Source organism: Mesorhizobium sp. (assembly GCF_004963255.1).
GTDB lineage: Bacteria > Pseudomonadota > Alphaproteobacteria > Rhizobiales > Rhizobiaceae > Mesorhizobium.
This window is the reverse complement of sequence record NZ_SUGA01000047.1, coordinates 1-43,258: the sequence shown is the minus strand read 5'-3', so window position 1 is coordinate 43,258 and position 43,258 is coordinate 1. Positions and strand designations below refer to the sequence as shown.

Here is a 43,258-nt window from a genome sequence, read left to right as displayed (position 1 = left end):
CAACCTCACAGATCGCGACCACTCCCGAAAGGTGGTCAGGAAACACCGCTTACAACCGACCTTTGCCGCCTTGGCCTTCGCCTGTTGGGCAGAATAAGCGCCGTCGCTGTATTTCGGCCAGTCGAGCGCTTGTCCATGCTCGACCATCCAAGCGGCCACGCTGGTACCGTCAGCTCGCGTGCAGTCTCCCACGAAGCGGCCGTAGCGGTCCCAAGTCACGAATGCGCAGTGGGTCGGCTTGGAAGCCGCCAGGAAGCCGTCCAGTGCATTTGCCGACTGTCGGCCGCACGGGTACTCGAACCCTTTGGCATCGTCGCAATACTGACGGCTTTCCGGCGCGTCGATCCCGTTGAAGCGAATGCGTTGTCCGTGAATTTCGATGGTGTCGCCGTCAATGACTGATGCAACGCCGACGAGCGATACGGGCCTCGGCTTGATGATGTTCTGCAAATTGATTTCCGGCATCGAGCCGCTGTTGTGCATGACGAATTGCGTGACCAAGGCGGAAGCCGCCGCCACGGTCACCAGCACGAGACGAAACGGGACGCTTGCCCATCGCCTCGCGCGTGAGCGTTTCGCGCCCGGGCGCCGCCGCCACTGGTCAGAGCGATTATCGTACCGGGATTTATCGATCCAAATCACATTGCGCCGCCCGGACGGCTCTCGGCCGATCTGCCTCCGCAGTGCGACCCATCCGCAGCCACGCTATTGTCGGTCGGACAATTGCCAGCATAGCCGCCGCCCGGCGAGGGCGTTTTATACCTCTGGATCACAGCAACGCTTCGAGCCCCATCCCCTTCTATGTGCGTATTGTTGCTATTCGGATTGAAAGGATCGACCGTTTGCAGAAGCTGGTTGGTGTGATTGGCGTCGCCTGACGCCAACGTCGTCGTGTCATAGTTGTTGAGGTAGTCAGCGGCACAGCCGCTGAGGGCCAACGTCAAGCCAAAGCAAATCCAGACGCGCCTCATGGCTGTAGCCTATACCGGCCCCGGGTTGACACCTGCAGCCCTCAATTGAGCTCCCAATTTCGACCGGGTGGTGCAGGCTGCTTTGTCGCCCGCAACGCACTTCTTGTTTGCGTCGGACCAGTCCAGCAGGGCCGTGTTGATCCAACTGCCAGGCGCCCGCGCGATGCCGTAGGGCGTTGGCGATTTGCCAGCGGCTTCCGCAGCAACGGCGGCCGCTCCCTGACCACGCGGCGCTCGTTTCCATCCGTTTAGGATGAGGCAGTTCTTCATGTATTGATCTTCGCGAGCCAAGTTGCCCAGGGCGTTTCCTATGCCTGCTCCGGCAACAAAGCCTGGCGACCCGATAGCAAGATAGCCTTGGTCTACAGAGCCCTTTTGCATCTCGCATTGAGCATGGGCGACGTCGAAACTCGGCCCATATCCAATCTGTACGTAATCGGCCTGATTGCTTGTCTGACAGCCGCATAGCGCGGCAGTGGCACAAAGTGCCATCAACGCCTTTAATCTCATACCCCCAGCCCTCCCACGGCTTAGGGTTAAGCATCTATTAAGATCGTTATTTACGCAAGTGGCGAGGTTATTTTGGGTAAACGGATGGAGGTTGAAAGCCGCGCGGGCATCGGCAAAGCAGATATATGCGGATATTACTGCGTCCCCCTCAATGTCTGAGGACGAAGCGCGACGCACGCCATCATCGGCCTATGTCATTTTTGAATGACGGCTGTGACAGGCCGAGCGAAAAGGTGCGGCTTTGTGTCCATTCTAAAGGGGGTAAGCCTATGAAGAAGACCTACGAAAAGCCCGTGCTTCGCAAGAGAGAGCGCCTCGGCACGGTCACGGCTCAGGTTGTCGTAATCTCGGGACCGGTTCAGCCGGCGTAATCGGCGCGATTTCAGACCCAGCCCGCCGGCTCCGGCCAGCGGGCTTTTTTGTTGCTGGCGTTAACGTGGGTAATTGGCGGCAAGGTATCGATCTGGGCAATGTCACCAGGCCCCGCGCTTCACGGTCCCCCCAAAGACTTCCGTCGGGGTACTAGGCCCGGCCTGCACGATCCTGTGTCACTCGATATTGCAGGCCGGTGCCCAGTTCAGCCCAGGCCCCTTGCCGGCGGCCTTGTCATTTCAGGACTTAATGCTCGGCGCCGGCGGCTTGGGCGTGTTATCGAACGACAACCGTTCAACCGTGGCAACAATCGCCACCGACAGTGCCTCCGCCTCATCGAGCAGCGTAGGGCCATAATGCCCGTTCACCTGCTCCTCGCTCATCAGCACGCCGGGCGGGCAAACCTGCTCGATCGTCGCGCGGATCATGCGCAATGCGGCGCGGCAGGCAGCGTCGTTTTCCATAACCAAATAAACATTCAATTTCGCTAAAATGTTCCGGAACAAGGTAGCGACCCGCGCCTTGAGATCGCGTGTGTTGGGGTTGTGCGTTGCGTCTGACTTTCATCAAGCCGATGGAGCCCGAATTGGTCGATCAGCCGCCAAAGGGCGATGGCTGGTCGCATGAGGTGAAATTCGACGGGTACCGAACCCAGCTTATCAAGGACGAGGCTGGCATCCGGCTCTATACGAAGAACGGCATCGATTGGACGAGCAAGTATCGGCCGACCGCAGCAGAAGCGGCAAAGCTGGAGGCCGAGAGCTTCATCATCGAGGGCGAGATGATCGTCGCGAATGATGCCGGCCTTTCCGACTTCCACGCGCTGCGCTCGGCCATAGCGCGTCGGCCGCAGGACCTCTACCTGGTCGCTTTCGATCTCTTGCACCTCAATGGTCACGACCTGCGCGACATGGCGCTTAAGGACCGGCGTGAGGTCTTGCAAGCGTTGATCCCGGCCGGTGGCCGCATCCAGTTCAGTGAGGCACTCCCAGGCACGGGCGATGCCGTCTACCAACTCGCTTGCGAGGCGAACCTCGAAGGCATCGTGTCGAAGAGGCTGGATAGCGCCTATCGCAGTGGCCCGACGATGAACTGGCGCAAGATAAAGTGCTACGTCGAGAAGGAGATGGATATCATCGGCGTGCAGCGAGAGGCCGGAAAGCCTGCCATGGTGCTGATGGCTGACAAAGGACACTACATGGGCGGAGCATTTGTCACCTTCAAAGCCGATAAGCGCCAGGCGCTCTGGGACCGCGTTCAGGGCAAGACCGGCGCACCACCGCCGAAAGGGCTCTCCAAAGAGAAGGCCGAGTGGCTCAGGCCGGGTCTTGTGGGTCGGGTCAAGTTCCTCAAGGGCGAGGAAAAGCTGCGCCACGCGTCGCTGAAGGACTTCTGGTCGAAGGGGAAGGACTAACTTAGAGGTGAGGAGGTTTTCCCGCCTCGGCGGTCGCAACCTGGACCCGCTGTTTATCGTCAGCGTTCCTGAGCACGCAGATTATGACCAGCGTTTCGCTTATAGGTATCGTGTGGACCGAGAGAAGGTCATTGATGCATTGCGCCCATCGTACGATCTCTGGGGCATCAACCTTCGTATCCCAGGGCACATTCACATCTCTCGACAGAAGCGAAGTGACACTACCGCGATGGACATGCCGGTGAGTTCTCCCGTACAGCTCGAGCAGCTTGTCCTTTGGGAGCGGTGATGGATCGATTGCCTCCATTTCGAACGTGGCTACGCCAGAAGGATCAGGCGGCCCTTTCTTTTGCCGACAAGCTATTGGGTAGAAGTGCTCCCGCAAGCGCGACAGCCGGTCGAGGATTTCTTGAGCAGAAGTGTTCTTCCCAAGCTTGTGAGGTTGCAGGAAGGTGATGTCGCCATGAGCGACGAGGCAACTCAACGCCACGAGCTCACACAGCATCCGTAGTTGCAGCCAACAAAACTCTCGGACCAGTGGGGTTGCGAGACGTGTATGACCCGCAAGGGCGAGGTTGATTGCATCGATCCGCACCTTAAGCTCATGCATGAGATTGGCGTACAATTGGGTCTGTTTATTGGTCACAGCCATCTAGGCGCTCGGAGCCGAACGAGTTGAATTTGAGGGTGCTAACTGCGCCCCAGACACTGCTCTACCACATTCCGGCAATCTCGCTGGGGTCTCGCTCACAGCGGATTTATCGGTCCCACGAGCCCAGAGTGATCATTGGGCTGCTTGTTGATCGCGGCTGAATTCACCTCTCGGCCGACGCGGTTGAACTGGAGCTGACCGTCTATGTCATGCGAGAGCACCTCTTTGAGATCGCCTGCCGGCGTCTCGGCATTCAGCCAGGCGTCATAGTAAGCCGGATCGAGTATCAGCGGCTGCCGATCGTGAAGCTGCCGCATTGGTTCGCCGGCAGGCTCAGTGATGATGGTGCAGCTCGTGACGTCCAATGCCTTGTTGTAGGCCCACAGGCCCGCGAAGGAGAAAGGCGCGTGACCGGGCATGAAGATGTGCCACGGGTCCTTGCCGCGATCGGCCGGGCTAATTGTCCATTCGTAGAAGCCATCGGCCGGGATCAGGCAGCGCTTCGATTTGAAGGCGTCGCGAAAAGCAGGGGTCGTATCAACTGTCTCGATCCGCGCGTTGAACATCGGTGCCTTGGGCATCTCCTTCGCCCAAAACGGCACCAACCACCAACGGCCGGTTCGGACCTTGTGATTGCCGTCGTCGGCCGCCGTGATGAACGGCACCTCGTCAGTCGGCGCGATGTTGTAGCGTGGCGCGTCGTTGCGACCCACATCGGCCGGCGCAGTCAGCCTATAAAGCCGATGGATTTCGGACCACGGAAGGTATCTGGTGTAGCGCCCGCACATTTGCTGCCTGCTTATTCCATGTCGGGCACGTCGCCGCTCACAAACAGCGTGCTTGGGGGGCCGTAGTCTCCGAGGGCCGGATCAGCATCCCGGCTCCAGGCTATGACGCCAGCGTGCTTGCCAGCTAACGCTTTTGCCGTCCGGATCGCCCGCTCTTCGCTTTGCTGATCAGCCGGCCCATACATTGGAAACAGCTCTCCATCTTCGCCGCGGTCGAAGGCGACCACGACGATGAGCTTCGGCTTTCTCTGTTCCGGCAGGACGTGGATGGACATTCAACGGCCTTTCTTAGTGGCGCGGTGCTGATCCAGCCTCAAGCGCATCGATCGCGTCGAGCACCGCCTGGCGCTTTGGCTCAATCGGCTCATCCGGCGTGAACTGAGAACAGGCCAGCGGCGTATATGCTACTGTGACTGCCATCACCAGTTCTCGCGCTAAAGACCCATCAGCCATGTCGTCGGTTGCGGCATAGGCCAGCAGGCCAATCCTCTCGTCGTGAAACTCGTTCTTGCCGTCCTCAGCCTGGATGATGGCGCGTAGACGCGCCAGCGCAGTGACACGATCCACGAGCTGCGTTTCGGGATCGTGCAGCAGTTGCAAGCCATGAACTTCGTGCCGCTTCTCGTCCGGCCACCCCTCGCAACACGCCTTGATGGCGGCATTGCTGGCCGCCCACCAAACCTCGGCCGCAGCATACTCGCGTTCTGATGGCTCTTGGTCTGGCGGGAAGCCCATGTCGTCCCAGCCTTCGACGGCGAAAGAGCCCTCAGCCGCTTCCTCGGGTGTCAACCCGGAGCGCTTAATCACTTCCCGAGCTGCGTCGATACCCCGCTGTTTTTCTTCAGAGGTCGCGCCCCTGGCATTCATTAAAATGTTCATTTTGGCCTCCCTGTGGCTGCCATGCCAACAGTGAACGAAATAGGAACAAAAATGTCAAGCGGCCCTTGACCGAGTAGGACTAAGTTCCTCATTTCAGCTTATGCCCGAGCAAACCGAAAAGTGGCCGAGAGGGGCCGCCTGGACACTGACGCACGCTCACGATGCAGGGCAGGTGGCGGGCATACGCTGCGGCAAATGCAACCTCAAACGCTTCTACAAGCCGCTCGAACTGCGCGAAGTGATCGGCAACGTGACGATCGATGAGGTGCGGGAGAAGGTTCGGTGCCAGCAATGCGGCAGCCGTGAGTGGATGGACGCCGAGCTATTCCATCCGACCGGCGAGCAAGCGCATACGATCCGGTATCGGCGACTGGTCCAGATCCGATGGGAGAAGCGCGTGATCTGGCGGGACGAATAGCCTCCGAGGGCGAGCAGCCCGGATTGGCTGCATCACCTCAATCGAGCGAGCCTAGGCGGTTGAGACAGCCGATTGGCTATCCACGAGGGGCTCGACTAACAATGTGTATGCGACTTTCAGAAACTCGAAGTCGATGGGCACTCCGGTAAAATGGACGCGCTTGCCTTCGGTGTAAGTGTCGACAACATCACCTTCGAAAGTAGCGAAGACATGCCCGATGTTGTTGGCCCCGTAACAGACTACAAGTTCCGGCTCTACTCCCAGATGCGTTTCCATCCACTCATTAATCGAAGGGCGATCTGAAAACTCCCGGTCCCGGAATTCCTCCGCTACTACCCAGTCGCCACCCAATCTGTTGACGGCCCCCGCCCAATCCTGGGGGGCGTAGTCCGCTCGAAGTTCCGGGCCAATCGCGCGGCCATTCTCGGCTGCGATTTCAGCCAGCAATTCGCCGATCTCTTGTAGAGGCCTGCCCGTCAACGCGGCTAGGGCGGTGGGCGTACAGGACGCGTTCTCGGTCCAGTCCTCCACCTCGTGCAAACTAAATGTCGCCATACTTTGCCTTCCCTGACAAATTCGAGCCTGCTTGCAAGACTGCCTGGGCTTGGTTCACCTAACAAGGCCCGTTGTCAGCAACCCACTTGCCTTCGCGCAGCTTAAATGCCGGGCCGATCTCGTCCGAGGAAACGAACGTCGCGTCATGTCCAGGCGAGGAAGTCCAATCTGCGATGACCTGCTCATGAGACCGATTGTCGACCCCGCGTCGAGGTTTGCGGCGTCGCATATGACGAACTGCTTCATGGCGTGAGCAGAATTCTAGATCGGGCAGACCCGGCTCAACAACAACCCATGGCATAAACACTCTCCTTGAGTTCGAAAACCCAAGGAGGCGCGGTTTTGAATTTTATGCATGGCTGTGACGTCACGCGCATCCCATCTTCGAAAATCATATGGCGATCTTCTAGGGTTGCCGGCATCACCAGCGCTGGCGAAATGCCAGCCTCGGCCACAGAGATGTTGATGCGAGGTCCCTGCGTCAAGGGAGGCTACCCCGCGCACGCGAATAATCTTAAGACTGAGAGCGCTCGGATCGATTTCAAGCCGGCGAGGCGATAGGACGGCGATCTCTAGCGTCCACCGCCCAAGGCGTCCTACGAGCTGGTATTGTCATCTGTCCGGCGGTAGGCATCCTTCACCCTCCAAGGACGATTGCCGCTGTGGATTGGGAGGATGCCTCGGTGAAGCGACGCCGCCGGTCGCCGCTTGGAACCCCACAGCGGTATTGCTCGGCTCCCATGCTGTTTCGATGTCATTGTCGGCTCGTACGCCTCAAAGCGCAGCCCCAACTCGGGTGTCCTTGACCTTCCGGAGTGCGAAGGAAAGCGGTCGGCATTTAGTCCAGGCCTATGTTCAGCTGAACATGCGGAGGTGTTCACCACGCCCATAGCCAGGCTGTCCATCGCTCCAACGCAGAGACGTGATGACCGCCGCGCGATAGCGTTCGCCATTGCGCCAATCCTGTACTTCCTTCCACGCGCGGGGTTCAACGTCCTGGACAAATGGCCCAGGCCGCTGGGCATTGATCAGCTTGCGGTTGAAAGCTTCAACTTTGGCCTGGGCTTCGGTGACGCGTTGAAGGACTGAGATTATCCGCCGGGCGGCCTGCGGATATACAGCGAGGAGTTGGCGGGCCGCCTCGTCGGCTTCGGCCTCGACGGCCTGCCTTTCGCGCCCCCACGCTTCTTCATGCTCCCGCAACTCGGCCTCGGCGAGGCGACGCTCCAATTCATCGCGAGCCGCCATCATCCTATCGCGGTCGCGCTTAGCCGATGCGATATGCTCCTCGGCTTTGACAACTTCCGCATCGCTGCCCTCAAGCAACGCAGCGCGCCGCGCGGCTTCCGCATCTGCGACTGCCGCGTCTGCGGCATCAACGTCCAATTCGGACAGCGCCGCGCGCAAAGCCGCAGCCTTCCCGGCGCTGTCGGCGGCGATCAATTTCCGAATGCGGTCCAGCATTTTCCTACCTCGTATTGGTGAGAGTGAGCGAGCCAGGCGCAACATGCCGGCCCAAAATTTCGTGGGCTCCTTCGCCGCCAACGGTCCCAGCAGACATCAAGGCAACTGCCAGCTTCTCGACCGCTTCCTCAACCTCAGGGTTGCGGAGGAAGTCGACCACTTGGCGCTCGATCCGCCGCAGAATGCGAAAAGCATGGGTGGGGTTGCCCGAGCCGGCGATAACGTGGGCGGTTCGGACCGCCTGGCAGTCATCGCAATGACCTCCCCAGCAGGCGAGAACGCGGCGGCTAACGATCTCGAAATCCAAAGTCCCGGTCCTCATGCGCCATCCGCCGCGCATTGCGTCGCTCAATGGACCTGCCACAGAAAAGGCAATGCTGTGACCCCGGTCGCCGGGAGCCTTGACCAGCCGGCAAATGCCCACTGGATCGATATGAACAGATTTCACCGAGAGCCCAAGAGAATGAGCGATCACCGCATGAGCGGCCTCATGCCGCGCGGTGGAGAAATCGCGCACGATCGTCTGCGGCGAGGACAGGTCCACGACAGGCCCATTCCACGTCGACTGGCCGTCGACTGTTTCGGAGAGCGCAGGGGACGCACCCGGCGCACCGCAGCACAAGCGATAGTGAACGTCCAACGGTGCCGATCCTCTCGGAGCGTGTGTGGTCACACGCTGGTTCGCGGTTTTGTGGAAGGATCATTCACCGAAGCGCATCAGCTTGGCAGCCACAGGCTGCCAAAAATCGAGTGGTAGCGCAAGGTGGCGGCTCACAAAATAGATCGAGCAAGCTCAGAATTCTGGATCGCGTCCTGACTGGACCACCTTGATCGCCTGTGCCGCAGTCTTTTCAATGCGCGCGATCGAAGCGGAAATATCGGCCCTGATCGCCGACCGAATATGCAATGGAAGCCGCCCTGGCAGATCGGCCAACTCGCGCTTCACTATTTCAAGCAGTGTGGCGACAGTCATCCGTTGATCTTCTATCGGCACGAGGTCTTTCATTTTTTCCGTGATCCGCGCCTCGATCTCGTCGGCGCGAGCGTTGGCGACGCGCTGCGCCGACGCTGAGCCGGCGACGCGGCGATCATCGTCGGTCAGCCAGCGGAGATAACCCTGCACGGCCCCCACGAGAGGATACGCGTCCCTTCCAGCTTTTGGGATCACGCCCTGCTGCACAAGCTGCTGGACGCGCCTGGGCGTCAGATCAAGCAGCCGGGAGAGCTGCGAAACGTTGATTGTGGTCTGACCGGACGAGGAAGCTTGAGCGTTCATTTCACGTGTCCTTGAGCGAAGCGCAACGGAAAAACGGTGAGCCGAAACATCCTCGCGTTCCGGGGGCCGCGCGCCCGCAGAGGGAGGGGGAGGGGTAAAAATCCTTTGGCCGGCGGGGGCTCATGTGGTGGCTCGCGGGCGAGTTCGTCGCGGTGCGGCAGCGAGCGCATTAGCAGCTCGGTCCAGCATCGTTGCAAGGTGCGCGCGACGAACGCTGTCGGGATAGGCGAACATGGCGGTGGGCCGGCCATGGGGCCGCCCGCCCAGCGAAATGGCCGATGCACCAAGGTGCGTCGCGCTGGAGTATATACTCTCTACCGCGACGGACGTTTGTGCATTTCGTGGAGGCGTTTCGCTTATGCCTCTCTTCTGCAAGAACGCTTCAAGTCGCCCTCTTTTTCGAGCGCTTTCAAAGCTGTCCCGGCTGATGCCGTGCTTGCGGCAGAATTCCGCCGTGCTTCTCGCTTCAAATTGAGCTCTCGGCTGCGCGCCCTCGGCGCGCCGCGCTGCTGACACCCGTTCGCGATCAGCCTTTCGCTTTTTCGCCCTGGCGTCCGCTTGCCGCTGTTCCTTTCGTTCGCGCCTCTGCTGTGCTGTTTCACCTCGCGCCCCAAGCGTCCACAGTTGGTTTTCAACCCGCTGTTTGGGTGTAAGGGACAACAGTGCGCCAACGTCCTCGACACTCATCAGATAGCCGGCATCGCGCCACTTTTCGGTGATCGCCGTGAGGGCCGTAGAGCTGACTTTGAGACCCCGCCGCTCGCACCACTTTCGCAGGCGTTCGAAGGGATCGAAGTTCCGGATTTTGCGGAGCCGGCCGATCTCGAAGATTGCGTTTGCCGCGATTTCCACAGCGGCGAGGACATTGCGCTCGCGGATCAACGCACGCTTGAGTGCGCGCTGGATTTCCATCAGCCGCCGCTCTGCTCTCGATACACGCGGCTTGGGAGCAGAGCTCGCGTCGTTATTTTCGAACAGCGCCGCCGTGTTTGCCGGCCCGGTCATGCGCGCTGCCTGTTGGACGGGCCGTTGTTCACAGGGATCGCCGGCTCGCTGAGAAGCTCTCGGATTTGGGCAATCCGGGCCATCAGATAGGAGTGGACTTCCGCGCAATCGGCCTCAGCGGCGTCGCGATCGACGCCAGCCAGCATGTGGCCGCGCCAAGTAGGATCAACGACATTCGCGACGCTTGCCGCCCGCACGCCGGCTACGATGCGGAGGGCCTCACGATCGAGCCAGGCGCGCATGCGGCGGGTGGTGGGGATGGGGACGACGCTCATGCCTACGCCGCCTCGCTCTTGAGCTTGGCGACGAACGCCTCGATGTCGTCGCGGGGGATCAGCCGCGCGCCGAGGACGCGCGTGCTCCGCAGGGTGCCGTCGCCCATGAGCTGATAGAGGCTCGTCAGTCCAATTCCGAGGATTTTGGCGGCCTGCTTGGGGCGGAGGAACTCCGCCCGGAAATGCGATTTAGCTTCGTGGCTGTCGTTCATGATGTCGCGCCTACATGCGAGTGATCGAGGGGAGCCGACGACATGGGTCGGCCCGGTTCAAATTGTCTGGATCATTCAGCCGGGCGATATTGCGAGGGCGTAGGGCGGCGGGTGATGTCAGTATCACCGGGCGAGCCGAGGCCGAGGCGTAGGGGCGGCAAGCGGCAAGTTAGGCTTGCTCTGAAAGCTTTTCAAGGCTTCCGAATGCGAGGCCACCATTTTGATCTCATGGTACTATCCTTGGTATCGGCAAGGGCGGCGTCAAAAATAGCGAAGTTAAATCAATGGCATGGGCCGACAGTTCGTTTCCTGCCGGGATCGCCAATTAATTCAAGGTCTTGTCAGATCCTGCCGAATCTCGATCTAAACCCCCACCAGCAGCTCCATCACGAACTCCACGAATGCCCGCACCTTGGCGGTGCGGTATTGTCGCGAGGGGTAGATCGCGTGGAGCGGGAAGAGTTCGTCGGACCAATCCGGAAACAGGTCGACCAGTTGCCCGTCGCGCACCTGCTCGCGCGTGGCGAATTCCAGCACCTGCGCGATGCCGGCGCCGGCAAGGCACGCGTTGAGCATGGTCGGCGCGTCGGAGGTCATCAGCCTGGTCTGGACGCTGACCGGCAACGCCTCGTTGCCGCGGCGAAATTCCCACTCATAGGCGCGGCCATGCGCGGCGTCCCAGAAATCGATGGCGTCGTGGTCGGGCAGGTCGGCAGGGTGCCGCGGACGCCCCTGGCGCTCGATATAGGCGGGCGCCGCGACGGTGAGTATGCGCGTCTCGAACAGTTTGCGCGCGGTGAATGATCCGGCCGGCGGATCGCCGAAACGCAGGGCAAGGTCGAATCCGTCCGCCACCAGGTCGCCCACCGCGTCTCGCATGATGAGCTCGAGGCGAAGCTCCGGGTAGAGCGCCAGGAACCGGCCCGCGTGCCCGGCCAGCACCAGCTGCGAGAAGAACGGGTCGACATTGACGCGCAGCCTGCCGCGAACCACCGAGGTGGCGCCGGTGGCCTCGACCGCCGCCTCCTCGATGCCGTCGAGGTGAGGACCGACCCGCTCGTGGAAGCGCCGCCCTTCGTCCGTCAGGTGCATGGTGCGGGTCGTGCGGTCGAGCAGCCGCACCCCGATGCGGGCTTCCAGACGCTGGATGGCGCGTCCAACGCCCGAGGCGGTCATGCCGAGCGAGTCCGCTGCCCGCGCCATCGAACCGGCCTCGACCACCGCCATCAGCACCGTCACGCCGGACAGCAATCTTCCATCATAAGGCATCCGCCATTCCCAACCTGGAGTCCTGATTATGATGACATATCGGCGCTGGGATCAGCAAGCAAAGGGTGTGAAAAGACCGACCGGAGACCGCCGGCCCGTCGTGGCCGCCGGCCGTGATCCCGTTCAACCACCACAAACGAAGGAAAGATCATGTTCGCAGTTACCGCCATTACCGGCCGCGTCGGCGGGGTTCTTGCCGAAACGCTGCTGGCATTAGCCCACAAGGTTCGGGCCGTTGTCCGCGACGAAGCCAAGGGCGCGCCGTGGCTGGCCAAAGGCTGCGAGGTCGCTGTCGCCGATCTTGGCGATCCCGGGCCTCTGGCCGCCGCACTTTCGGGCGTCGAGGGCGCGTTCATCCTTTTGCCGCCGGTCTATGATTCCGAATCCGATTTCCCGGACGTGCTGCCGAAGATCGCCGTCGTCCGCGAGGCACTGCACAGGGCGCTGCCGCCCAAGGTGGTCGTGCTGTCGACGATCGGCGCGGACGCCGCCGAGCCCAATCTGCTCAACGTCTTGCGCCTGCTGGAACAGGCGCTCGCAGATCTGCCAGTGGCCGTGACGTTCCTGCGCGCCGCATGGTTCATGGAAAATGCCCAGTGGGACCTCGCCTCGGCGCGCGATCAGGGCGTGATCGACAGCTATCTCCAGCCGCTCGATCGGCCGGTCGCGATGATCTCGGCCGCCGATGTCGGCAGGACGGCCGCGGAACTCTTGCTCGAGGATTGGAGCGGCCACCGGGTGATCGAACTGGAAGCGCAACACAGGGTGTCGCCGAACCAGCTCGCCGCCGCCTTTGCCAAGGCGCTCGGCCGGGAGGTCGAGGCACGCACCGTCCCACGCGAGCGCTGGGAGACGATCTTCCGCGACCAGGGCATGCGCCATCCCCAAATGCGCATGCGCATGCTCGACGGCTTCAACGAAGGCTGGATCGACTTTCGCGATCCGGATGCGCTAAGACGTCAAGGAAGGACTGGGATCGACGAGGCGATTGCTGGACTTGCCGGCCCGCCTGACCGTATCTAGAACAACCAGATCCGAGCGTCGCTGCGCGCTCTGAAGGACTGGAAGGAGGGCGGTCGGCCTTCAGAAATCGCTCACGGCCTGCCCGGCCGGGCCGCCCAGATAAGTGTCCCACACATAATCCCGGAGCATTTCCCGGTGCTCCGCCGTTCGATGGTGATAGCCCGGTCTTTCGGGGTAGGACACGCCGGCGAGGTGAAAGAAGGCGCCGTCGATGAACTCGTGGTGCCCGACCGCGCCGGCCATCCTCATTGGCCGCTGTTCCACGGCTGCCACGGCGACATCCGCCTCGGCAAGTTTCGAATAGAGGATCGCCCAGTTGGCTGCGCCGGTGTCGAGGCCGAGATTTATGCGGGGTTCGAAGTTCAGTTTATAGGCGGCCACGGCGGAGAACCGGTAGAAGCAGTAGCCTGCCCACAAATTCCAGTGCCGATCGTCCGGCTTGGCCTTATAGACGTGATTTTCGGTACCGTATGCCCTGCGGCCATACACGGCTTTGCCGGCCAGCTTGGACGGGATATCGAACGGCACGACCGGGAAGCAGTCGTGATCGATGAAGCCGAAGAACTCCGGCTTCAGATGGCGCACGATGTTGTGGAACGCCCAGGTGATCGCCGTTCCATGCGATCTCGACAGGTGTTTTTCGACCCGCATCGGCAAGGCAAGGTAGGGCACGCCCCGCATCTTGCAGATCTGTGCGATGGCCGCTCTCGCCTGGGCCTTCGTAGAATTGTCGACGACGACCAGCGTCATCCCTGGCGAATGCATCTCCCACGCCTTCGTCAAAGCATCGATCACCCAGGGCACGTTGAAGGCGACCGTTATGCACACGCGCGACACGCCAGCATCGTGCAACTGTTTTGCAAGCTGGCGCCCAGACGCACGCCCTCGATATTCGAAGCCCTTATAGGCGAACTCGTTTCTGAGCGCCTTTAGCTGGATGACCAATCGATTTTTGCTTAGTCCGTCGGCAATTAGTTTGAGTGCCATGCTGGTTCTCGTAGGCGGCCGGCAATCGGCGGGCCTTCGCATGCCCCTTTTGCTCGAAGCCGCCGAGAAATCAAGCAACTCGAATTTTGCTGACCTAGCGACGTTAGGTCAACCTCGGGGCTTTAGCTTTTGTGAAGATCGGCCAGCGGGATGTGCGTCAGGCGTCCAGCCCAGACTCAAATCGACCCTCTGGGTTCGCCAGAAGGTTCCGTTTCGGCAATGGGCGAACAGCCGCGACAATTCCCCGCGAACTTTCGTGGCTGCGCTTTTGGGGCGATGCGGCGCCGTTTGGATGATCGTCGGCATCGCATTTCGTTCCGAAAGAAAACGGTGCTGTGCGCAAAGGGCCGGTGTCACTTGATAGGTCGTGTTGCGGGCGCACATCAGCGAATTCGGGCTGAACAATGCGAGATCGACCGGTTCCTTCAGGCGCTTTGTCCGCTGAAGCAGCTTTTCAGCCGCGGCCTTGGAAATGACATAGCCGGCCGTACCGAGATGTTCGCCGACCAGCCGGCCGATCGAATGGCCGTTCCCAATGGACGCAAGGCGCGCCAATCTGACCTGACCGAAGAACGTCTCGAGCTTGACGATGTCGGCATCGCGCGGGACCCAACTGTCATCGGACAGGAACGGTCCGGCTTCGCTCCTGAAAACCACGTCATCCTCAAAGATTGCGGTATATTGCTCGGCGCCATCTGCGATCATCTGCCAGCACTTACGATGGCTGAGAAAGCATGCAATCTCTGGCTTGGTGAGGCGGCGAGCGGCAGGAAAATTCGAGGACTCGCTGGACGCATCGACCGCCGCAACGCGCTCAAAAGCGATGCCGATCTTCGCGAATTCGGAGGTTGCCTGGTTCAACCTGTCAGTTGATCGATCAAGGTTGATTACCAAGCATTTCATGTCTCACCCGTTCTCTCAAATCGCCTTACGAATTCCTCAGCAGGTAAATCGAACGCAGCCCTTTCCTCCATGATCTTCTCGATCGGCCAGTCCCACCACCGGATATTGGCAACGCTGCCACTAGCTGACTGCGACTTGCATTCCAAGAGGTCTCATTGCCGGACTACCTTCCCGCCTGACAGTCTCGCGAACCGGCCAAGGTGCGTAGAGCCAGTTCCCTGGGCTTGTAGGTTATATCTAACAGCGGCTATGTCGCTGCACGGCTGCCGCTGAGGTTTGCAGATGTCGACGATTTCCAGATGGTTCAAGGACGCACGCTCCAAGTTGCCGGAACATGTGACGGTTGGCCGCCACAGCTATGGCGTGACGTGGCGAAAGGTCCTGTTTCCCTCAAAGGAGGCCCCGCTGCGGGTCGGGGCCTTCTGCTCGATTGCCGGTCGGGTGCTTTTCATTTGCTCCGGCCAGCATCCGACCGCGAGCGCTACCACGTTTCCGATCTACAGCCGGCTGCTGAAGCAGCCGGAGCCGATCGCGGAAGACAGCAAGCCGGCTGGCATCACCGTGGGCAATGACGTCTGGATCGGCAACGGCGCCATGATTTTGCCGGGCGTCGAGATCGGCGACGGCGCTGTCGTCGGGGCAGGGGCGGTGGTCACGAAGAACGTGCCGCCCTACGCGATTGTCGGCGGCTCGCCGGCAAGGCTGATCAGATATCGCTTTTCGCAGGACGTCATTTCAAAGCTGCTCGCCATCCAATGGTGGCGTTGGGACGATGACAAGGTCAAACACGAGGCGGGTCTGCTTACCGGCCCGATCGAGACTTTTATCGAGAGGCATTCTGTGGCAGGCACCGCAACGACATGACGGGCGGCGGTTAGCGGAACGATGAAGTCGTGTTTCTTCCTGGCGACAGATGCTGGCTACTTCCCATATGCCTGCCTGACAGCTCGTCGGATACTGGAGGTCTCCACCCCGATCGACGGCTTTCTGCTCTATACCGGCGCGAGCCAGGCGGATATTGAAGTCGCCCGGCATCTGCTGGAAGGCAAGGTCGAGCTGGTCGATGTCGCCGACTTCATGACGAATTTCGGCTTCCGCTTCGGAACCTACAGCATTGCCGCTTACATTCGGCTTTTCGCCGATCGGCTTCCGGTTTTCGAGCCGTATGACCGTATCGCATACACGGACTGCGACGTTCTCTTCAACCGGGACATCAATGACCTTGCCAGGCAGCGGCTGCGCGCCCCGCTGCTCGCCGCTCACGACGACTACATGTATTTCCGGCCCTCTTACCGGCAGAAGCTCAAGCTGGCGCCAGGCGCGCCATATTTCAATTCCGGCGTCGTCGTCTTCGATATGAACGCTGTCCGGAAGAATGCGCTGCTGGAGCGCACGCGAAAGACCGCTATTGACGGAAGCATGAACGACCAGAATGCCCTGAATGTCGTCTTCGAGGGCAAATGGCAGACGATGCATCCAAACTGGAACCTGCAGTCGCTCGGAGAATTGCGCTTCTCGCAAGCCTGGGCCAGGCATTTCGCCGGCGGCAAGCCGTGGGGCAATCAGGTTGGGGTCGAGTTGGAAGCGCTCCGCATCTGGCGGGATCTGGCAAGGGACACGCCCTGGGGCAGGCCTTTCGAGCAGCGCATACCCTTCGAACGCGGCGTGATGAAGCGCTTCCTCCGGCGCTTCGACGCGGTTGCCGGCCTGTTCGGCAAGGACGTGCAGCGCCGCAGGGCCAGATATGACGGCAGCAGGATGCACGCGATCTATGCCAGGCAGGCGGATGAAGGCGCGATGGCCGTGCAGTTTCCGGAAGTGCTTGGCGGTTTCGCTTGAAAAGGCCGTCGTCTGCCTGCTGGCTCGATCGGCGACGCGCTGTGGATAGTAACCTGGCGTTTACCATGCTCCGGCGCTGGCGTTGCGGCCCGGCGCCCGACTCGCCGAAATGGAAAGGCCTGAACCCGTCAGGCAGCCCCGAAGCCCAGCGGCCGGCGTTTTCATGTACCCCACGGGATGCGTGCTGTAACGCGTTCCGCAGTATGCGCCGGCCGTAATTTCGCCCCCTATGAAAATGGAAGCCCGCCGCGGCAATGGGAAACCGCGACGGGCTTGGTGACGCCCCAACGGGACGCCATGGGAAATCGAGGCTACGCCAGCAGGCCTGCGACCTTGGCCGCCTTGCGCAGCGTCTTGCGGGCTTCCACCGGGCTGCGCAGGCCGTCAAGCGCGTCGCGGCAGACGCGGCTCGCCGACCGCCAGGCGCCGTCGCGCGCCTGTCCAGGCCAACGTTGGTCGAGGCATTCCATCGCCTCGAAGCAGCTCGATACCTTGCGCTGGCCGTTTGGCTGGAAATCGATCACGATCGGTTCGGAAAACCAGACATCGTTCATCACTTTCTCCGTCTTATGATCGTCTTTTGGGCAAGCAAGCAGCGCCGGACGGCGCCGATGCAGGCCGAGGGCGATTGCCGACCCGCGCGTTAACCAACCACCCCGCATTAGGTTCCGAAGAATTTCGAGGCGACGATGGGCAGCGTCGGGACGACACTCCTCAGCGATTCCGATCGCTGAAAATCACGTGACCAAAGTCACTGCAGCACCTTCGCGGGCTGCGCTAATGAATCCGCCAGGCTGATGAAACGCGGGAAGACCTCTCATGATTATCGCCGTTGCTTGCACTCGCCATGACCGCCGCGACGTTGATGGCGACCGCTTTCGGGCTCTACGACGAGGTCCGGCAAAACCGTGCGCATGCTGAAGCGGATCGGTTGCGCGCGTTTCGAACCGCGTGTCGGTTTCCCGTCAACGCGCGCAATCGATAGGGCCGGCGCCGCCAGGCATGCTCACGCCGCATTCCCTGGCCATGTGCATTTTTCGGGCTGGAATCCTGCTCTCTCCGGCAGTGTTCGCGGTGCTGGTGCTTTTGTGGCTTTTCTATCGATAGGCAGCCGCGTGCGCCAAGGCGCCGCCATGCCCTATTCGACCAGCACATGCGCTTCGCGCGCGGCGACGATGAAGGCCTCCCTGGCGGCGTCGGCCGAGACGTCGCCGCGGATCGCGCGGCGGCAGGCCCGCAGCGCCTCGCCATGCAGCGCACTGCCGGCATCGCGCCATTGGCCGGTCAGCAGCTCGGCGGCTTGTTCGGCGTTGGAGATGTGGCGGATCGACCCGGAAAGGCCGACGGCGACTTCAACCGGCCTGGAGAACCATCCCTGGATCATTGAAACCTCCCGAACCTGTCGGAACACGATATTCTGCCGTTGCGTTCCGTGCCGGAACGTCAACTCACCGTGAGCCGCCTCGCGTGGGCGGATCACGTTGCTCATCTTCCAAGCGGCCTGCGCGAAAGCTCGATCAACTCCGCCTCGTCGGTGATGCCGGCCATGTAATTGGCCAGGATGCGCGAGGCGCGTGCTTCCTTCTGCTCGGTGGTCTCGCCCTCGATGCTGCCATTCTCATAGACACGGCCAAGCATGGCCGTCTCGTCGGGAGTGAATGTGTTGCGGGCATTGGACGCGATGGACATGGCTTCCTCCTTGAGCCGGGCTCCTTTTTCGCCCGGCCAATAATAGCATGTTTCAAGGTTGGACGTGAGTCGCTGCAGTGTCCTTGCCATGCGCTTCGGCTGACGCAGCTCTTGTCCTGAGGCTGGCCGCTGTTTTGCCGGCCTCGTTATATTCTTGCCGAACGAGCGCTGCGCTGATACGTATTAGCAGCGCGGAATTTTTCCGAGTCTGCATTGACTTGAGCCCGAAAAAGCGCCGCGCGTTCTGTCCGAGACCAGAAACCTCGACGTGGTGGCAACCGGGTTACGAAGGGGTTCTGGTCGAAAAGAAGCAAGGCAGGTCCCGCGTCCAAACCGGGGCAGGCTCATCAACGCTCTGGAATTCTGAAGCCATTGCCCCCATGGCCTTCGGAAGAGCATGAAGCATGGGGAAATCGATGGTTACCAAGAAACTTACCGCCAACGCAGAAAGCGCGGCAGCCTTTCTTGCGGTGATGGGCAACGAAAAGCGTTTGCTCATCATGAACTACCTCGCCGAGGGCGAACTCTCTGTCGGCGTGCTCGCCGACAAGGTCGAACTCAGCCAATCAGCGCTGTCGCAACACCTGGCCAAACTGCGCAGGTTTGGCCTTGTAGAAACCCGCCGTGATCGTCAAATGGTCTATTATTCCTGCAAGTCTTCGGCAGCGCGCGAACTTCTGGCGTTGCTCGATGGCCTGCTGGCCACAGACAAGCCGCTTGCCGGACCGGCAAGGCAGGCCTTCGTCGAGAGGATGCGGCGGCCGCAGGCCGCCTGAACGGACTGCTACGCACGGGCGAGGCCGGGGGGCCTTCGTCCGGTGCGGCGCCTTGATGGCGCGCAAACTGCAATGACGCGGGCCGCGTCGCGACGCCGCCCGGTTTTGCTGCACCTCCAAGCCGCTCCGCCGGCCGGACAAACGCTTCATCACGTTTCTTTGACAAGCGCTGTCTCGATGTCGGATGCTCTCGGCAAGCCGCTGATAGAACAGGCTTTCTTGACCGGTTGGGCGCGCGGGCCGACCGAAGATTACGGATTTGTAAGTCGCCCGGCTGAGCCCTGTTGGCTAAATTCCGGGTCGATCCACACCCCCGGATCATGACGGTGCCGAGCTTCCACTTCGGCTCCGTAAAGAGGCTCGCCGATCCCGGCGGGCCTCTTTCGTTTCTGGATCGGCCAATTCCGGGAAGGTGTGACCGCTCTACGGCGACGCCTTCTGTCTGGTGATCACGCTCCTCACCGCCAGCACCAGCACCGTGATGACGATCAGGATCACCGAAAGCGCCGCGATCGCCGGATCGATGTTGTCGCGCAGGCCCATCCACATCAGGCGCGGCAGCGTGATCGCATTCACCGATGTGATGAACAGCGTCACGCCGATTTCTTCCCAGGAAAGCACGAACGAGAGCAGCGCCGCGGTGACGATGCCGAACTTGATGTTGGGCATGATGACGCGCGTCGCGCGTTCCCACACGCTGGCGCCAAGGCCGCGCGCGGCAAGGTCGATGCGCCGGTCGAGCTGGCTGAGCGACACCAGGATGAGCACCGTGGCGAAAGGCACCGTCATCACCGAATGCGCCATCGCGACACCGAGCCATGTATCGTAGCCGAAGAACGAGGTGAGGCCGGAGACCGAGGTGAGCAGGAAATAGAGCGTCACCGCCGAGACCACCGGCGGCACCACCATCGGCAACAGCACGAAGCCGACAAGGGCCGCGGTGAAGCGCGGCTGGAACATCCAGACGCCGAGGCTGAAGGTGAGGGCAAGCACCGTGGATAGCGCGCTGCTCACCACGCCGATCCGGATCGACAGCAGGATGGACTCCAGCCAGCGCGGATCCTCGATCAGCTCGCGGTAGTGGCGCAGCGACAGTTCACCCGTCGGCATGGTCAGCATGCGGCTCGGCGTCAGCGACACCGGGATGACGGCAAGCAGCGGCATCAAAAGGAACAATGCCACCAGCACGGCGAGGATGAGCGAGACGGGACCGGGACGGTAGGTCGGCATCGCTACACCAATTGCTTCGGTTTGACGTAGCGGAACAGAAGCGCCATCAGCGCGCCGACGAACACCACCAGCACGACGCTGATCGCCGCGCCCAGCCCCCAGTCCGGGCTCTGGAAGATGCGCAGGTAGATCAGCTCCGCGATCATCACGGAGCGGCCGCCGCCGAGGATTGCCGGCGTGACGAAGAAGCCCAGCGAGAAGACGAAGGTGATCATCGCCGAGCCGATGATGCCGGAGCGTGTCATCGGCACGAACACCGTCCAGAAGGTGCGCATGCGGCTGGAGCCAAGCCCGCGCGCCGCGAGCAGCACGCGCTCGTCCAGGCTGCGCATGGCGGACGCCAGCGGGAACACCGCGAAGGGGATCAAAAAATGCGACATGCCGACGATCACGCCGAATTCGTTGCGCACCAGGGTCAGCGGCTCGGAGATGAAGCCGATCGACTGCAGCCAGGTGTTGATCAGGCCGCGATTGGAGAGCAGCGCCACCCAGCCGAACGCGCGGGTGAGTACGGAAATCCAAAATGGCACCAGGATGCAGAACTCGGCCAGCACGCGCTGCACCGGACTGCCGCGCACCCAGACAACGGTGATCGCGTAAGCCGCGGTGACCGACACGACCGTAACGATCGCCGCGATGCGCAGCGTGCGGATGAACACCGACTGCACCAGGTCGTCGGTGAGCAAAGCGTGGTACTGGCCGAGCCCGGGCGTGGGAAGCGTAAAACTCCACTTCACCACGCCGAGGAACGGCCAGGCATAGGCAAGGACCAGGAACAGGAGCAGCGGCGCCATCAGCAGCGCCGCGCCCATCCTGTCGGAGAGGGTGCCTCTCATCAGTGAGAAAGTCTCCGCCCTGATCAGGCGGAGATGATCTTGGTGTATTCGTCGAGCGCCGCGCCGTAATTCTTGGCGTACCACTCCATGTCGAGCGCGATCTGCTTCTTCATGTTCTCCGGATCGACCGGGTTGATGCGCTTCTTGTCGGCCGGAATCAAAGCATCCGCTGCCGGATTGGCTGGACCCTGGCCGAGCTTGTCGAACATCACCAGCTCCTTCTGCGGATCCTGCGTGCTGGCGATGAACTTCATCGCCGCGTCCTTGCCGCCGGGGTTGTTCTTGAGCACCGCCAGCGCTCCGGGCGAGATCAGGCCCTGGTCCCAGATGAACTTGATCTGGCCGCCCGAGTCCTGCTCGATCAGCGAGGCGCGTGTCGACCACACGATCGCCATCGAAGCTTCGCCGTTGAGCAGCACGCTCTGGCTCTCGGCGCCGCCGCCCCAATAGGAGACGACGTTTTCCTTGAAGGCGGCGATCTTGTCATGCGCGCGCTTCAGATCGAGCGGATAGAGCGAGGCAGGCGCGACGCCGTCTGCGAGAAGTGCTGCTTCCCAGCTCGATACGCCCCATTTGTAGAGCGAGCGCTTGCCTGGGAATTTCTTGACGTCGAAGAAGTCGGCCATGCCGGTCGGCGCGTTGGAGCCGAACTTCTGCGAGTCGTAGGCGATCACATAGGAGAAGAAGTAGGTGGACGCCGCATACTCCCAGCCGAAGCCTGGCCGCATCTTGCTCTTGTCGACGATCTTGTAGTCGATCGGCTCGAGCATGCCTTGGCCACCCAGCGTGATGGCCGAGAACGGGTCGACGTCGACCAGGTCCCAGGTCGGCGCGCCGCTCTTGAACTGCGCGGCGATCGCACCTTCGGTCGGTCCCGAGCCGTCCATCTTGACCGGGATGCCGGTGTCCTTGGTGAAGGCCTGGCCATAGGCGGCGTCGTAAGCCGTGATGGCGTCGCCGCCCCAGTTGACCAGCACCAGCCCTTTGGTCTCGGCATAGGCGCCGGTCGAGCGCAGCAGCATCGGCGTGCCGGCGAGCACGAGGCCGGCAAGTTGCGCGAACTGCCGGCGCGAGATCTCGCCGCGCTTCGTCCGCTCGGTGAGGGATTCGATCGTCTGTTTCTTGGTATCGCTCATGTCAGTTCCCCTTGTTGTCGTTGATTTGAACCGGAAGCCGATGCGGCGATGTCTGGCCGCAGCAGCGCTCTCTACTGTCCTCCGTCCGGAAGGAGGAAACCCTTCTCCGCCGGCCAGGTCAGCCAGACGGAATTGCCTTTGCTCAGAGCCGCGGCCGCGACCTCGTTCGGCACCGAGACGGTGACCTTGGCGCCCTGGCGCGTGGTGAGATCGAGCTTGGTCGCCGCACCCAGATAGGTCGAGGCCACGGCCGTCGCGGCGATGCCGTTCTGGTTGGCCGACGCTTCCGGCGCGATCGACATGTCCTCGGGGCGGATGGCGAGGATGGCGTCGCCTTTGATCGCCTCCGCCTTGCAGCGCATGTTGACCGCGCGGTCTTCGCATAGCCCGGTGGCGCCATTGTCGGCGGGGCGCACGCCCTTCACCGGCAGCATGTTGATCTCGCCCAGGAACTCGGCGACGAAGCGGTTGGCCGGCCGGTCGTAGACCTCGTCGGGCCTGCCCACCTGCAAGAGCTTGCCGTGATTGAAGATGGCGACGCGCGACGACAGCGCCAGCGCCTCGCTCTGGTCGTGGGTGACGAAGACGAAGGTCGTGCCGGTCTCCTGATGCAGCCGCTTCATCTCGGCCTGCATCTGGCCGCGCAGGCTCTTGTCCAGCGCCGAGAACGGCTCGTCGAGCAGCAGCACGCCCGGCTCGAACACCAGCGCGCGGGCCAGCGCCACACGCTGCTGCTGCCCGCCGGAAAGCTGCGCCGGCAATTTCTTCTCGTGGCCCTTCAGCCCGACGCGCTCGACCATCTCGCCGACACGGCTCTTGATTTCCGAGGCGGATTTCTTCCGCACCTTGAGCGGGAAGGCGATGTTCTGCTCCACGCTCATATGCGGAAACAGCGCATAGCCCTGGAACACCATGCCGGCGGCGCGCTGCTCGGCCGGGCGGTTGGTGATGTCGACGCCGTCGCTGAAAAGCTTGCCCTCGCTCGGCTGCACGAAGCCGGCCAGGATCATCAGGAAGGTGGTCTTGCCGGAGCCGGAAGGGCCAAGCAGCGTCAGGAACTCGCCACGGCCGATATCGAGCGACAGATTGTCGAGCGCCCGGAACGAGCCGAAGCTCTTGCCGATCCCGTTCGCTTTGATTTCTGCGGCCCGGCCGGGTTGCTGCATCCTGGCTCTTTCCTCAGTTCCCGATGAAATCGTAGGCATGGCTGCGGCTCACCGCAACCGAATAGTTTTCGCCTGATCGGCAAATTTGATTCACGGATGGAAGAGACGAGCGGCGCAGGAGCTGCCAATCTCAATCCGCCTAAAGCCTGCTCTCCGACAGCTTTGCCCTCAGCCAGTCGCCAAAGGCATTGAGCACCGGGTGCCCCGCCTTGGCGTGCTCGAAGACCAGGAAATAGGAGCGCGGCGAGGGAACGGTCGCCTCGAACGGCTTGACCAGCCGGCCTTCGCTAAGCGCCTGGCGGCCGGTCAACTCGTCGCCCAGCGCAATGCCCTGGCCGGCGATCGCCGCCGAGAAGACGAGGTTCATGTCGGAAAAGAAGATGCCGCCTTCGGTATCGGGATTTTCCACCTTGGACAGCGCCAGCCAGCGCGCCCAGTCCTCGGTGTCGCTGAGATGGAGCAGGCTGGCGCGCAGCACGTCGGCGGGTTTGGAAAAACCGCCGACCTTGTTGAGCAATCTCGGGCTGCAGAGCGGCGTGAACGAGACTTCGCACAGCAGTTCCACCGCCCGGTTCGGCCAGTTGCCCACGCCGAAGGCGATGAAGGCATCGGCATCAGGATTGCTGACATCGTCGAGCCGCCGCGGCGTCAGCACCGACAGCGTCACGTCCGGATACATCTGCTGGAACTCACCGATATGCGTGCACAGGAACATCGAGGCGAAGCCCGGGGGGCAGGAGATGGCGAAGGAGCCGCCGACCCCGGCTCCGCTGTTCTGCGTCCTCGCGTCGCCCAGCACGGTCAGCGCCTTCCTGACGTCGGCCGCGTAGCGCTGGCCGCGCGGCGTCAGCGCCACGCCCTTGCCGATGCGCTGCAGGAGATCGAAGCCGAGGTCGCGCTCGAGCAGCCGAAGCTGATGCGAGACGGCGCTGCGGGTGAGGTGAAGCTCGTCGGCGGCGCGCCATACGCTGCCGTGACGGGCAAAACTGTCGAGGGCGCGCAGCGCCTGCGTGGAGGGTATTCGCAAAGGGCCTCAGGTGAACCGAATTTGCACGAGCCGGGAAAACATATCACTTTTTGACGAGCCGCTTCACTGCTTTTCTTGGACCATGGACAAACCGGTGACGAGTTCCGCGCAAGAAACCGCGCTCGCCTGCATCGACGGCATCCAGCCGCTGCTGTCGGCCTGGACGCGCACCATCTTCGATTTCGGCGAAACCGCCTGGCGCGAATACCAGTCGGCGGCGTGGTATGTCGATCGGCTGAAGCGCGAGGGCTTTTCGGTCGAGGAAGGGTCAGGCGGCATGCCGACAGCCTTCTGCGCCCACTGGACGAATGGCGACGGCCCGGTGATCGGCATGTATGGCGAGTATGACGCCGTGCCCGGAAACTGCCAGGATGCCGCGACGGTGAAACGGCCGCGGTCCGGTCTGGGCTTTGAGGCAGGTGGCCACACCGATCCGCATTCAGGCCTCGGCATCGGCAGCCTCGGCGGGTTGCTCGCCACCAAGGCGGCGATGCTGGAGCATGGCATCAAGGGCACGCTGCGCTTCACTGGGGAGCCGGCCGAGAAGGTGAGGGGCTCGAAACCGATCCATGCGGCAAAAGGCTATTATGACGGCCTTGCCGGCATGATCTCCTTCCATCCCTTCTACATGCTGCCGCTCTGCAACACCGCGCGCTGGGACACGCATTGCGGCGCCGCCTATTCGATGATCTATCGCTTCGTCTGCGACGAACCCGAGAACTGGGTTCGCGCAAGCGATGCAGCGCCCATCCCGCAGGCGCATTCGGCGGTCAGGGCACCTGGCGCCAATGACGCGCTGATAATGATGTACATGGCCTCCAAGGCGCTGCGCGATTCCATGCTGACCCATCAGGGCGGCTGGTCGATCAGCGAGGCGATCCTCACCGCTGGGCAGGCGACCGCCGACAATTTGCCGGCGGGTCTTGCCGACATCCAGTACATGATCCGCGTGCCGACCATTGCCATGGCCGAGCAGGTGACAGCAGTTCTCGACCGCAACGCCGAAGCCGCTGCCAGGATGAGCGGCTGCCGCCATGAGCGCCACTGGGTCTCGAAGTCGCGGCCGGGGCTCGCCAACCACGCCATGGCCGACATCACCTATCAGGCGCTGTCGACCGTCGGCGCGCCGCGCTGGGACGAGGCGGCGAGGGCCATCGCCCGCGAGGTTCAGGTCAATGCCGGCGGCGAGGCAACCGAGAACCCGTTCATCGACGAGCTGGAGCGGCTGATCGCGCCGCGGGAGGCCGAGGCGATCCTGCGCCGCGACCTGCCGCCCTCGCAGGTGAACTCCACCTCTGACGACTACACCGATATGAGCTGGCACGCGCCGACGTCGCGATTCTATGTTGCCCGCCCGGCGCTGCGCGCGGCCAAGGCCCATTCCTATCCCTCCTGGGCGATGAACGCGCTGGGCGGCATCCCGGCCACCATCGACCCGATGGTCACCTGCGCCGCCAAGACGGTCGCGCTGACGGCACTGCGCATGCTGGAGGACAAGGCCGCGCGCGAGGCCGCCATGGACGAGTTCGTCAACCGAACCGGCGGCGGCATCGGCGGCTCGAACTGGATCGCGCCGCTCTGCGACTATGAACCGCCGATCAACTTCCGCTGGCCGGAATATGTCACCACCGCGCGCGGGCGCGACTGGTGGATCCCGGCCGCTTCCACCGCATGACCATCAACAGAACATTCCAGAGGAGAACACCATGACCGTCCATGACCGCATCGTCGCCGAGCCGTTCTCGCTGCAGCGCCGCAACCCCAATGGCGGCACCAAGCCGCTGACCGCCTGGGGCTTTGCCAACGAAACCGATGTGCTGACCGACGTGCTGCTCGGTTCGCCGAACTTCCTGCGCCACCTGTCGACCAGCTCGCTGTCCAGAAAACATCTGCGCGAGGCGCCCTGCAACGTCCAGATCGCGCAGGCGCAGCACAAGGACCTCGTCGCCGCCTACGAGCATTTCGGCGTCAACATCCATTGGCATGAGCCGACACCGGAACTGCCGATGCAGGTCTATTCGCGCGACTCCAGCGTCATGACGCCTTATGGCGCCTTCATTACTGCCATGGCCAACTGGTGGCGGCGCGGCGAGAACTACGCCGCCATCCGTACCTATGAGAAGCTCGGCATCCCGATCTACGACATGGTGACGGCCGGCACCTTCGAGGGCGGCGACTTCAACGTCATCGAGGATGGCGTGGTGCTGATCGGCTGCGGCGGCGCCCGCACCCAGGAAGAAGGTGCCCGCCAGGTGAAGGAATGGTTCGACAAGGAAGGCTGGGAGACACGTCTCGCCTTCATCGACGAATACTATGTCCATATCGACCTGATGGTGGTGCCGATCGCCGAAAAGCTCACCGCAGTCTGCCTCGCCTGCACCGAGCCCGGCATCGTCGACTGGCTGAAGGGCAAGGGTCACGAGATCATCGACGTGCCCTTCCAGGACACGATGGCGCTCGGCTGCAACTTCATGTCGCTCGGCAAGGACAGGGTGATCGCGCCGACCTCCAGCAAGACGCTGATCGGCCAGCTGAAGGCGCGCGGCTTCGAGGTCGCGGCTGTCGACATGAGCGAGATCTCCAAGACCGGCGGCGGCATCCATTGCATGGCGCAGGCGCTGAAGCGCGTGCCGGCGTAACGGGCTTTCAGGGGCCGAAACCACCGAAGGGGAAGGTCTTTCCCCTGGCTGTCGGGCCAGGGGATTTCTCTTTTGTTGGCCCGGCCTGTCAGGAGACTTCGCCGTATCCGTTCCGATCGACCCGGCCCTGCGCTAGGCTTCCGCCAGCCAAAACAGGATTGCCGCAAAGATGATCGTCCAGGCTTGCATCAACGGCGCCCGTCCCGCCGACTTCCATCCCGCATTGCCGCTCGATCCTGTGGCGATGGCGCGCGACGCTGCGGCCTCGATTGCTGCGGGTGCCGCCGAACTGCATGTCCATGCGCGTGGCGCCGACGGCCGGGAGAGCCTTGCGCCGGAGGCGATGGACAGGACGGTCGCGGCGCTCCGCCGCGGCTGTCCGGGCACGCTAATCGGCGTCTCCACCGGCGCCTGGATCGAGAAGGACGATCTGCGCACGCTAGCGGCCATCGCCGGGTGGAATGAACTGCCCGACTACGCGTCGGTCAATCTCAGCGAGGCGGCGGCGCCCGAGGTGATGGAGGCCCTGCGCGGCCGCGGCATCGGCATCGAGGCCGGGCTGGCCTCGATCGGCGACGCGCTCAGGCTTGCCAGTCTCGACCATGGCGGGCGGGTGCTGCGCGTGCTGATCGAGATTTCCGAACAGACGCTGGACGAGGCCTTCGCCGTCGCCAAGGGCATCGAAAAGGTGCTGTGGCGCGAGGGTATCCACCGCTCGATCCTGCTGCATGGCGAGAACGCGACGGTATGGCCCTTTGTTCAGCGAGCGGCGCTGCGGAAATTCTCGACCCGAGTTGGATTGGAGGATGGCAAGGAGTTGCCGGATGGCAGCGTGGCCGAAAGCAATGCGGCGCTGGTCGCGGCGGCGGTTAAGATTTATCGCGGAGCGTGACCCTTGGTTCCTCGCCCCCGCCAAAGGCGGGGGAGAGGTGTCCGCGAAGCGGACGGAGAGGGGGCCTTCGTAGGGCGCTCCCCCTCTCCGTCTCGGCTTCGCCGAGCCACCTCTCCCCCGCCTTTGGCGGGGGCGAGGAAAGCGCTACTGCGTATCCGCCTTGGCCCTCAACTCCGCTCGCTTCTCATCAGACACCACGGCAAGGTCCAGCACTTTCTGCAGGCCTGCCGCATGGCGGAAGGTCGGCTCGGTCTGCGCGCCGCTCTTCACCGCTTCGACGAAGCGCTGGTAGTTGGTCGGCACAGAGCCTGCATCGAGCTCTTCCCATTTGGCGTTCTCGACATCGCCGCCGACGCAAGCCTTCAGCATCGAGCCGTCGAGATTGTGCGCCACCTCGACCGCGCCCTTGTCGCCATGGATGCGCAGGCGCAGTTCGTTGATATGGCCGGTGGCCCAGCGGCTGGCATGCACCACGCCGAAGGCGCCGTTGGAAAAATCGAGCGTCATGGCGAAGCTGTCATTGGCGTCGAGCTGGTATTCGCCGACGCGGTTGCCCGGCGCCTTGTCGAAGGCGCGCAGCCGGCAGAAGACATGGTCGATGTCGAGCGCGGCGCCATAGCTGGCGAAATCGAGGATATGGATGCCGACGTCGCCCAGCACGCCGTTCGAGCCATGGCCGCGCGACAGCCGCCACAGCCATTTCGGATCCGTGCGCCAGTCGCCCCAGAATTTCGACACCAGCCAGCTTTGCAGATAGGACGCCTCGACATGGCGTACCGTGCCGATCTCGCCCGCCTGCACCATCCGGCGCGCCTTCTGCAGCGCGGCAACGTTGCGATAAGTGAGGTTGACCATGTTGACGATGCCGGCGGCCTCCGCCGCGTCGGCCATCTCGTTCGCCTTGCCGAAATTCTCGGCCAGCGGCTTCTCGCAGAGCACCGGCTTGCCGGCGGCGACCAGCGCCATGGTGGTCGGATGGTGGATGCGGTCGGGCGTGACATTGGCGACCGCGTCGAAATCGCCCCAGTCGAGCGCCGCCTCCAGCGAGGTGAAGCGCTTCGGGATCTTGTAGGCGTCAGCATATTCGCCGACACGGGCCGCATCGACGTCGACCGCGCCGACGATGTCGACGCCGTCGATGGCGCCGAAGCGGCGGGCATGTTCCTGCGCCATCCAGCCGGTTCCGAGTATCAAAAGCCGCATTTTCTGCTCCTTTGAGCGATTTGGTTCGATTCAATATTGGGGGGGGAATGTGACCCAGGCGCTGTTTCCACGCAATCCTAGGCGAAGCGGAGAGGCGCCTTTTTTAGCGGAAGCCGCCTTCGCCATGCACGTGCAGTTTAGGCCCGCGCTCCTCGATCGGCTCCAGCGCCTTCTCGACCGGTACGTTCGGAGCATTCAGGATGGCGGGCTTCGACCCTTGCGGGTTGTGTGCCCACTTCACCGCGTTGCGCAGCACCTTGTGCACGGTGGCGTCGTGGTAGGTCGGATAGGTCTCGTGCCCGGGCCGGAAGTAGAAGACATTGCCGGCGCCGCGCCGGTAGGTGAGACCCGAGCGGAACACCTCGCCGCCCTGGAACCAGGAGATGAAGACGGTCTCCAGCGGCTCCGGCACGGCGAACTGCTCGCCATACATCTCCTCGTTCTCGAGCTCGAAGAACTCGCCCAAGCCTTCGGCGATCGGATGGCTGGGACTCGTCACCCAGAGCCGCTCGCGCTCGCCGGCCTCGCGCCATTTCAGCGTACAGGGGGTGCCCATCAGTCGCTTGAAGATCTTGGAGAAATGGCCGGAATGGAGAACGATCAACCCCATGCCTTCAAAGACGCGCCGGGCGACGCGTTCGACGACCTCGTCGGCGACGGCGCCATGGTCCTTGTGGCCCCACCAGACCAGCACATCGGTCTCGGCGAGGCGGGATTCCGGCAGGCCGTGCTCCGGCTGCTCCAGCATCGCCGTCGAGGCGGAGATCGCCTTGTCGGCGTTCAGCGCCTTGGCGATGGTCGCGTGCATGCCTTCCGGATAGATGGAGGCGACCACCTCGTTGGTCCGCTCATGGATGTTCTCGCCCCAGACGACAGCGCGAATTGTCATGGATTGCCTCGTGAGTGATTGGGAGCCGCCCCGCGCCATAGATAGCGTCTTCGCCCGGCATTGGAAGCGGGTTTCGATCTCCGCTTCGCAGTGCATCGAAGCCGGCGTGGAAGTCTCCCTTGTCGGCCAATGATATAGGTTCTTATGCTTCGACGCTAATTCAGCCGCCGGGCAGCCGATTGGCAAGCGCCACGCCTCGGCTACAATGTCGGCCATGGGCGAAGTGCTTGTAGGGACAGCGATCTTTGCTTGCCTGGCCGGGGCCTCGCTGGTCAGCCTGATGGTGCACGAGCGCTTCCCTGCTCATCACCTTGGGGATGACACCAGCGCGGTGGTGCGGCTTGCCACGAACCTTTTCGTGGTGATGTCCTCGCTTATGCTCGGCCTGATGATCAACTCGGCAAAGAACACATTCGAGTCCATCAACGGCAACGTGCACACCTTCGCCACCGATCTCATCCTGCTCGACCGAACGCTCCGGCACTATGGGCCGGAGGCGGACAGCGCCCGGCAGTCGCTCACGGCTTATGTCCAGCGTGTCGTCGAGACCTCCACGGCCGACAGCGACACGACCGTCGTCCCGAACAGGCTGTCGGAACTGCTGCTCAATCAGGTCGGCGACCTCATGGCGGAATGGACGCCCACAGATACCAGGCAGACCGCCACGCAGCAGGCCGCGACGCAGCAGTTGCAGAAGCTGGTCGAGCAACGCTGGATACTTGCCGAGCAGTCCGAGGGCGCCATTCCCGCGCCGGTGATCGTCCTGCTCGTCGCCTGGCTGACGCTGATCTTCGCCAGCTTCGGTTTCAGGGCGCCGCGCAATGGAACCGTCGTCTTCACATGCCTCATTTCCGCGGCGCTGGTGGCTGCGGCGATCTATCTGATCATCGACATGGACTCGCCCTTTTCAGGCCCGATCCAGATCTCGCCGGCGCCCCTGCAAAGGGCGCTGGCGGAACTGACCACGCATTGAGTTTACGGGCTGGATTGGCCCAGCAATTCAATCAGCAGCGTTGCCGCCACCTCGGCGCCGTCGGCGCGGATCTTGCCAGCCACTTCCGCCGCGCGAGCGCGGATTTCGGGCGCCAGCGCCACGTCCAATGCCGCCGACAAGGAGTGCGCCGTCGGCACCGGACCGCCATGCGCAGCTCCGATGCTCAGCTCGGCCACGCGCTTGGCCCAGTAAGGCTGGTCGCCGATCTGTGGCACGATCGCCTGCGCCGCTCCGGCCCGCGCGGCGGCAACGGTGGTGCCGGCGCCGCCGTGATGGATGACCGCGGCGACGCGGCCGAACAGCGCCTGCTGGTTGACCTCGCCAACTTCGAAGCAGTCGTCGCCATCGTCGACGAGGCCGAGCCCGGCCCAGCCCTTTGCGAGCACCGCGCGCAGGCCCTTGGCGCGGATCGCTTCGATGGCGGCGCGGCCGGTTTCGCTCGCGACCGATATCGAGCCGAAGCCGACATAGACCGGCGGCGGGCCTGCATCGAGGAACGCATCGAGCCGATCGGGGAGGGGCCGTTCGTCCGGCAGGATAAAGGCGCCGGTCTGCACGGCGTCGATCAGGTCCGAGGGCAGCCATGGCCCCAGCACCGGGTCGCAGGCGAGCAGGACGGGATTGCCGTAGACATAGTCCCGGACATTCTGCACCGGCGGCAAGCCGAGCGATGCGCGCTGGCCGTTGACCGCCTCGCCGAAGAGCGCGTTCTTGGTCCGGATGTCTGTCTCCCACAGCAGGCGGTTGTCGGTCACGCCGGCCGGCAGCGGATGTCCAGGATATTCGTGCGGCCGGTTGTGCTGCGACGGCAGCCAGATGGGGCAGAACGTGCCGAGCATGTAACGCATGCCGCGTTGTTCCGCGACCAGCCGCGCGGCGGCGCAGGATGGGAAAAGGCCGAACGCCACCACCGCGTCGCAGCCTTCGGCGGCCGCGCTCAGCGCCTCATATTGCCTGGCGGCGATCTCGGCCGCCTGGCCGGAGATGAGCCTGGCCCGGTCCTCGGGCGACGCCGATCGCGACCGGTTGACCATTTCCTTCGCCCATTCGCGCACCGGCGCGAAGGCCGGCGCAAAAGCCACGCCGGCGCGAGCGGCCAGCGTCGCAAACTCCGCGTCGCCCGGCGCGCTCACCCGGGCCTCGACGCCATGCGCCTGCAAGGCCGCGCCCAGCGCCGCCAATGGTTCGACGTCCCCGCGCGAGCCGTAAGTCGATAACAAGATCCGCATTCAGTGCTCCGTTTTTCTTTTTTCGGAGCAGCGTTGATACGCTATGCCCGGGGTCTTGCCGCAAGCCCGGGCTGCGCCATATCTACGTCCTGGGAAGGGTCGTTATCGCTCCCAGGTCAGATTGTCGCCACGGCTGCGAGCCGCGACGGCACCAGTGGCCAAAGCGCGTTTTGGCGCGAGGCCCTTCGGACCAGCAAGTGGGGACTAACAAATGCCGGCGACACGTTCGCCGGCAGGAGCAGGCTTAACCCTGGCGGCCTTCCTGGGCGACCCGGGTGGGGGAGCTTGTCAGGCGTGGGACGACGACAAGGCGCTTGATCTTGCCGCTTTTGTAGGCGGCAAGGAAGCGGTGATAGTCCTTGAAGACGACGCAGCCATTGGATTCCGCACGGCCGCCGCGCAGCATGTAAGTGTGGGCAAGCAAGCCGTTGCGGCCATATTTGTTGCTGCCGCTGGTCGGCGTGAGCCTGATGGCCTCGACGCCATGGAAGCGCGATTCACGCATCGACAGATTGTAGGTGTCCGGCGGCGTCGGGCCGACATTCTTGCGGTTGACGAAGCGCGGCTGGTCGACCATCGAGCCGTAGCCCGAATGCGCCTCCAGCTTCGAACCGTCAGGCATGTAGACGGTTCTCGCCGAAATATCGTAGACGGCGACGCCATTGCCCGTCGAAGGCCCGTTGAACAGGTTACGGAAAGCGCCGCCCAGGTTGCCGCGCTCCGGCGTATCCGGCTTGGCATAGGCGAGCATCTCCGACGCCTGCGCCTTGCGCTTGCCGGGCTTGGTGTCGGCCACTATCGGCTTCGAATTCGCCACGCCGGGCAGGGCCTGGTCGCCGCTCCTCGGTGAAACCGCCGTCGGCGCGCTTTGCGCAGTGTCGGATTCGGCCGGCTGCGGCTTGGCCTTGGCCGCCTGCGGCTTCACGGCCTCCGGCTTCTGCGGCTTGGCTGCATTCTGTTCAGGCGCCTCGGTGGCGCGCTCGAGCGTGGTGCGCGGCCGAAGACCGGGCACGGCAATGCTATCGGGCAGATCGTCCTGCGGCGGCAGCGAGGCGACCTGGTATTCGCCGTCCTGCCCATTGTCTTGTTTGTCGGCGACATCGGGCGCGTGGCTGTTCTGCAGCGCGACGGCGGTCGGAACATCCGCAGTGTCCTCGGGCGCGACGTTGGCGAGCGCCAGCGCCAGTTCGGAAGCGCCGGCGGTCTCGGCCGGTTGCGGACCGAAGCGGGCCTCGATCGGAGCCTCCGGCTGCGCGCCGCCGAAGCGGCTTGCCGAAGGCAGGCTGGCCAGCAGGAACGGCGCGCTCTCGGCACGGGCAAAGGCTTCGGCGAGTTTCTGCGGCGAAAGCGCCGCGCGCTTCACCACGCCATCGAAGCGGTCGGCGGCTCCGGCGGCCGAAGCCACCACCACGGCCTTTTCATGCGCCACGCTGTCGGGCGACGGCAGCTTAAGCCGCGCCATCTTGCCGTCGTGGCCATTATTCTTCAGTTTTTCAATGGCTTGGCCGTCATGCCTGAAGCTTGTCGCAAGGCTGAAGCAGCCGGCATCGCAGCCGCCGGTGAGCGAGGCAGCCTTGTAGCCGCCATTGACGCCAAGATGCGGCGCCCAGGCATTGGCGATCTGCCGGCGCTGGTCGCCAAACGCGATGGTGCGCGGCGATAGCATTCCTTGCGGCAATCCGTTGGAAGCGGCGGTCAGTGAGGTGCTCACAGAATAGAGCCCCGCCAAGGTGGCGGCGGACCATAAAGCGAGGGCGGCGCCGACAGCAGGCACCAGAACCCAACGATGACCAGACTTTTTCGAAGTTACCTCCCCATGAGGAGCGTCACCCCGGTTTTTCAAACGCAAAAACGCCATACGACCACTCTCAATCGGCATGCCGGTTTTCGCACCTGGCACCCGTCACGATCACAGTTCGCTGGTGCCCCCTGCACCTTCACGCGTCTGTTGCCGATTGATTCAAAAGATGGACAAAGATGGTTAACCAATCCCTCCACCAATCGCCGATTTGGCGACGGTCCACACGAAAAAAGAGCCCTCCATGGTCTACGCCACGGTAAAAATGCTCTCCCTCACCCGCTTTGCTGCCCGTTTTTCCGGCCTCTGTCAAGAAACCGTGAACAACGGAACCGCGACATCTTCAGCCGCCTAGAGGCCGATTGGGGTCAAAATGCGACTATTCGGCAAACCTTGAAACAGGCAGGCCGGAAATGTTATGGACCAGCCGATCGGGCCGCGGTCCAGGACCGCTTTTTGCGCCATCCGGACAAACACCCCCAAAAAAAGTCACCGCGATGGGGCAGCTTCCGCCCGCGATATCCCTCTTGACCTTCCAGTTACTGGAACCCGTAGCGTTCGCAAAGGATCGTCCCGGCGGCGTCCTCCCAATCGCGATCCAGGAGAAAAAGATGCTGTCGGTCGATGCTTCCGAAACGCCGGCCGAGGCGATGCCGCCGCTGCCCGAACGGCTGCGGCCGATCGCGCCGCTTGGGGCTCCCACCGTCAGCCGCCGCCTCGTCCTCCCCGAGGCCATGACGATGAATGCCGCGAGCGGACGGGTGCGGCTTCTCACGCGCCAGGAAAGGCCGGGCGCGCGCATGTACCAGTGCCACATCCTCGAGCATGAGCAGCTCGGCATGACGGGCATCGTCGACGTGCAGGCATGAGGTCTCGCGTCATTCTGGGGGCGGCGTTGCTGGCGCTCGCCGGCCCGTTGATCCTTGCTCCGTCGCTGGCTGCGGGGCCGGGAGATCCCATCGTGGCGGCGCGTCAGGCCTCGATGAAGCAGATGGCGGCCGCCGCCAGGGTGATCGCCGAAATGTTCGACGGCAGGCGCGCCTATGAGCCGGCGGCCTTCAAGGCGGCGGCGGACGCGCTGAGCGCCCGCGCCGGCGGCCTGACCGGCGAATTCCCGCAGGGCACGCTTGGCGCGCCATCGCACGCCAAACCGGAGATCGACCAGGCCCGTCCGGAGTTCGAGGCCCTCGCGCGCCATATCGGCCGGCTCGCCGACGCGCTCTCGACAAAGGCCAGGAACGCGCCGCCCGGGATCACCGCCGACATGCGGATGACCGGGCCGCCGATGGATGGCGGCAGCCTGCTCGGCAAGCGCCTGGGCGCGGCTGAAGCCGATCCGGCCACCATGCCGGCGGAACATCTCCTGCACCTGATCCTGCAGGATTGCACGAGCTGCCATTCGAAGTTCCGGCGCAAAGTCGAGTGAGGCCGTCAGGGGAGGCGCGGCCACCAGAGGCCAAGGGTTGCGGCCGCCACCGCCAGGTACCGGCCGCCCTTGGCGACGGTGACGATGGCGGCAAAGCTCCATAGGGGCTCGCGCAGCACGCCGGCCATCACCGTCAGCGGATCGCCGATAAACGGAGCCCAGCTCAGCATCAGGCTCCATCGTCCGTAACGGTGATAGCGCGCCGCCGCGCGGTCGAGCGCGGCAGGCTTTGCCGGAAACCATTTGCGGTCGCGGAAGCGATCAATGCCGCGCCCCAGCAGCCAGTTGACCACCGAACCAAGCACGTTGCCGATCGTCGCGACCAGAACCAGCGCGGCCGGCGAATGGGTCCCGGCCAGGAGAAGGCCGACCAGAAGTGCTTCCGATTGCAGCGGCAGGATGGTCGCGGCGGCGAATGCGGTCAGGAAAAGTCCGCCGAAGGCGGCAAGGTCACCAGCCTTTGCCGCCCTTCAATTCGCCTTTGGCCATTTCGGATCCCGATCATCCACGGCGTAGGTATGGAGACCATCGCCCACTCCGATTTTGACCGGCGCGTATCACAAAGTGACGCGCTCGCCCCCCTATATGCTAGGCTTATGTCGTCAAAACAGGGTCATCGTTATGGATGCCAGTGAATTGCAGGCCATAGGCGACACGCTGATGCGCCTCGTCACCCCCAGCATGACGCCGAAGGATCTGGTCAAGGCGGTGCGCAAGGAGCATCCCGACGCCAGGAAGAAGGACATCGCCCGCGCCGCCTTCCACGCCATCATCGCCAATGCCGACCATGACCCCGGCAAATCGCGCAACCTCCAGGCTTTCGCGCTTGCCGAGCGCACCCAGCAATCGAAATAAATTGCCGCGAATTGTAGCGTTGGGCTTGCCGGAAACTTAATAAGCGACTTCTAATTTAATGGCTCCGCCGGCAACCAGCCCCAACCGGTAGCGAGCTTATGACCAAGAATCTCGGCAATGCCAAACCCAGCGCTCCAGCCAAGGAGATAAGTGTCTCGCTGTTCAGCAGGGCGGCGCCGGCGCTGTTTCCGCTGGTGGTCGCGGCGCTCGGCTATCTCGTCGGCCGGCATTATTTCGGCTTTTGACGCGCGCGGCCGGCTTCAGGTGGTTTCCAGTCTGATTGTGATTGGTCCACTTCGGCCCCTGCGCTTGCAGCTTTGGTCCTAGGGCCTAGGTCGTTCTTGCCCTCGCATGGGCACGAGCGCATCCTTTCCTGTAGCCGGCGGCCTCGCAAACTCCGGTCAGGCCCGGCCGCCGAACCCAGTATCACCCCCCAAGGCAGCCGGGCCGCCCATTCCTCCGCAAGTTTATGTAGTCTTTGCTCGGATGAGGCGACGTAGGCGCGCCATACTCGTTTTTATCCGTCGAATTTAACAAATCTATTGAATATCGGCGAGTGCCTTGCACTAAAGGTCGGCCAGCTCCGCTTTTCGGCAACTCTAGCCGCCCTAGATCGTATTCGATCTAGGCCAAATACTTGGGCCGAAGGGCAGGGGGCCGTAGATATGATAACAAGCGAGCCAGACAGCGTCCGTGTAAAAGCCGTCAATGGCCAATGGATCGTGCGCGTCGTCGACGGTGGCAGGCTGACGCAGCAAATGTTCGATATTCACGAACAGGCCGAGAGCTTCGCCGAGGAGGAGCGGCTGCGATTGGGGCTTCCCGGGGAGCCACCGGCCGAGGAGCCGTGGGGGCCGCCGCAAAGCGGACAGGCTGGCTAAGATCGTCGACGCTCATGGCCAACTGTGAAAATGCGAGACAAATCGGCGGACGGCATGCGGGTGTTGCATTTGCCTCGACGCATTGGCCACGCAAGGCCGCCCGCTGACCCAAGCGTTTGGACACAGGTCGCCGGCGGAGCGCGGTGTTCCGCCTTGCTATCCCAGATGTTGCCCCCTGAGCGTCTCTTTCATCCGCTCCAGCGCCGGCTCGCCGCTGGCCGCGATGTCATTGGCGATCCGGGCGAGTTTGTCGTCGGCCTTGCGGTGTTTGCTGCCCCAGGCGCCTAGCGTCGCCAGCACCGGCAACAGGTCGATGCCGGCCTCAGTCAGCCGGTAGATCGCCTTCAGGCCATGGCTGGGGTCGTCGCTGCGGGTGAGGATGCCTTCGTCCTGCAGCGTCTGCAGCCGCTCGGCCAGCGTGCGCGACGAGATGCCTTCGTCGGACTGCAGGAATTCGCGAAAATGCCGTTTCCCGGCGAAAGCCAGGTCGCGGATGATGAGCAGCGTCCAGCGGTCGCCGAGCAATTCGAGCGAGAGGCTGATCGGGCAGCCGGACCGTCCCTTGGTCGCCATCAATATGCTTCCATTTGTAAATCAATTTACTATTGACACCATTTCCGCTTTGCGTCAAACGATTCCAAAAGTAAATCATTGGCGAGGAGAATGAGCATGAGGAAGCTGATCCTTCAGATGCAAATGTCGGTGGACGGCTTTGTCGGTTCCGATGAGGATCGTCGCTGGCAGCTTTGGGAATGGGGCGACGACAGCGACTGGGACGAGGAATTGAAGCAGGATTTCAATGCCGTCTTCACGACCGTCGGCACCATCCTGTTGAGCCGCAAGATGGCGGAGGAGGGCTACCTTACCCATTGGGGCAATGCGGCCAAGAAATATCCGAAGGATTGCTTCTATGCTTTCGCGCAGCGCATCGTCGAGGCCGAGAAGGTCGTCGCGAGCGACAAGCTTGCAGCGTCGCGGTGGGAGCGCACGCGGGTCGTAAGCGGCGACCTGCCGCGCGAGGTGGATGCGCTGAAGCAGGGCGAAGGCGGCGACATCGCCGTGTTCGGCGGCGCCGGCTTCGCCTCGGCGCTGATCGCCGCCGGCCTGGTCGACGAGTTCCAGCTTTTCATCAATCCGGCGGCGCTGGGGAAAGGCCGTCGCATCTTCGATCAAGGCGGGTTCGCCAGGCTGACGCTCCTCGGCTCGAAGTCCTATGCCTGCGGCATGGTGGTGAGCCGCTACGCGCTCACGCAATGAGAAGCGGCAACCGAGCCCGCGCCGCCTTGAATCAATCTTGCGGCGCGCCTTTCTGACTGGCCCCCAGCCTCAGTGCCCCGCCTGGTCGGCGTCGGTCAGCGTGCCGAGGAAGGCCACGATGTCGTCGATCTCGGCATCGGTCAGCGCCGGCTTGTCGCCGGGCCTTCTGCCGTTGAACGGCGGGTCGGTGTTGAGGTTCGGCCAGTAAGCTCTTGGCAGATCGTCGAATTTGTCGACCGTGCCGTCGGCATTCTTCGGGTACCAGCGCGCCGGATCGGTGTCGCGGCTGGAATAGAAGGCGACCGCGTCGCGCAGCGTGTGGAAATAACCATTGTGGAAGAAGCTTTTGCGCAAGGCCACGTTGCGCAGTGTCGGCGTCTTGAACAGGCCGCAATATTCGGCGCGGCCCTTGAAGTCGGTGCGAAGCGGGCCGCACAGGCCAAAGTCGAAATAGCCTGGATCGGCATTGGCGGGGATCGCCGGGTTGCGCGGCACGGCAATGGCGATCAGGCCGTAGTCCGTGAATTGCGGCGGCTCGCCGTCATTGGCGGGCTCGCTGAGATGGCAGCTCGCGCAATTGCCCTTCGCCTCGTCCTCGAACAGCATGCGTCCGCGCAATTCCTGCGCCGAAAGCTGCGCCTTGCCGGCGAGGAAGCCGTCGTAGCGGCTTGAATAGGGATAGAAATCGGCGCTGCTCTGCTCGAAGGTGCCGAGCGCTTCCACCGCGGCGTCGAAAGCGTCCTGCGGATGGTCGAAGACATCGGCGCCGAAGGCGGCCTTGAAGGCGTCGGCATAGGGCGCCTTGCGCAGGCTGGCGACCACCTCAGCCTCGTCCTTGTTGCCCATCTCGAAGGGCGAGAGCAGCGGGATCCTCGCCTGGTCCTTGCCGTGGTCGGCGCGGCCATCCCAGGTCAGGCCGCCGGTCGGGCCGTTGTCGATGCTCTCGTCGCCTTCGTCCTCGGAGTCGTAGAAATGCTCGGTGAAGGCTGGCGCTGCCTGCAAATAGCGCAGCGACGGCACGGCGCGAACGCCGGGCTGGTCGAGCTTGGCTCCGCCCATCTCGACCGGCGAGGCCGAGGCCGGTCCGAAGGCGTGGTTGGGGTCGTGGCAGGACGAGCAGGCCTGCTTGCCGGAAGCCGACAGCGAAGGGTCGAAGAACATCCGCCGCCCGAGCGCCGTCAGCGCTTCGGCGCGGGCGAAGGCTTCCTGGCGCGACATCGGGCCGGGATGGACGCTGGACGGCTCAGCCGTGCTGGCAGGCGCGGTGAAGCCGACGATCGAAGCCGCCACAAGGGCGATCGCGTGATTCCTCAATCCCATCGTCTTCGGCGACATCCTTGATTTCTTTCGCCAAGTTTCCTTCGCGAGGTAAGGATCGAGTGCAACGGATTGATGACCGGCTTTCCCGCTCACGAAACCGTGTCCGGCGGGGACGGAACTGTCACAAAGGTGACAAGGCGTCGAAGTAGCTGGGCATTGATGCAGTTGCGTTCCTGCATTGCCGTCCTCCAGCCATTCCCCAGCCACGAGGCATCCTTCAATGACCCGGTCCCTTCTCTCCCTTTGCCTCGCCACCACGGCGCTGGCATCGCTCTCTGCCGCTGCCCATGCGGCTCCTCCCGGCTACGACAAGATCGACACCGTAGTCGTCATCTACGCCGAGAACCGCAGCTTCGATAACCTCTATGGCGGCTTCCCCGGCGCCAACGGCCTGGCGAATGTGTCGCCCGGCCAGGCGCGCCAGTTCGACCGTGACGGCACGCCGCTTTCCGAATTGCCGCCGGCCTGGGGCGGGCTGACCGGCAAGGGCGTGACGCCGGCGGTGACGGAAGCGCAGAGCGCGCATCTTGCCAATGCGACATTCGCCATCGACGATCCCAAGGGCTTCAACGAGGGCACCAACGTCGTCACGCATGATCTCTGGCACCGCTTCTACCAGGAGCAGATGCAGATCGACGGCGGCAAGAACGACAAATTCGTCGCCTGGGCCGATTCCGGCTCGCTGGTGATGGGCCACTACGACGGCTCCAACCTGCCGATGTGGGCGATCGCCAAGAAATACGTGCTGGCGGACAATTTCTTCCAGGGCGCCTTCGGCGGCTCCTTCCTCAACCACTTCATGCTGGCTTGCGCCTGCGTGCCTTATTATCCGAATGCCGACACCAGCCCGGTGAAGGGCCAGATCGCGGTGGTCGAGCCGGATGGCGTGACGCTGAAGCCGGCCGACAATTCGCCCGCCTCGGCGCTTGGCGGCGTGCCGAAATTCGCCAATGACGGCGCCATCACGCCCGATTTCTATGCCGTCAACACCATGCAGCCGCCATACCAGCCGAGCGCCAACAAGCCGGCCGAGGGCGGCGACAAGGCGCTCGCCGATCCGGCTGCGCCGACCACGCTGCCGCCGCAGCACGAGATCACCATCGGCGATCTCCTGTCGCTCAAGGGCGTTTCCTGGGCCTGGTATTCAGGAGCCTGGCAGGCCGCGCTCGACGGCAAGAACGCGACGCCGGTGCCGAACTTCCAGTTCCACCACCAGCCCTTCAACTATTTCGCGGCCTATGCGCCGGGCACAGCCGCGCGCGCCGAGCACATCAAGGATGGCGGCCTCGGCGGCGAAGAGTTCATCAAGGCGATCGACGACGGCAAGCTGCCGCAGGTCTCCTTCTACAAGCCGCAGGGCAACCTCAACGAACATGCCGGCTATGCCGACGTGACCTCGGGCGACCAGCATCTGGCCGACATCGTTTCGCATCTGGAGAAGAGCCCGCAATGGGCCCATATGCTGGTGGTCGTCACCTATGACGAGAATGGCGGCTTCTGGGATCACGTCGCGCCGCCCAAGGCCGATCGCTGGGGTCCCGGCAACCGCGTCCCGGCCTTCATCATCTCGCCCTATGCGAAGATGGGCATGGTCGACCACACGCAGTACGACACCACCTCGATCCTGCGCTTCATCACCAACCGCTACGACCTGCCGGTGCTGCAAGGCATCGTCGCCCGCGACAAGGCGCTGCGCAACAACGACCAGCCGCCGATGGGCGATCTGACGGCGGCGCTGGATCTGACGAAGTAGCGTTTTCCTCGCCCCGCCAAAGGCGGGGAGCCGCGAAGCGGACGGAGAGGGGCCTTCGTAGGGCGCCAAGTTTAACTGCCTGGCACCGCTTTACCCCTCATCCGCCCTTCGGGCACCTTCTCCCCGTGAACGGGGAGAAGGCGAGGACGCGACGCTCGCGACAAGCCCTTTCTCCCCGTCACCATAAGGGGAGAAATGTCCGGCAGGACAATGAGGGGCAGCGCTGACATTGCAGGTTGTCCTCGTCAAACCCCGTCCGCTATCAATAGCCGCCAAACTGGAGACGACACGATGGCGGACCTCAAGATCAGAACCCGCAGCGCCGGCGCGCTTGCCGTCCTGCCGCTGGGCGGCCTGCCGACGATAACCACCCCGACCGGCGGCACCGTCGATGTCGTCACGCAAGTCAGCGCGCCCGGCTTCAGCCCGCTTGACCTGCTCTATGCTTCTTTAGCCGCCTGCATGGTGCTTAGCGCCCGCATCGCCGCGACCCGCCTCGGCGTCGCCGACAGGCTCGGCGAGGTGAGGGCGAATGTGAGTGGCGACAAGGCGAAGGATGAGCCTTCGCGCATCGAGACATTCACGGTCAAACTGGAGATCACCGGCGACCTCGACGCGGCGACCAAAGAGCGCATCCTGGCCGACGCCGAAGACATCTGCACCGTCTCCAACACGCTGCGCGGCGCGCCGGCGCTTCACGCCACGCTCGGGTGAGGCCGATGGCGCATCTCTCCGCAATTGACTATGCCACCGCCTCCGACGACATCCGCGGCGAGCACGACCGCGAGCTCAAGCTGCGCGGCCGGATGACCAACATGAAGCGCATCCTGCTGCATTCGCCCGCCGCGCACCGCATTTACGCCGAATGGTTCACGCTGCGCGATCTTCTCAAGCCCGCGCTCGGCGACCGCGCCATCTGGCTGTTCTCGAAAGCGATCGCCGAGACGATGCGTGCCGAAATCCCGGTGACCTTCTTTCGCCGGGCGCTGATCGAGAACGGGCTCGATCCCGAAGCGGTCGCGCCGACCGTGGATGAGGCGCTGCTGATGTCTTTTGGCAAGGCGGTCGCCGCCGACGCGAACGCCGTTCCGGACGAAACCTGGGCAGCGCTCAAAGCGCGCTATCACGAGACGCTGCTGGTCAACCTCACCGCCTTCGCCGGCATCATGGTGGCGACCTGCGTGTTCACCAATGCGGTGAAGGTCGATCTCGATCCTGAGCTGGAGAGGTATCGCAGACCTTCTCCTTCTCCCCTTGCGGGAGAAGGTGGATCGGCGCGCTAGCGCCGAGACGGATGAGGGGTGTTCCAGCTTGGCGATAAGGTTGAAATCGCCGCCGCCTCATTCCTTCCAGCACCCCTCATCCGACCTCGCTTCGCGAGGCCACCTTCTCCCGCAAGGAGGGCTTTGCACGGAACTGAGTTGGTGATTCGGTAGGTCCGGAATGAAGG

General features: G+C 63.1%; 50 protein-coding genes. 19 read left to right on the top strand and 31 right to left on the bottom strand.

Features of this window, described 5'->3' with window-relative positions; genetic code table 11:
• Together E5X34_RS29780 and E5X34_RS29775 are read right to left on the bottom strand one after the other, a co-directional pair.
• The coding region (locus E5X34_RS29780) for a thermonuclease family protein (RefSeq protein WP_292572438.1) at window positions 1–531 on the bottom strand (531 nt) is incomplete at its 3' end.
• Window positions 532–2,092: 1,561 nt separating this feature from the next.
• Window positions 2,093–2,359, bottom strand: a complete 267-nt coding sequence (locus E5X34_RS29775) for a hypothetical protein (RefSeq protein ID WP_292572435.1) — start codon at window positions 2,357–2,359, stop codon at window positions 2,093–2,095.
• Between the two features lie 44 nt (window positions 2,360–2,403).
• Between E5X34_RS29775 and E5X34_RS29770 the strand changes: the two genes are divergently transcribed.
• Window positions 2,404–3,267, top strand: coding sequence for an RNA ligase family protein (locus tag E5X34_RS29770; protein WP_292572431.1), 864 nt, complete (start codon window positions 2,404–2,406; stop codon window positions 3,265–3,267).
• Between the two features lies 1 nt (window position 3,268).
• Here E5X34_RS29770 and E5X34_RS29765 read toward each other — a convergent pair whose 3' ends face one another.
• From E5X34_RS29765 to E5X34_RS29750, 4 genes are all read right to left on the bottom strand, one after another.
• Window positions 3,269–3,919, bottom strand: a complete 651-nt coding sequence (locus tag E5X34_RS29765; protein WP_292572428.1) for a hypothetical protein — start codon at window positions 3,917–3,919, stop codon at window positions 3,269–3,271.
• Window positions 3,920–4,014: 95 nt separating this feature from the next.
• Window positions 4,015–4,707 carry an SOS response-associated peptidase gene (locus E5X34_RS29760; protein ID WP_292572426.1) on the bottom strand — a complete coding sequence of 231 codons (693 nt, stop codon included), beginning with the start codon at window positions 4,705–4,707 and terminating at the stop codon, window positions 4,015–4,017.
• A gap of 11 nt (window positions 4,708–4,718) precedes the next feature.
• A complete protein-coding gene (locus tag E5X34_RS29755) occupies window positions 4,719–4,982 on the bottom strand; it encodes a hypothetical protein (protein WP_292572423.1) in 264 nt (87 codons plus the stop codon).
• Between the two features lie 13 nt (window positions 4,983–4,995).
• A complete protein-coding gene (locus tag E5X34_RS29750) occupies window positions 4,996–5,586 on the bottom strand; it encodes a hypothetical protein (protein ID WP_292572420.1) in 591 nt (196 codons plus the stop codon).
• A 172-nt stretch (window positions 5,587–5,758) separates the two neighbouring features.
• Between E5X34_RS29750 and E5X34_RS29745 the strand changes: the two genes are divergently transcribed.
• On the top strand, window positions 5,759–6,004 hold the full coding sequence (locus E5X34_RS29745; RefSeq protein WP_292572418.1) for a hypothetical protein: 246 nt from the start codon (window positions 5,759–5,761) through the stop codon (window positions 6,002–6,004).
• A gap of 51 nt (window positions 6,005–6,055) precedes the next feature.
• On the opposite strand, the gene E5X34_RS29740 is transcribed toward E5X34_RS29745, so the two are convergent.
• The 8 genes from E5X34_RS29740 to E5X34_RS29705 all read right to left on the bottom strand — a co-directional run bounded on the left by E5X34_RS29740 (window position 6,056) and on the right by E5X34_RS29705 (window position 12,060).
• The gene (locus E5X34_RS29740; protein ID WP_292572415.1) at window positions 6,056–6,559 is read right to left on the bottom strand and encodes a hypothetical protein; all 504 of its coding nucleotides are present in this window, start codon (window positions 6,557–6,559) and stop codon (window positions 6,056–6,058) included.
• Between the two features lie 855 nt (window positions 6,560–7,414).
• Window positions 7,415–8,023, bottom strand: a complete 609-nt coding sequence (locus E5X34_RS29735; RefSeq protein ID WP_292572412.1) for a hypothetical protein — start codon at window positions 8,021–8,023, stop codon at window positions 7,415–7,417.
• Window positions 8,024–8,027: 4 nt separating this feature from the next.
• Complete coding sequence (locus E5X34_RS29730; RefSeq protein ID WP_292572409.1) at window positions 8,028–8,663, bottom strand: hypothetical protein; 636 nt, start codon at window positions 8,661–8,663, stop codon at window positions 8,028–8,030.
• A gap of 153 nt (window positions 8,664–8,816) precedes the next feature.
• Window positions 8,817–9,299: a hypothetical protein gene (locus E5X34_RS29725; protein ID WP_292572405.1), complete on the bottom strand. Its 483-nt coding sequence runs from the start codon at window positions 9,297–9,299 to the stop codon at window positions 8,817–8,819.
• Between the two features lie 120 nt (window positions 9,300–9,419).
• Complete coding sequence (locus tag E5X34_RS29720; protein ID WP_292572402.1) at window positions 9,420–10,304, bottom strand: hypothetical protein; 885 nt, start codon at window positions 10,302–10,304, stop codon at window positions 9,420–9,422.
• Window positions 10,301–10,579 carry a hypothetical protein gene (locus E5X34_RS29715; protein WP_292572399.1) on the bottom strand — a complete coding sequence of 93 codons (279 nt, stop codon included), beginning with the start codon at window positions 10,577–10,579 and terminating at the stop codon, window positions 10,301–10,303. The genes E5X34_RS29720 and E5X34_RS29715 overlap by 4 nt, the downstream gene beginning before the upstream one ends.
• A 2-nt stretch (window positions 10,580–10,581) precedes the next feature.
• The gene (locus E5X34_RS29710; RefSeq protein WP_292572396.1) at window positions 10,582–10,791 is read right to left on the bottom strand and encodes a helix-turn-helix domain-containing protein; all 210 of its coding nucleotides are present in this window, start codon (window positions 10,789–10,791) and stop codon (window positions 10,582–10,584) included.
• 363 nt (window positions 10,792–11,154) lie between these two features.
• Window positions 11,155–12,060: a LysR family transcriptional regulator gene (locus E5X34_RS29705; protein WP_292572393.1), complete on the bottom strand. Its 906-nt coding sequence runs from the start codon at window positions 12,058–12,060 to the stop codon at window positions 11,155–11,157.
• A 150-nt stretch (window positions 12,061–12,210) separates the two neighbouring features.
• Between E5X34_RS29705 and E5X34_RS29700 the strand changes: the two genes are divergently transcribed.
• A complete protein-coding gene (locus E5X34_RS29700) occupies window positions 12,211–13,083 on the top strand; it encodes an NmrA family NAD(P)-binding protein (RefSeq protein WP_292572390.1) in 873 nt (290 codons plus the stop codon).
• A gap of 60 nt (window positions 13,084–13,143) precedes the next feature.
• Here the strand turns inward: E5X34_RS29700 and E5X34_RS29695 are convergent, their stop codons facing one another.
• Entirely contained in the window at window positions 13,144–14,112 is a 969-nt protein-coding gene (locus E5X34_RS29695) for a hypothetical protein (protein WP_292572387.1), read from the bottom strand.
• A 66-nt stretch (window positions 14,113–14,178) separates the two neighbouring features.
• Window positions 14,179–14,973, bottom strand: a complete 795-nt coding sequence (locus E5X34_RS29690) for a glycosyltransferase family 25 protein (protein WP_292572383.1) — start codon at window positions 14,971–14,973, stop codon at window positions 14,179–14,181.
• Between the two features lie 282 nt (window positions 14,974–15,255).
• Between E5X34_RS29690 and E5X34_RS29685 the strand changes: the two genes are divergently transcribed.
• Both E5X34_RS29685 and E5X34_RS29680 read left to right on the top strand, forming a co-directional pair.
• Entirely contained in the window at window positions 15,256–15,837 is a 582-nt protein-coding gene (locus tag E5X34_RS29685; protein ID WP_292572380.1) for a CatB-related O-acetyltransferase, read from the top strand.
• A gap of 21 nt (window positions 15,838–15,858) precedes the next feature.
• Complete coding sequence (locus E5X34_RS29680) at window positions 15,859–16,812, top strand: glycosyltransferase (protein WP_292572376.1); 954 nt, start codon at window positions 15,859–15,861, stop codon at window positions 16,810–16,812.
• Window positions 16,813–17,123: 311 nt separating this feature from the next.
• Here the strand turns inward: E5X34_RS29680 and E5X34_RS29675 are convergent, their stop codons facing one another.
• The 3 genes from E5X34_RS29675 to E5X34_RS29665 form a co-directional block, all read right to left on the bottom strand.
• Entirely contained in the window at window positions 17,124–17,366 is a 243-nt protein-coding gene (locus tag E5X34_RS29675; RefSeq protein WP_135873813.1) for a DUF982 domain-containing protein, read from the bottom strand.
• A gap of 584 nt (window positions 17,367–17,950) precedes the next feature.
• Entirely contained in the window at window positions 17,951–18,196 is a 246-nt protein-coding gene (locus tag E5X34_RS29670; protein ID WP_292572371.1) for a DUF982 domain-containing protein, read from the bottom strand.
• Window positions 18,197–18,297: 101 nt separating this feature from the next.
• The gene (locus E5X34_RS29665) at window positions 18,298–18,501 is read right to left on the bottom strand and encodes a hypothetical protein (protein WP_126061702.1); all 204 of its coding nucleotides are present in this window, start codon (window positions 18,499–18,501) and stop codon (window positions 18,298–18,300) included.
• Between the two features lie 416 nt (window positions 18,502–18,917).
• Here E5X34_RS29665 and E5X34_RS29660 point away from each other — a divergent pair, with 416 nt between their 5' ends.
• Complete coding sequence (locus tag E5X34_RS29660) at window positions 18,918–19,277, top strand: metalloregulator ArsR/SmtB family transcription factor (RefSeq protein ID WP_042638109.1); 360 nt, start codon at window positions 18,918–18,920, stop codon at window positions 19,275–19,277.
• Between the two features lie 423 nt (window positions 19,278–19,700).
• Here the strand turns inward: E5X34_RS29660 and E5X34_RS29655 are convergent, their stop codons facing one another.
• The 5 genes from E5X34_RS29655 to E5X34_RS29635 form a co-directional block, all read right to left on the bottom strand.
• On the bottom strand, window positions 19,701–20,507 hold the full coding sequence (locus E5X34_RS29655) for an ABC transporter permease (protein ID WP_292572368.1): 807 nt from the start codon (window positions 20,505–20,507) through the stop codon (window positions 19,701–19,703).
• Window positions 20,508–20,509: 2 nt separating this feature from the next.
• The gene (locus E5X34_RS29650; RefSeq protein ID WP_127861467.1) at window positions 20,510–21,343 is read right to left on the bottom strand and encodes an ABC transporter permease; all 834 of its coding nucleotides are present in this window, start codon (window positions 21,341–21,343) and stop codon (window positions 20,510–20,512) included.
• Between the two features lie 23 nt (window positions 21,344–21,366).
• Complete coding sequence (locus tag E5X34_RS29645; protein WP_292572364.1) at window positions 21,367–22,479, bottom strand: ABC transporter substrate-binding protein; 1,113 nt, start codon at window positions 22,477–22,479, stop codon at window positions 21,367–21,369.
• 71 nt (window positions 22,480–22,550) lie between these two features.
• Complete coding sequence (locus E5X34_RS29640; protein WP_292572362.1) at window positions 22,551–23,645, bottom strand: ABC transporter ATP-binding protein; 1,095 nt, start codon at window positions 23,643–23,645, stop codon at window positions 22,551–22,553.
• A 139-nt stretch (window positions 23,646–23,784) separates the two neighbouring features.
• Complete coding sequence (locus E5X34_RS29635) at window positions 23,785–24,672, bottom strand: LysR substrate-binding domain-containing protein (protein ID WP_292572359.1); 888 nt, start codon at window positions 24,670–24,672, stop codon at window positions 23,785–23,787.
• Between the two features lie 82 nt (window positions 24,673–24,754).
• Here E5X34_RS29635 and E5X34_RS29630 point away from each other — a divergent pair, with 82 nt between their 5' ends.
• From E5X34_RS29630 to E5X34_RS29620, 3 genes are all read left to right on the top strand, one after another.
• Window positions 24,755–26,347, top strand: a complete 1,593-nt coding sequence (locus E5X34_RS29630) for an amidohydrolase (RefSeq protein ID WP_292572356.1) — start codon at window positions 24,755–24,757, stop codon at window positions 26,345–26,347.
• A gap of 31 nt (window positions 26,348–26,378) precedes the next feature.
• Complete coding sequence (locus E5X34_RS29625) at window positions 26,379–27,311, top strand: dimethylarginine dimethylaminohydrolase family protein (protein WP_127251871.1); 933 nt, start codon at window positions 26,379–26,381, stop codon at window positions 27,309–27,311.
• A 169-nt stretch (window positions 27,312–27,480) separates the two neighbouring features.
• Window positions 27,481–28,203, top strand: a complete 723-nt coding sequence (locus tag E5X34_RS29620) for a 3-keto-5-aminohexanoate cleavage protein (RefSeq protein WP_292572352.1) — start codon at window positions 27,481–27,483, stop codon at window positions 28,201–28,203.
• Between the two features lie 144 nt (window positions 28,204–28,347).
• On the opposite strand, the gene E5X34_RS29615 is transcribed toward E5X34_RS29620, so the two are convergent.
• Together E5X34_RS29615 and E5X34_RS29610 are read right to left on the bottom strand one after the other, a co-directional pair.
• The gene (locus E5X34_RS29615) at window positions 28,348–29,406 is read right to left on the bottom strand and encodes a Gfo/Idh/MocA family oxidoreductase (protein ID WP_292572349.1); all 1,059 of its coding nucleotides are present in this window, start codon (window positions 29,404–29,406) and stop codon (window positions 28,348–28,350) included.
• 103 nt (window positions 29,407–29,509) lie between these two features.
• Window positions 29,510–30,295, bottom strand: a complete 786-nt coding sequence (locus tag E5X34_RS29610) for a ThuA domain-containing protein (RefSeq protein ID WP_292572346.1) — start codon at window positions 30,293–30,295, stop codon at window positions 29,510–29,512.
• 214 nt (window positions 30,296–30,509) lie between these two features.
• Here E5X34_RS29610 and E5X34_RS29605 point away from each other — a divergent pair, with 214 nt between their 5' ends.
• Window positions 30,510–31,268, top strand: a complete 759-nt coding sequence (locus E5X34_RS29605; protein WP_292572343.1) for a DUF4239 domain-containing protein — start codon at window positions 30,510–30,512, stop codon at window positions 31,266–31,268.
• 2 nt (window positions 31,269–31,270) lie between these two features.
• Here E5X34_RS29605 and E5X34_RS29600 read toward each other — a convergent pair whose 3' ends face one another.
• On the bottom strand, window positions 31,271–32,518 hold the full coding sequence (locus tag E5X34_RS29600; RefSeq protein ID WP_292572340.1) for a glycosyltransferase: 1,248 nt from the start codon (window positions 32,516–32,518) through the stop codon (window positions 31,271–31,273).
• A 244-nt stretch (window positions 32,519–32,762) separates the two neighbouring features.
• Window positions 32,763–34,229, bottom strand: a complete 1,467-nt coding sequence (locus E5X34_RS29595) for a tlde1 domain-containing protein (protein ID WP_292572337.1) — start codon at window positions 34,227–34,229, stop codon at window positions 32,763–32,765.
• Between the two features lie 698 nt (window positions 34,230–34,927).
• Between E5X34_RS29595 and E5X34_RS29590 the strand changes: the two genes are divergently transcribed.
• Together E5X34_RS29590 and E5X34_RS29585 are read left to right on the top strand one after the other, a co-directional pair.
• The gene (locus tag E5X34_RS29590) at window positions 34,928–35,185 is read left to right on the top strand and encodes a multicopper oxidase domain-containing protein (RefSeq protein WP_292572334.1); all 258 of its coding nucleotides are present in this window, start codon (window positions 34,928–34,930) and stop codon (window positions 35,183–35,185) included.
• Window positions 35,182–35,742: a cytochrome c gene (locus E5X34_RS29585; protein ID WP_292572331.1), complete on the top strand. Its 561-nt coding sequence runs from the start codon at window positions 35,182–35,184 to the stop codon at window positions 35,740–35,742. The genes E5X34_RS29590 and E5X34_RS29585 overlap by 4 nt, the downstream gene beginning before the upstream one ends.
• 5 nt (window positions 35,743–35,747) lie before the next feature.
• Here the strand turns inward: E5X34_RS29585 and E5X34_RS29580 are convergent, their stop codons facing one another.
• The gene (locus tag E5X34_RS29580) at window positions 35,748–36,167 is read right to left on the bottom strand and encodes a YqaA family protein (protein WP_292572442.1); all 420 of its coding nucleotides are present in this window, start codon (window positions 36,165–36,167) and stop codon (window positions 35,748–35,750) included.
• A 196-nt stretch (window positions 36,168–36,363) separates the two neighbouring features.
• Between E5X34_RS29580 and E5X34_RS29575 the strand changes: the two genes are divergently transcribed.
• The 3 genes from E5X34_RS29575 to E5X34_RS29565 all read left to right on the top strand — a co-directional run bounded on the left by E5X34_RS29575 (window position 36,364) and on the right by E5X34_RS29565 (window position 37,478).
• The gene (locus tag E5X34_RS29575) at window positions 36,364–36,597 is read left to right on the top strand and encodes a hypothetical protein (RefSeq protein WP_292572329.1); all 234 of its coding nucleotides are present in this window, start codon (window positions 36,364–36,366) and stop codon (window positions 36,595–36,597) included.
• 98 nt (window positions 36,598–36,695) lie between these two features.
• Window positions 36,696–36,842 carry a hypothetical protein gene (locus E5X34_RS29570; RefSeq protein ID WP_292572326.1) on the top strand — a complete coding sequence of 49 codons (147 nt, stop codon included), beginning with the start codon at window positions 36,696–36,698 and terminating at the stop codon, window positions 36,840–36,842.
• Window positions 36,843–37,319: 477 nt separating this feature from the next.
• Window positions 37,320–37,478 carry a hypothetical protein gene (locus E5X34_RS29565; RefSeq protein ID WP_292572324.1) on the top strand — a complete coding sequence of 53 codons (159 nt, stop codon included), beginning with the start codon at window positions 37,320–37,322 and terminating at the stop codon, window positions 37,476–37,478.
• Window positions 37,479–37,634: 156 nt separating this feature from the next.
• Here E5X34_RS29565 and E5X34_RS29560 read toward each other — a convergent pair whose 3' ends face one another.
• On the bottom strand, window positions 37,635–38,051 hold the full coding sequence (locus E5X34_RS29560; protein ID WP_292572321.1) for a helix-turn-helix domain-containing protein: 417 nt from the start codon (window positions 38,049–38,051) through the stop codon (window positions 37,635–37,637).
• Window positions 38,052–38,147: 96 nt separating this feature from the next.
• Here E5X34_RS29560 and E5X34_RS29555 point away from each other — a divergent pair, with 96 nt between their 5' ends.
• The gene (locus tag E5X34_RS29555; protein WP_292572318.1) at window positions 38,148–38,735 is read left to right on the top strand and encodes a dihydrofolate reductase family protein; all 588 of its coding nucleotides are present in this window, start codon (window positions 38,148–38,150) and stop codon (window positions 38,733–38,735) included.
• Window positions 38,736–38,804: 69 nt separating this feature from the next.
• Here the strand turns inward: E5X34_RS29555 and E5X34_RS29550 are convergent, their stop codons facing one another.
• Window positions 38,805–40,070, bottom strand: a complete 1,266-nt coding sequence (locus E5X34_RS29550; protein ID WP_292572316.1) for a cytochrome-c peroxidase — start codon at window positions 40,068–40,070, stop codon at window positions 38,805–38,807.
• A 205-nt stretch (window positions 40,071–40,275) separates the two neighbouring features.
• Between E5X34_RS29550 and E5X34_RS29545 the strand changes: the two genes are divergently transcribed.
• The 3 genes from E5X34_RS29545 to E5X34_RS29535 all read left to right on the top strand — a co-directional run bounded on the left by E5X34_RS29545 (window position 40,276) and on the right by E5X34_RS29535 (window position 43,091).
• The gene (locus tag E5X34_RS29545) at window positions 40,276–41,808 is read left to right on the top strand and encodes an acid phosphatase (protein ID WP_292572313.1); all 1,533 of its coding nucleotides are present in this window, start codon (window positions 40,276–40,278) and stop codon (window positions 41,806–41,808) included.
• A 291-nt stretch (window positions 41,809–42,099) separates the two neighbouring features.
• Entirely contained in the window at window positions 42,100–42,522 is a 423-nt protein-coding gene (locus tag E5X34_RS29540; protein WP_292572310.1) for an OsmC family protein, read from the top strand.
• Window positions 42,523–42,527: 5 nt separating this feature from the next.
• The gene (locus E5X34_RS29535; RefSeq protein ID WP_292572307.1) at window positions 42,528–43,091 is read left to right on the top strand and encodes a hypothetical protein; all 564 of its coding nucleotides are present in this window, start codon (window positions 42,528–42,530) and stop codon (window positions 43,089–43,091) included.
• The last annotated feature ends 167 nt before the right edge of the window (window positions 43,092–43,258 follow it).

Excerpts from the sequence above, each read along its gene's own strand:
- E5X34_RS29765 (WP_292572428.1), bottom strand. The coding sequence starts at position 3,919 with ATGGCTGTGACCAATAAACAGACCCAATTGTACGCCAATCTCATGCAT.
- E5X34_RS29760 (WP_292572426.1), bottom strand. The coding sequence starts at position 4,707 with ATGTGCGGGCGCTACACCAGATACCTTCCGTGGTCCGAAATCCATCGG.
- E5X34_RS29755 (WP_292572423.1), bottom strand. The coding sequence starts at position 4,982 with ATGTCCATCCACGTCCTGCCGGAACAGAGAAAGCCGAAGCTCATCGTC.
- E5X34_RS29750 (WP_292572420.1), bottom strand. The coding sequence starts at position 5,586 with ATGAACATTTTAATGAATGCCAGGGGCGCGACCTCTGAAGAAAAACAG.
- E5X34_RS29740 (WP_292572415.1), bottom strand. The coding sequence starts at position 6,559 with ATGGCGACATTTAGTTTGCACGAGGTGGAGGACTGGACCGAGAACGCG.
- E5X34_RS29735 (WP_292572412.1), bottom strand. The coding sequence starts at position 8,023 with ATGCTGGACCGCATTCGGAAATTGATCGCCGCCGACAGCGCCGGGAAG.
- E5X34_RS29725 (WP_292572405.1), bottom strand. The coding sequence starts at position 9,299 with ATGAACGCTCAAGCTTCCTCGTCCGGTCAGACCACAATCAACGTTTCG.
- E5X34_RS29720 (WP_292572402.1), bottom strand. The coding sequence starts at position 10,304 with ATGACCGGGCCGGCAAACACGGCGGCGCTGTTCGAAAATAACGACGCG.
- E5X34_RS29715 (WP_292572399.1), bottom strand. The coding sequence starts at position 10,579 with ATGAGCGTCGTCCCCATCCCCACCACCCGCCGCATGCGCGCCTGGCTC.
- E5X34_RS29710 (WP_292572396.1), bottom strand. The coding sequence starts at position 10,791 with ATGAACGACAGCCACGAAGCTAAATCGCATTTCCGGGCGGAGTTCCTC.
- E5X34_RS29705 (WP_292572393.1), bottom strand. The coding sequence starts at position 12,060 with ATGCCTTATGATGGAAGATTGCTGTCCGGCGTGACGGTGCTGATGGCG.
- E5X34_RS29700 (WP_292572390.1), top strand. The coding sequence starts at position 12,211 with ATGTTCGCAGTTACCGCCATTACCGGCCGCGTCGGCGGGGTTCTTGCC.
- E5X34_RS29695 (WP_292572387.1), bottom strand. The coding sequence starts at position 14,112 with ATGCGAAGGCCCGCCGATTGCCGGCCGCCTACGAGAACCAGCATGGCA.
- E5X34_RS29690 (WP_292572383.1), bottom strand. The coding sequence starts at position 14,973 with ATGAAATGCTTGGTAATCAACCTTGATCGATCAACTGACAGGTTGAAC.
- E5X34_RS29685 (WP_292572380.1), top strand. The coding sequence starts at position 15,256 with ATGTCGACGATTTCCAGATGGTTCAAGGACGCACGCTCCAAGTTGCCG.
- E5X34_RS29680 (WP_292572376.1), top strand. The coding sequence starts at position 15,859 with ATGAAGTCGTGTTTCTTCCTGGCGACAGATGCTGGCTACTTCCCATAT.
- E5X34_RS29675 (WP_135873813.1), bottom strand. The coding sequence starts at position 17,366 with ATGAACGATGTCTGGTTTTCCGAACCGATCGTGATCGATTTCCAGCCA.
- E5X34_RS29670 (WP_292572371.1), bottom strand. The coding sequence starts at position 18,196 with ATGATCCAGGGATGGTTCTCCAGGCCGGTTGAAGTCGCCGTCGGCCTT.
- E5X34_RS29665 (WP_126061702.1), bottom strand. The coding sequence starts at position 18,501 with ATGTCCATCGCGTCCAATGCCCGCAACACATTCACTCCCGACGAGACG.
- E5X34_RS29660 (WP_042638109.1), top strand. The coding sequence starts at position 18,918 with ATGGTTACCAAGAAACTTACCGCCAACGCAGAAAGCGCGGCAGCCTTT.
- E5X34_RS29655 (WP_292572368.1), bottom strand. The coding sequence starts at position 20,507 with ATGCCGACCTACCGTCCCGGTCCCGTCTCGCTCATCCTCGCCGTGCTG.
- E5X34_RS29650 (WP_127861467.1), bottom strand. The coding sequence starts at position 21,343 with ATGAGAGGCACCCTCTCCGACAGGATGGGCGCGGCGCTGCTGATGGCG.
- E5X34_RS29645 (WP_292572364.1), bottom strand. The coding sequence starts at position 22,479 with ATGAGCGATACCAAGAAACAGACGATCGAATCCCTCACCGAGCGGACG.
- E5X34_RS29640 (WP_292572362.1), bottom strand. The coding sequence starts at position 23,645 with ATGCAGCAACCCGGCCGGGCCGCAGAAATCAAAGCGAACGGGATCGGC.
- E5X34_RS29630 (WP_292572356.1), top strand. The coding sequence starts at position 24,755 with ATGGACAAACCGGTGACGAGTTCCGCGCAAGAAACCGCGCTCGCCTGC.
- E5X34_RS29625 (WP_127251871.1), top strand. The coding sequence starts at position 26,379 with ATGACCGTCCATGACCGCATCGTCGCCGAGCCGTTCTCGCTGCAGCGC.
- E5X34_RS29620 (WP_292572352.1), top strand. The coding sequence starts at position 27,481 with ATGATCGTCCAGGCTTGCATCAACGGCGCCCGTCCCGCCGACTTCCAT.
- E5X34_RS29615 (WP_292572349.1), bottom strand. The coding sequence starts at position 29,406 with ATGCGGCTTTTGATACTCGGAACCGGCTGGATGGCGCAGGAACATGCC.
- E5X34_RS29610 (WP_292572346.1), bottom strand. The coding sequence starts at position 30,295 with ATGACAATTCGCGCTGTCGTCTGGGGCGAGAACATCCATGAGCGGACC.
- E5X34_RS29605 (WP_292572343.1), top strand. The coding sequence starts at position 30,510 with ATGGGCGAAGTGCTTGTAGGGACAGCGATCTTTGCTTGCCTGGCCGGG.
- E5X34_RS29600 (WP_292572340.1), bottom strand. The coding sequence starts at position 32,518 with ATGCGGATCTTGTTATCGACTTACGGCTCGCGCGGGGACGTCGAACCA.
- E5X34_RS29590 (WP_292572334.1), top strand. The coding sequence starts at position 34,928 with ATGCTGTCGGTCGATGCTTCCGAAACGCCGGCCGAGGCGATGCCGCCG.
- E5X34_RS29585 (WP_292572331.1), top strand. The coding sequence starts at position 35,182 with ATGAGGTCTCGCGTCATTCTGGGGGCGGCGTTGCTGGCGCTCGCCGGC.
- E5X34_RS29575 (WP_292572329.1), top strand. The coding sequence starts at position 36,364 with ATGGATGCCAGTGAATTGCAGGCCATAGGCGACACGCTGATGCGCCTC.
- E5X34_RS29570 (WP_292572326.1), top strand. The coding sequence starts at position 36,696 with ATGACCAAGAATCTCGGCAATGCCAAACCCAGCGCTCCAGCCAAGGAG.
- E5X34_RS29560 (WP_292572321.1), bottom strand. The coding sequence starts at position 38,051 with ATGGCGACCAAGGGACGGTCCGGCTGCCCGATCAGCCTCTCGCTCGAA.
- E5X34_RS29555 (WP_292572318.1), top strand. The coding sequence starts at position 38,148 with ATGAGGAAGCTGATCCTTCAGATGCAAATGTCGGTGGACGGCTTTGTC.
- E5X34_RS29550 (WP_292572316.1), bottom strand. The coding sequence starts at position 40,070 with ATGTCGCCGAAGACGATGGGATTGAGGAATCACGCGATCGCCCTTGTG.
- E5X34_RS29545 (WP_292572313.1), top strand. The coding sequence starts at position 40,276 with ATGACCCGGTCCCTTCTCTCCCTTTGCCTCGCCACCACGGCGCTGGCA.
- E5X34_RS29540 (WP_292572310.1), top strand. The coding sequence starts at position 42,100 with ATGGCGGACCTCAAGATCAGAACCCGCAGCGCCGGCGCGCTTGCCGTC.
- E5X34_RS29535 (WP_292572307.1), top strand. The coding sequence starts at position 42,528 with ATGGCGCATCTCTCCGCAATTGACTATGCCACCGCCTCCGACGACATC.